A 57671-nucleotide genomic window follows, 5' to 3' on the forward strand; every position below is an offset into this window, starting at 1 on the left:
GTTAATAATGAATTAATTGCTTGGGGTGAAAGCGCCTATCAGTCATTTATTGACGGTTAATTAGGCATCTCAATACTGTTATGCCTAATAGCGACATTAAAGAACAGTATATTGGGCTAACAAAGCTTCTCAATTTATACAAAAATCAGAAACTTGATAAAGACATAGTTAAAGCAACCCATATATATTGCACTAGTCTATTTAGGTTAGCCCAAGAAAAACCAGACAAAATATTTGCTCAGCCAAAGCTTTATAAAAAGCAACTACCTTATTTAGTTAACGTCACATTTAATGCCTGTGTTTACACAGGTTTATTAGGGGTTAGAAATATGTTTGACCCTAGTCTTACTATACAACTAATGTGCGCTTCGTTAAGTATGTATGCCTTAGATCAAACTTTATCAAATAGTATTTACCACACACCTAAGCCTTTACCAAAAGCAGCTAAAGTTAAGCTTAAAGAAAAGCACTCTTCTTTTTTAACTCTATTGCAAAAGTTTAATTTAACTCCTTGGATAAGCGCCTTAAAATTATCAACACTTATACATAAGCCTAGCTCAACAATATTTACCCTTGAAAGTCCCATAATTAAAGTTACATACTTAGCTAATCGAATAGCGATTTTAATTACGCCAAATACACGATTTAAACATTGCACCTTTGCATCTGCACTTAAATACTTAGCATCAAGTTTACCCATGTCTTGGTACGATACCCTCACTCCATTGATGTTTTATCCAGGGCTTTTACCACCAGGCTCTTACATCAAACGAAAAAATGGCGATGTGTGCTTGGTTATTGCACTTACAGATTCATCATTAGTCACTCGCCTTGTAAAACCTGGCCCCAATCACAATCCCGTAAACCTAAACTCAATAATAAAAATTTTAACAACTGATACGCTTCACCCTTTCCCAGCCCAAGCTATTGCAAACTTAGATAAAGTAAATGAGTGGTGGGATGATAGGTTTGACGATTGGAAAAAAATACAGAAACACGAAAAGCACATTGAAGCCTTTCCAAAAGTACTACCGATTCAGCGAGCTCCAGCATCATTGTTAATTCTTCAAGATCAACTAAAACAGACAAACATAAATCAATTGGTAATAGAAAAAGCCATAGCAAGCGATCCATTTTATTCAGAGCATATATTGCGGACTGCAGGATCTAGTAATAGACAAAAGCAAAAAATACACACCATTAAACATGGGCTTGCCATGTTAGGTTTAGAAAATAGTGGCTACCTATTACAGCAATACTCACTCATTGCCCGCTTAAACCAAGAATACTTTCCCCTGCAAAAAAGCTTCTTAAGTTTTAGTCAATTAATGGCAAATATCGCAGGAGAATTAGCTTTTTTAGCAAAAATAAGTACTTCTGAAATGGCAAAGTCACTCTGCTATTTTGCGCTGTCAAGACTATTTAGCATGCCATCTTTTAGGCTGCTAACAGAATGGAAGCTTTCAAAGGAAAAAGCATTTAAGCTAGATAGCTTAATAAACAATAGTGAAAGTCAAACATTACATAAAGATGCTTTACTACTCGCAAAGTCTTGGCAACTTTCTCGCCAGTCATTAAGTAGTTTAGAGAAGCTAGGTAATATTCCTATTGTAAGCTCGGAGCCTGAAAAATTAGGTTACTTGTTAGGGTTAAGCTTAGTTATCGCACGAGAGATTTACTTTTCAGACTTCTGTGACGATATAGCCACAGTTAAGTTTCGAGACAAATCCCACTCTATATTGAAGATATCAAATCAAGACATACAACAAATCAAAGACAGAGTAATCACTTCCTCTGAAATCACTACTCAATTAAGAGCCAAACTAACTTAGCAATAGAATCATAAGATACTTTTAGCGCTCACTATGCAATAGAAAAAACCTAGGCACTCCAGATATACACTAATAACGAAATCAAAAACTTTACCATTTTAAAAGCCTCTACTATGGTTAAATCGATGTAAACACATCACATATTTAATCAACAATAAGGATTTTAATGATGAATAAGTACACAGTAGCTTTCCTACTATGCATCTCAAGCTTTTTCTATTTACCCCATTTAGCTTATGCAGCCCCCGCAAAAAATGAAGTAGCACAACTGCAAACAATGAAAGTAAATATAAATACTGCGCAATTAGAAGAACTTATATTACTACCAGGAATTGGTACTAAAAAGGCAAGTGCAATAATTGAGTATCGAACTAAGCATGGAAAGTTTGAATCGTTAGAAGAAGTAGCAAATGTGAAGGGTATTGGAGAGAAGATGCTCCAAAAGCTACAAGACAAAGTAACACTTAAGTAGCAAACTAGAATGCCGCTCATTCAAACTGAATGAGCGGCATTTCATTAAAACTCAAGAGTAGTTAAAAACTCTTTAAAGTCTGCACCTAATTCAGAATGGCGTAATGCGTATTCAACGTTCGCGGTCATGTAACCAAGTTTACTACCACAATCATGACTTTTGCCTTTCATGTAATAAGCATCAACCTGCTCAGTTTCCATCAAAGCAGAAATAGCATCAGTCAATTGAACTTCATCACCTGCACCTGGAGGCGTCAATTCAAGCAAGCCCCAAATTTTTCCAGATAAGACATAGCGTCCCACTACCGCTAAATCAGACGGAGCATCTTCTAATTCTGGCTTTTCAACCATGTCATAAATTTTTCCAGATTCCCCTTGAGACAATTCAAGACCTTCTAAATCTACAACACCATATTTGCTCACGTCTTCTTGAGGAACTTGCTCAACCATGATCTGACTAACACGATTAGTATTAAATTTAGCGACCATGTCTGCCAAATTATCTTTTTGAAGATTGCTTGTGTATTCATCAATAATTACGTCAGGAAGCACGACTGCAAATGGCGCATCTCCAACCATAGGTCTCGCACACAAAACGGCATGTCCTAACCCTTTAGCAACACCTTGACGCACGTGCATGATAGTTACATCTTTTGGACAGATTGCTTGAACTGCCTCTAAAAGCTGACGCTTAACCCGCTTTTCTAAGGTTGCTTCAAGCTCAAAACTTGTATCAAAGTGATTTTCAATGCTGTTTTTACTTGCATGAGTAACTAAGATAATTTCTTTTATCCCAGCAGCTACACATTCAGATACCACGTACTGGATAAGAGGTTTGTCGACTACAGGTAGCATTTCCTTTGGAATAGCCTTAGTAGCCGGTAACATTCTAGTACCTAACCCAGCTACTGGAATTACTGCTTTTTTTACTTGACTCATTTTATTGTTCCTTTACTGATAAACCACGACCAATTGCATAATAATGCAAACCATATTCCATCATTCGAGCTGGTTCGAATAGATTTCGTCCGTCAAACAACAACGGCAGAGATAATTTTTCTTTAAGTAAATCAAAGTCTGGGGCTTTAAATACTTGCCACTCCGTACAGATAACTAAAAAGTCAGCGCCTTCTAATGCTGCTTCTTTGGTACCCATTAACTCCAAGTCGGAACGACTTCCATAGATACGCTGTGTCTCTTCCATAGCTTCAGGGTCGTAAGCCTTTACACTAGCCCCAGCATCCCATAAACGCTCCATCAGGACACGGCTAGAGGCCTCACGCATATCATCTGTATTTGGCTTAAATGACAATCCCCACAAAGCAACAGTTTTGCCTTTCAAGTCCCCAGAGAAGTGACGAGAAATATATTCAAATAACTTTTCTTTTTGAGCGTAATTCACTTCTTCAACAGCTTCTAACACTCTTGCCTTATAACCAGCACTTGTTGCACTCCTAGCGAGCGCCTGCACATCTTTGGGGAAACAAGAGCCACCGTAACCACAGCCAGGATAAATAAATTGATAACCAATTCTAGGATCAGAGCCAATACCACGTCTCACATTCTCAATATCAGCCCCAAACACCTCAGCTAGATTAGACATTTCGTTCATAAAGCTAATCTTAGTAGCCAGCATACAGTTAGCTGCATATTTAGTCAGCTCAGCACTTCTAATATCCATCACAATAATTTTATCGTGATTACGATTAAAGGGTGAATATAGCTCTCTGAGTTTCTTCTCAGCGAGCTCGCTATCAGTACCTAAAATAATTCGGTCAGGACGCATACAGTCGTTTACTGCAGCCCCTTCTTTTAAGAACTCTGGGTTTGATACGACATCATAAGTTACTGATTTAGAGAGTTTTGCTAATGTTTCAGAAATTTTAGCACTGACTTTATCCGCAGTACCAACAGGCACTGTTGACTTGTTAATTACTATCTTGTGGGAGTCCATATGCGAAGCAATTGTTTCTGCTACCGCAAGTACATATTTGAGATCCGCGGAACCATCTTCATCAGGAGGCGTCCCTACTGCAATAAAGATAACCTCTCCATGCTCAATACCTTTAGCCGCATCAGTGGTAAAATCAACACGGCCAGCCTCATAATTACTAGTAACCAGAGGCGTTAACCCTGGTTCATAGATGGGTATTTGTCCTTCTTTTAGTTTATCTACCTTATCTTGGTCTACATCGATACAAATCACATCATGACCGACTTCCGCCATCACTGCAGCCTGCACTAAACCTACGTATCCAATACCAAACACTGTTACTTTCATATTTATTCCCTAAACAGTTACCAATATTTATAATTTAAATTTACTACAATTTTATTAAAATCTTAATTTTAGTCTCTTGAACTACTATTTTACCAGTTATCAGAAAAAGCCCCTTGGCGTTTACAAATACCGTCCCAGAGACCGCAAATCATAAATTTGACACGCTGCGTTCTATTTTGTTGTAAAATAGCATTTGCAAAAAAACGAATTGGTAATACCCCTAAATTTCTCAGCTTCCAGTACCAAGGCACATACCCTCTTCGTGAGAGTATGAAAATATTACGAAATTGATAATATAACCTAACTGGTGAGCCTACTTTATAAGTAATGCCTGCAAACTTACTTCTTGAGTCTCCTAAACGATGTACCATTTCAACTTTTTCAGCAATTGCCACTAACAAGTTATGCTCTTTAGCTCGCCAACACCATTCATGATCCACGCCATCTATGTACAAAGATTCATCTTTAAACCCAATTTTGTCTAGCTGCGATAAATCAATCATCATACCCGACGATATTATTTGAGTAACACAGACCAAGTCATCGTAAACGGCAACCTCGCGCTGCACTCTTGGTTTAATTGTTTTTTCGGAAAACGAACAGATTATACGTGGACCAATTGCTACCAATGGACGTTTTTGAATTTTAGATGCCACCATAAGGCTAGATAATCTAAATGCAAAATCGTCATCAAAGCGGCTGTCTTGATCAAGCAATAACCCATATTCGCAACCAGCAGACTTGAGATCTTTAAGACCAATATTATGAGCGGCGGCAACTCCAATGTTGTTTGGAAAATGGTGATAATGACATGCGTTTTTATCAAATGAAATATCGGAAGGGGCCGGAGAATTGTCAATAATACTGACTACATCAACTTGCTCCATAGTCGCCTTGAGTAAGGCTTCAGCCATATCTAATTCAGGTTTATATAAAATTATTGTTGCGCCAATCACTCGTTATTTACCGACTTATTTAAAAAATATCTATCTACCTTATATGCCAGCTTAACAACTTTCGAAGGCATTAACCTCAAAAAGAGCACGGCACAAGCATAAAAGATATTACCAAGACTGTATCGTTTTAATACCTTCATTGTATAGAACCGAGCTTTAAATTCATTTAAAGACTTACTTAACCCTCTACGTTTATAAAAATCGTTTACTCGCCTAAATTGCAGTAAAGGCTCTGAAAGGTTTGCAAACTTGTAACCTGCAGCACAAAGTTCTATCCACAAAAAATAATCTTGGGTGTTTTGAAGGTCCCCATCATAACGATACCCCTCTAAAAACACATTTGAGCGAATCGCCACTGTTGGATGATTTATTGCACAACGTTTAGGTAAAATACGAATAATTTCATGGTGCAAAGTAGGTAGCTTTCTTTTTCCAACGGTTTTTCCATACTCATTAATTTCAATAAGAGATGTTCCTAACACTGAAATTTGGGGATGAGTATCTAAAAATTGTATTTGTTTTTGAATTCTATCTTTAGTAGAAATGTCATCAGCATCCATTCTCAAAAAATACTTAGTAGTCTTTTTAACAAACAAATCGACTATCAAATTCATGCAACAACTTAAACCTGAGTTTATCTTTAGTTCAATTAAAATTAAATTCGAATTTTCTGCTTCAAGTTCAATCATGTATTTACAGACGGCACTACTAACAGGACCATCCAAAACAACAACTAAAGTGAAATCAACATTTTGAAGTAAAACGCTTTCAACAGCCTGAGATACCCAATCAACTCGGTCACCAGAATAAACGGCCATACCCACTAGAGTCGTCGATACATGTTTATGCTCAATTTGGCTTAATAATGAATAAGAACGAGTCAAACGATGTCACTACCTAAACTGAAAAATTAACCGCAAAAAAAGCGTGAGAGTATATCAGATAATTTGAGCAGATATTCAAATTATAACTTTCCACTAGAGTTATGTTTTAAATACTCCTTATATGCTTCTTCTACATCTTTCAACTCGACATTTTTAAGAACTTTTTGAAGGGTAGCGTATTCTGATTGGGGAGCAACCCTTATCATGTGTAAAACATTGCTGTACCTTTCCAAAACCAACCTTTTACCTTTTTCGATCTGCTCATTAAGATTGTATTTATTAATGAAAAGCTTTTTTTGAGATAAATAATGCTTAACTGAACTCGAAGGGAATTCTATGCTCAGGTTTTTTAAATTATCAAAAGTACCGCTTCGATTATTTTTAAACATTGATCCTTGTTTAGCCTCTGTCATCGGTCTTCCGCGCTTTAAAGCAGCAACATACTCTATTTCACTGCGAACCATTCTGTGTAACACAAAAGCTTGTTTAATATCTTTTTTTAACTCTCCGAGTGGCACTCTCGAAAAATTTTCTAAACAAACTTGAAACGCGGTTCCATCCGCCAGCTGATAACAACTTTTTGCAGATAACATATTATGAGGATTAGCATTGGAAGGTAAAACAGTTGTTGCTACGATCGACTTTACTTGCTGTGCTCGCCTTCCGATAATACGCTCTTGAAATGGCTCAAGAAACGGCATGCGCTCATCCATTTTATGAATCCACTCTAAACAACAAACTTCAGCCCACATACCACCAATGAAATCTTTAATACTCAACCTAAAATCCAAAGGCGTATAAAACTCATCAATATCTAAAAACATAACATGGGAATAACCTTGCCAGCGAGACCTACTGAGTTCGTTCTGATAAATAGCCATTTGTGGAGAACGTTTGGAGTTTAAAAAGTATGGGTCACCATTTTTAAATTTAATGCCGGATAGATCCTTTAAGTTGCTTACAATTTCAGAGGAGTTATCTGTCGTGTTATTAATGTAAATAACTAACTCATCAAAACCAAAATGTAAATGATGGAATATCCAGTCTGTAAGATAAGCAGATTCATCTTTGGCAATTGCAACTAATTTAACTTTAGGCGAGCCTAGCTTCTTCGCGTTTCTAGTTTTCGCATACCAAACACCTAGTCTATCCGCAGTACCAGTCATGATATTAGTAAGTTTGGATACTTGTAATTGCTTAGAAAATAGCTTCAAACTTTATACTCTCTAATTGCAAAGTTTTCCCGAGACAAGGTTAAATTGGGGTTATAACAGGGATCATGTTGAATATAATTAGCCCAAGTAGTTTGTAAATATGTTAGTTCACGGCTAAAACGGGCCTGTTTTTCAGGAGTATCATCAAATCCACGGCTAATTGACTCATGATGAAATAGTTCAGCTTCAGCGCAATATATATTCCTTTTTCCAAGCGATAACACTTTCAAACAAAAATCCACATCATTAAAAGCCACTTGAAGTATTTCGTCTAAACCACCAACTGTGTCAAAGTCATCTTTTTTCACTAATAAACACGCAGCAGTTACAGCGCTAAAATTCCCTGTTGCCGCAAGACGATTTAAATATCCAGGATGATATCTCGGAAAATATTTATGGGCGTGACCAGCACCGCCGCCATAACCAAGAACGACGCCTGCATGTTGTACCCTTCCATCAGCATAAAGTAATTTTGCACCAACACATCCAACGTCATCCTTTAATACCCAACCTACCATTGACGAAAGCCAATTTTCTGATATCACCTCGATATCGTTATTAACTAAACCAATAATTGATCCCTTCGCATGACTCACAGCAAAGTTATTTATGGAAGAATAATTAAACGGGTGAGGATACTCTAATAAACGAATTTTAGGGTGTTGATTGATCTCGGCAAAATAACTAAGACTTTCCGGTTCATCAGAATTATTGTCAATCAACAGAATTTCATAATTGGGATAAGTCGTTTTATTAAGAATCGACTCAATACATGCTTTTACTAGCTCTTTACCATTTTTAGTGGGAATGATAAGACTTACGAGGGGCTCAGAAATTGTTGGCCATTGTATAGAAATAACGTCGTTAGATTTATCAAATTTCACGTTGGCATCGCCATCTAATAAGTTAGCCAAAATTGCACTGTATTTATTCAGATTAATAGATTCAGTTTGAATTCTGTGCACCAGCACCAAAGGGATGTGGAGAATGTCCTTTTTATTCATTATCGCAAATTTTGCAAACTGAATAGCAATGCTTTCAGCGTCTAAAGAAAAACCAGCATCTACAAACAAACTAACTTCAGGTATCCAAACTCCAGTATTTACATAGGCTGTAGACAATTGAAGGGCTGGGTTCCAATCTGGCAACAAACGAGGCTGAGTGTGTTTTTGTTTTTCAAAAAAATCAGTATCCACATACAAAATTGCATCACGTAGTTCAAAATAGTTAAAAATAACGAAGCTAATTAATGGATGTAAAGCGTCACCCGAATAAATAAAGAATGCAGAATCAATCGAAAATGAAGATAGAGTTGATTGAAATTTCACCTCAGAGAAAGACGATGCGTATTTACTGACGATACTTTGACACTCAGTAAAATTGCGTTCATCACACAAAATAAACACACTTAAATCAGTATCAACTATATTAACAAGACTCTTTATTGTAACGATTAATTGGTTTTGTCTATTTTTAGGTACAACAACAACGAGATTAAGTTTGCATCTCTGAATCGATTTATACCCAGCAATTAATTTGTTTTGTTGTAATCTATTTTTTGCGTATAAGGCATCGAGCTTTTTACGGGATGGAAAGCCGTAAAACAATCCAGATTTCTGCAGGCTTCTGCTATAGAGAGAAGTTAGTACTGGAAATTTCTTAAACCAAGATCTAAATTTCTTAGGAAATAAACCAACTACTAATTTAATCAATAACATTAAGTATTTTTTTAAAATAAGACTTAGTTTCAATTATCAATTACCTTTATTGAAGAAAACTTAGAACTTAACAGTGAAAAAATTTGCTGTTCCGCATGTTCACATGAGAAATGGGACGATACGAAATTGTAGTTTTCATCACCCAGATTACGTCTTTCGCCGTCACTCATTTTAAACACCTTCAACATTAGTTCAGAAGCGTGGTTTAAATTGGGTTCAGCCCAAAACTGATCTTGAGAATAAGGATAATCTGTTTCGGCTAACGGTATTAGCTTATATGAAACTAATAATTCCGAATCGTCCGGTAAAATATCTTCACTACCAGACCATGAGGTCGCGATAATTGGCAATTTATGCAAGGCAGCTTCGGCAATGGTGCGACCAAACCCTTCAGAGCGATGCAGTGAAATGTAACAATCAGCGCTAGCATACAGATTAGATAATTGTGATTTATCAAACTGACAGTTAATTAGTTTAATTCGATTATCAGCATCACAGGCTGACTTTAGACGCAAATAATGATCACTATTGCTTTCATTGCTAACCTTCAAAACTAACTGCACATACTCATTGTTATAGAAAGCATTTTGAAATGCCTCAATTAAGCCTATCGGATTCTTTCTAGATAAATACGAACCAGCATCAAAAATATATAGAAATGTAAACGGACCATTTTGACCAATAGGTTCAGCATTACTTTCAATAGTGTCACAATTAACTGCTGGGTGAACATGATGAATACAACCTAACCCAGCCTCTACTAATGCCTTTTTAACAAAACTAGATATGGCCCAAAACTCATTAACACCGCTTACGTTATCTATAAACTCCTTAGGCAAATGTGGTAACTCCCATGGTGCCTGCAGGATAATATGCCCAAATGCATCCATACTATCGTATTGATTCACAAATTTTTGATACTCAATAATGTTCATACAAAAAATAGAAGTAGCAAACTTTGGAAAGTAAACTTCATTAGGAACTAATAAGTGCAAAATTGAGTCGGAATTATGCCGAAGACAAAGAGAACAAAAAGGAATATCTAACTTTTCAACAACACTTGTTATATTTCTAACATCTTCACCTAAACCAGTGAGCGAACGAGCATAACCAATTATATTTATACCCGGCTCTTTATTAGATACCTCTAAATTTAAATTAGACTGTAAATTTGCATGCAATAATTCAACTAACCGATCAATAGCAAAAGAGGTTTTTCCAATTGATAGATACCAATCAACTAAATTAAAACGCTGTTGATATGTATTTAGCGATTTTGTTAAACGTGACTTTGCATAAATAAGTACCATCAGGTGAGTGATGGGGATGATTTGATCTTGTTTAACACTTTGGTCAACTTCAAAAAGCATTAACAAATCTTTGCGATCAAATTGTGAAAGATGTTTGATTGTCCAAGGCAATGCATCTTGGATAAGGTTCATTTCTTCTTAAACTCTGGTTCAGGCCGCAAATTTAGATGCTCTTGATATTCAGCGAGTTTTGCTGAAATAACCGGTCCCCCTGGCCTTAAACTATTTGCTTCTTTCATTAATCTATAGGCAAATTGTATTTCCCCGTTTTGCTCACAATAGAGTGCTAACTCACGGAAAATTTCAGCATCAGACACTTCATTATTTATCGATAATGCGTGACGAATCCGCATACTATCGGTTACGGGAATATTAATGTCGTTAGGAACTCTTCTGGTTTTAAACAAATAAAATTTCTTAATATAGTATTTAAACGCGAAATAACGCTCCCTCAAAGCAGTGCGGTACAAAAACTTCTTAGGAATTGAAGACTTCAACACGTCAATAAACTCAGTCCTTTTAACAATTAAACTAGAGCGGGACTTCGCAAGTTGAGCTAAACCATATACCAATCCTGAATCGTAGGATGCCATTTTATGCATTACAGACCGAAAATCATCGATATTCAAATTTTGAGGTTTAAAAGATTTTTGTTGTTTAGCTTTGATTTGTTCTAAGTATTTTGAACTGTTATCAACAGAGTACTTGTCGAAAAACATCTGCAACTTATCAATAAAGAACGTCTTGAAATAGGCATATTTTTTTGGTTGAACTAGTGAATATAAATTGGTTTCACTACTCAAAGATTGCAGAAAACCATCTACTCTATCCTGATACTCTGGCATTAAAAATTGATTCAACCATCTTTTCACTTCAAGGGATTCAAAATTATATGAGGGATTTACAATTTGTTGAGTGGGTTCAGACTCAACGTCGAAAATAGATAAAAAGTCACAGACAATATCTCCTTTGTAAAAAACTTCATTCGAGTAAAACCGAATAATAAAAGGAGCTTGCGTGTATTTATCTAACATCAATTCTAATTGACGCAAATGATAGGCCTGAGGTTCTTCTGCAATTCCTAATGCCCTAACTTCAGAATGTCGTTTAACACTTTGATTGTATGAAGACTCAATTACATCAAGAGGAAAACGAATATAAGTAATAAATTGAGCGTTTGGAAATACAGATAATAATTCAGTTATTTGGAAGAAAAAAAACTCAGACGACAACAATAAAATTGTACAACCTGCGGCTTTACAATCAGTTAAAACCTTTTCAACCTTTTGGGTTAATAACAGTAATTTCTTATCAACAGTTCGCTCAAATATGTTTAATACATTACCAGAGCTGACACCATTTTCATCCGTTTCATGTTGCGGATAGAAAATATCGTTTTGTTTTAGAAAATCGGTATTATTCGAAAGCCATTTTTGAATGGCAGAAGTCCCCGTTTTCGGGGGACCTATGTGAATGTAAATTTGCAATTCAATTTAACCTAAATGATCGTTTATTCACCAATATGTGACGAAATATCTAACTTAAGCTTCATTAAACCTACTTTAGAATACTCTTTGACAGTATCGATGTTATTCCACAATTGAACTCTAGAGTTGGTAATATCTTCCAATTTAACTTTATCTGCCTTTCCACCTATCAACCAGTTTTCCAACCTTAAAAACTTATATAAATTAACAAATTTATCTGTTTTTAGAAGTGAGATGGTTGGAACGTGATGATACAAGCCAACAACACATCCGTGAAATTTCATACTATATATTACGTCACAAGATTTAATAGCATCAGTGACTTCTTGATCTGTATCAAAAGTAAGAGTTGGACAACCAATATTCCAATTTTTAGATCCCTCTAAGTCCCACTCTTTTTCAGGGCCCGTAGAAGCAAGAATTTCAACAACATCAAACCCGCATTCTTGATAAATGTCTTTAATAAGTCGCATTTGATCAATTCTGCCTTGTTCATACTTCTTCTGATGACGGGTAATTATACCAACAGTCTTGCGCTCGAAATTTTGAGCTTGAGATTCTTGCATAGAAAAAACGATATCTGGAGTAACATAAAGTTTTTCTTTTATTTCAGGCACATTTGATAGCATCCAACGATAGCTCTCAATATCTCTTAAACCTACACTAATACAATTATCATGTACTAAGAATGCTTTTATTTGCTCAACTACTTTAGGGTCTTTACCTAACCATGTAGCAACACCAATTCCATAAAGAAATACAGGTTTGGCTAGCAGCTCTTGGTACCAATAGTTTATTTTTCCTGTTGGTCGAATCAAATCGCCACCGCCTATCAGAATAGCATCAACACTGTTTGAAAATGTAGCTCTCTCTTCTTCATTGGAATGCATACATTTGGTTAGACCGGTAACCTCTTCGAAACCAACTAATGTTTCATTCGAAAATATGTCTTCCCAAATATCTAAAAACAACTCATCGCCATAATTGCCAAAGCCAAAATAGCCAAGTATTCCTAATTTCATATTTTATTTCACCACTTTATAAACATTACTATCAAACGCAATCGAGGTAACAAAAAGTAGTAATTTCAAGCTACTTTAAACTCGCTTGACTTACTTAGATTAGACCTAGTTTTTCCAATTGCTTTTCAATAGTTGAAATATGTCCTTCAACACTTGCTCTATGATGGAGCTTTTCATCATCCATAAATTTTTTAACGTCTAGCATAATTGCTTCATGCAAACTCACTTCATCCACTTTCGAGCTATCAATATTTAAGAAATTCAGAAGTTTCTTCACTTCCAAAATGGTAATTATAGTTATCCCAGCATCGGCTAATGGTCTTCCTTTTTTATTAAGGCCCGCTACGAGTTTTCCAATAGGATGATAGTTTAAGCTTTTCGTACGACTCCCAATCCCTGCCTTCCCAATTGTGCGGTTAGGTCGGCGTTGAAGCACATGGACATCACAATTTAATTTACCTAGCAACTGTATGCCATACATAGCTGAACCCTCGGAAAATATTAACTGCTCAGCATTAATATATATATCCAGTTGTTCCTTAAGTGGCAGGTTCTCTGGTCTTACTATCTTATAACCTTCATCACGAAATATAGATTCTAAATACTTTTCACCTGCTAGGATTCCTTTCGATTGACCACTTCTAGTAACATAGACTAGTGGCGCTGATCCACTGTGGTTTAATCCGTTAACTTTACTTAACTCACCTAAAATATTTAAATACTTATTATTAGGCGCAATTTGAGATAACTGCTCTTGTTGAGGAGCAACAATCAACTTGTCGACCAAAACAGGTTTATCTACAAAAATTATTTTATCTAACGGTACATGGAACCATTCGAGAATCTGAACAACAAATTTAGGTAAATTTTTGATATTAAATCCATTTAATTTACCGACCGAAAATAAATAGTGACAATTCATTCCTTTATACATAGCCAAACGTGTAGAAAAGTCGGCGATTTGATGACCAAAATGGTCAACTATTGGTCCTCCCCAAGCATAAGTACCTTTTAAATAGGTAAGATTTTCATTAACTTTTAAATCAGGTCTAGTATCGTGCGGACGGCCATTTCGATGAAATCTAACTTTGTTAGCTCCAGTCCAATCAGGATATATTGGCCCCAGCTTATGCTCAGATCTACCTTGTGGAGTACCAAGTACTTCTTGAATAGGTAGAACTGGGATATTACGATATGTTTTCAGCATTTAATCTAATCTTCCTCCGGTAAAATTTTATAAATGTTATTTCACTCTATGTAATAAATAGAAGATATTAATATATTTAATACCAGAAATCAGAATACCCCCTCTTATATTTATCAACGAGTTCAATTTCACTTTTATTTAAAAACCTTTCTATAACTATATTGTTTTTTTGCGGTGCGCGGTTAAGCAATGGATCCCATGCTTGCTCGTTACGCTTTTTATCAACATTTGACAAAGCGAACTGTTCAGCACCAATAAAAGAGTAAACGTTTTGAACTGTTTCTTCAGGAGCGTTAGTTAATAATCCATACGGCACTACCTTAACGTTATCCGCATGATTAGACTTTAAAGATTGAATAGATTTATCTATACTCAAAAAATATCTTAAGTATTCTTCGGTGGAGTGTGATAACCAAGCAATACTAGGGTCGTCTGCAGCTTTCCCTAACTCAACTTCCTTTTTATAGCGTTTCTTATGTGACGCTATAATTTCTGATGGGTCACGCGTACATACTAATAGTTTTGCCTTTGGAAAAGTTTCAAAAATTTCGGTTGCACACCGAATGTGAGCGGGTGTTTTTTCCACTAGTCTTTTTTCACCAAGATTCGTCCAGGAATGGTAGAAAAACGCTCTTAAAACATGTTTATACCTGCGTTCAAACCAAATTTCCTTTCGTTTATTTTTATTCAAGTAGCTTAGCGGCATTCCTTGCTTTGTAAGCATTTTATTTCTTTCAATAAGAGGGACAATAGTTTGTTGATAAGCTTTTAGCTTGCCCTGTCCTAAATAAACTCTCATTTCATAATTGTCTGGCCCTGCAACATCTAATAGTTGCCAAGGCCTGACAAAACAAAAGGTTTCAACCGTTGCATGAGAAAAATCACAAAAAGCAGGGTGATTTGATACCTGTTGAAACAATAAACTTGTTCCACTGCGTTCAGGGCCCATAATAAAAACAGGTTCTTGTTCACATGCCCACTCACGTAGCATTTTTTTATAAGCTTGAAAATCTGACACTTTAACTAAATAACTCCTTAAACCTTGCAATAAACCTATGGTTGTAGGTTCTGAACGCATTCTCAGAATGGTGAGACAATTGAGCTAACCGTTTGTCATCTAGCATCTTTAAACCTGATACTAAATCTGTTAAAGAATCAAACTTTTGCATATCATCAAATACTTCAATGCCAACCATAGCATCCCTTGTTCCAATTAGAGGTTTAGCATAGGACAAGGCTTCTAAAGACTTAATTTTTAATCCTGTACCACCTACCATTGGGTTAATTGCGACATCAATCTCTCTATAAAAATCATCTAACTCATCTACCATTCCAACAATATTAAATACTTTATTAATATCAGAAAATGACTTGCAGACTGTTCCAGCTAATACAAACTCAAAACGGGACAATAACTCACTGTTTTTGAGAATCTCGTCCTGAAGTGCAATAATTGATTGAACATTGAATGGATTTGCACTGCCAATATATCCAATTCGAACTTTTTCCGCAGCACTTTGTTGCCGAAGCAAAATATTTTGCTTCGGAACAACATATCCCATTACTTCGACAGGCATATTTGAAATAGATTCAAAATAACTCGCCTCTTCATCTTGAATAGCAATGATTAAATCAGCTCTACTTAACCCATAGGCTTCTAATTCTTTAGTGGTATAAAACCACGCAGGTTCAAGGCCAGCATTACGGGCAACAATGTGGCGATCACCAAAAACATCATGGGTATCAATTATTTTGTGAGTTGTTTCTGGCACCACTTCTAGCACTTTAGAAAACCACACATAATTGGTTAAACAAATAGAGAAATCATAACGTGTACAAAGTTTTTCAACCAGATCTGAAACTCGCTGATCATACCAATCATCAATATCAAAATAAGTTTCATAAGATGGTAACGCCGCGGGCCCTATAGGCTGAACAAAATAGAAAAAGTCCCAACAACTTTTCATAGTTCTGGCTTGCGCGTCAGACAAGCCTTCCATGCCAAAATACACAAAATGAACTTTATAACCGAGAAGTTGATACATTCGAGTTAATCGGTAGATTCGCGCACTATTCCCTTGATATTGGGGATGTGAAGGAATAGGAGAAACAATTAAAATATGTTTCACAGCAATTCATCCTTGGGTACAAAAACTTCTATTTGCACTACTGCAAGTCCCATGGTTTTACCATTAATAGTAATTCTTTTTTCTGTTTCAATTAACAGCATCGCATTTTCTTCAAAACCTTCAACCGCAAAGGTAACCCCAAACTCAATAATTGCTCCCGAGTACACTTTTTCAAATGCGACTTGCTTACCATCAATAAATATTGAAGCCACATTGGATTCTAGCCCCCCAGGAAGGTCGCCTAAATGAATTCGAAAAAAATAATATCCAGCCGATGGAATTGGCAACTGAATAATTGACTGCCGGGCAGCACCAGTCCAGCGCCACGATGTCTCGCCGGAGCGCTCAATTGGATGTAGGCCTTTTGCAATTAAAGTTTGCAGGTCAATACTTTGATTATCAGCAAATAAACACGATTCTAACAACTTTGTTGATTTCGTTTCATAGGTTAATAATGACGAGTAATAGCGCTTTATCAATTCTGCATGATATTCAGAACTATGAGCATCCACTATTTGATCAGAAAACTTAGTCGCGGTACAAAGTAACTTTTGAAAGTTTGATTCTAGCGGGATTGCCACTAGCATGGCACTGGTTAGGCAATCGCTATCTGAGTCATTAATCGGTGCGAGTTTACTGTCATAGAGAATGTAATCTAATTCACTAAAAAACACTCTATATTCGCTAAAAGATTGTCTTATTGCTATGCTACTTAACGTAACTATCGGCAGGTCATGTTTAATACGCTTTTTTAAGCCTCGCAAAATATCGATACTATTTATGTATGCAATATGAATCCAACTGACATGCTTAATTCCAGCATATTGTTCATCAAAAGTGACTTTTGAAATGGCTTCTGGCAAATGTGACAACTGTTCAAAACCAGCCTCAACTCTGGGTGTTATACGGTACTCTGTATTTTCATTCCCAAGCAAATACTTTTCGAAACCGTAGGTTACGGCTTCATCCCAATACCAAAACCCATGTCGTTTTAGTTTAGCTTCATCTGCAAAAAACATTAGATCAAAACCAGCTTGACTGGCAAAAGTAGCCATCATGCTTTGGGTTCCGCCACAAACAATTGCCGTAGTTGGCTTATGTATTATCAGTGAAATAGCCCAGTTTAAAATGCTACTTATATGATACTGATTGTTTTCTATTGCTTGATATATGGTGGATCCCACTGCCAACTTTGAGCGATTAATCACTTTACTCACCTTGAGATATCCCCACCGACATATTTTTTAACGTCGAATAATGGCCTGAATAAAAAGGTTGAGGAGTTAAATTGACGATATTAGAAACCTTCGTTAGCGAAAAACACCATTCTTGTTCAAATTCACTTTCTGAAGCTTGAGTAATCATGTAAATATCTTGACTTCCAGTAATCACCTCATTTATTTCAAATCCGGCTGCTTTCCAATAAGCAACTAGTGATTTTGAGTTTAAAATCACCTTATTATGGATTTTTGAATCCCAAACTAAAGTAACACAGCCGATTGCGCCCAATTCCAATAATCGATTCAATTTACTGAACACTCTCACTGGGTCTACTTGTATTAGCCGTACAGGTAAAACAACTAAAAAACGCGGCAATGTTAGTTCGAACTCTACAATATCCATATTGGAAAATACTTCCGCAGTATAAATTACCGTTTTGTCTTTAGTTACTGCGTGAAATTTTTCTGCAAGATTCAAAGCGTCAAGTTTATCGGCAACATATAGAATTTCGTCACCATGACACAGTGGCAATAAACGATTAAGCCACCAATGTTGACCAGCATATTTATTTTGCAAAATTAATGAGGTTTCTTCATTAATAAACCTATGTAGATCCGTTTTGCTAGGATAAGTATTGATCTCGAAGTTGGCATCACAATACTCTACAGTTCGCTGCTTAAACTCTTTACCTTTCAAATCAGACAGCCTCAACTGCTCAGAGTTAATTACATTTAGGTATGCGTCTGTAGTAGTGTGAATATTATGACTTGATTCAACCCAACGGCGAGCATTTAACCCAAGGGTAATTCGTTTGCTAGGATCACAGATCAACTCACCCAATGCCGTCGTCAATTCTTCAGAAAAGCTTTCATTGTAATCAAGTTTAATTGCACAATCATCAGGTATTTCCGCAAATGGTCCTATGTTAACCACAATACACCCTAAGCCTAACCCAAATGCTCGAGTAAGGGTGCCGGAAGACTCTCCCCCAGAGGGATATCGTAAATTTACTATGAAGTCAGAAGCAATCAGATATTTAAAGAAATCTTCATTACTTAAAAAGCCAGTTACTTTTACATGTTCCTGTAAACCGAATTCAGCAATATCTTGAAAAACATCATATTCATGCTGTTTGCATTGACCCGCAAGAATATACACAAAATCTTGACCGTCGTTTTTCAATTGGTTGAGCGACGCTAGAACGGCACGAATTTGTTTCGCCTTCGCTACAAACCCCATTGACGTTAAAACGCATTTAGTACCAGTAATTCCTAATTGGCCTCGATACGTCATTTTTAATTTAGTTTGATGTTGTCGAATTTCAGGAGAAAGATGATGAGGGATAACGTGTACTTTTTTGTGTCCTTCAGCTCTAATAACATTAGCTGAATATTCCGAGTGAACAATCACATTAGAAGCTGCCGAAAGAACCGAACGATTCATCATTAATGCATGCGGCATGTAATTGCCCTTCCAACCAAATTGTGAGAGTTGACGTCCAATAACTTCACCAGCACTGCCATATTGATTAAACAGGGCCCGAGTATACCCCTCTTTATCGCCGAGACTCAAATTAGTTAAATCGATTAAATAATGTAAATTCAGATCATGTACAACTACAATGCCTGGACGGTTTAACAATACCTCTAGCATATATTGCGTATCGGGGTTGTTGCCCACATGATAAAGGTGGGGTACTAAAGCGAGTTGATGTTGAGCGGCTAAATATTCAGCGAGCCGGATAACCACCACCGATTTAGGGATAGTTATGGGCTTTGGCGCGGCATTTTCAATTACTACGCACACACGAAGTTGCTGACACAAATACGGTAATTGTTCGGCTAAATAATCTGCAATACCATTTGGTTTTGGTGGCAATGGGCAGAATATTACTAGGTCGGGAACCACTAGCAACATTCTATTTATCCGTTGTTTGTTTTAGCTGACTTTTAAGATAGTTAAAATCACGCTCCATGCGCTCTGTTTGAATGGCCAGCATCGCATCCATACGCTTTTCAACTTCTACTGCAAAATCCCCTAATATATCAGTAAAACTGCTTTTCAGTTGAATAGCAGTTTGCGTGACTCGCTTGCCATTTATAAACAGGTGGACTTCACGAGGTTCTGCTGAAAACGGTAACATGTTTAGTTCAATTGCAAATCCATGACAACCATTTCCTATACCAGCTGCAACTAAATCTTCCCGCATGGTAGCAGCTTTAGTTTCAGCAATAGTTTTATCACCTTGTTTTAATTCAACTTTGCACGGATGAGCTGGCTTCAAAGAATTACAAGCCCAACCAGATACCATATCAGCTGTTACGGCATCAATGTGATACTGAAGATCACCACGCCCCATAACGCGTTTGACAATATTTTTAAGTTTTCGATTCATTGCAAAAGCCCTATCACAACCAATAATAATAAAGCGGCGAAGTTTACAATATTCATAGCTTGCTTGCACCTATTAAAGTGATATTTGAAGAAAGCTTGTTCACAATTTTGCTATTACTAATCCTTGTTTAAACTAGTAAAAATTATAATTTCCAAATTCAATTTCTTGAGTGAACTTTTTCCGAACCAAACTAATTAATTCAGTATCATAATATTCTTGGTAGGCGTGGCGATTAGATTTGTTTCTGACAATTGACCATACTAATACGGTTGAAATTTTCAGCCCTTCTTAGAGAGTGCTAAAGCAATCAAAAACTAAAGTAGTTACCCAACGTGACCATTTCTTCGCGTCTAAACTGGCTATTGTAAAGCATCCAGCAAAAACAGAAATTACTTATAAGTAAACTCAAAACCTTTATGGTATTCAAGATTATTCAACTATTTAAGTTTGGGTTAGTATGCATGGTCTATTAGGCTTTGATATACAAAATGCCCAATGAGAAACATCGGACGTTTTTAATCAAATAAGGTCAACTTAATTCAGGACTGTTAACTCTTTCAAAACTTATTCTCTAGAAACGGCCATTGAATAACCGTGCTCTTTTAACAAGGCATGTTGTTTGGCTTTATCCAAATCACTGCGAACCATTTCAGCACACATTTCTTCTACGTTGATCTCTGGTACCCAGCCAAGCTTTTCTTTCGCTTTAGAAGGGTCGCCTAGTAGAGTTTCAACTTCTGCAGGACGGAAATAACGTGGATCAACTTTCACAATCACATCACCAACACTTACTCCTGGCGCATCCTCTCCGCTAACCGCCGTAACTGTAGCAATTTCATCGACACCTTCACCGCTAAATTCAAGCGTAATACCCGCTTCTGCTGCAGACATGCATACGAACTCACGTACAGAAATCTGTTTACCGGTAGCGATAACAAAATCTTCTGGTTTGTCTTGTTGCAACATCATCCATTGCATACGAACGTAGTCTTTTGCATGACCCCAGTCACGCAATGCATCCATATTTCCTAGGAATAAACACTTTTCTAGGCCTTGGGCAATGTTCGCAATAGCACGAGTAATTTTACGTGTTACAAAGGTTTCACCACGACGCGGAGACTCATGGTTAAACAAAATACCGTTACAGGCATAAATACCATAAGATTCACGGTAGTTTACTGCTATCCAGTAAGCGTACATTTTTGCCACGGCATAAGGTGAACGTGGGTGGAATGGGGTGGTTTCTTTTTGTGGAATTTCTTGTACTTCACCGTAAAGTTCTGACGTAGAAGCTTGATAGAATTTCGTTTTCTTTTCTAACCCTAAGAAACGAATCGCTTCTAACAGACGCAAAGTACCTAAAGCATCTACGTCAGCAGTGTATTCTGGCGCTTCAAATGAAACCGCAACGTGAGACTGAGCGCCCAAGTTGTACACTTCATCAGGCTCAACTTCACGCATAATGCGGATTAAGTTAGACGAATCAGATAAGTCGCCGTAATGTAACTTGAAGTTAGCATTTTCAACATGTGGATCTTCATAAATATGATCGACACGCTGAGTATTAAATAATGAAGCACGACGTTTAATTCCGTGAACTTCATAACCTTTTTCTAACAATAGTTCGGCTAAATAAGAGCCATCTTGTCCGGTCACGCCGGTTATAAGTGCTTTTTTCACAATTGCATCAGCTTTTCTTTTAACTTTAGAGCTTCGAGAATACAAATATCCATATTAAAATAATCCCACTGACCAAACCTACCTAAAAAATGAATATTAGTTTCTGAAAAGTAATTAATAATTGTACTTTTATTCTCATCAATTCCTTTATCAAAGACAACATAAGCATGGTCAGAAACATTGTAATCCAGAGGGGATTTCAGCATTGAAATTGACTTTCCTGCTTTTACCATATCTTCATAGCTCACAACACCAGTAGTTTCGGTAATAGTTACAGGGTATTTTTCAGTGGTGAAATTTCCAATATGGATAAGTCTGTGAAATGGAATATCAGGATCAGGTAAGTAGGTCCAAGTGTAATCAGTAGGTTCCGACTCCCACAACATCGTAGTGACTTTATTGTAGTTCAGCCCTGCGATTGCAGATAATACTTCAGTAGAGTCAATATCAAAAACTTCATTACTTTTATCCATTGGGCCTGTATAAACTATATGATCAAATTCTTGACCATTAACCATATATTTCCCATTTTCTAGTTTAGCAATATTAGTTATTTTTGCTTCTAACTCAACGTCTATATCTTTAGCCAATGCCTGAATAAATGTATTTTGAGTACCACTTTTAGGGTAATAGAAAGTCGCATGAGGCATCGTATCCTTTGCTTCTGACAATAGTCCTTTTACGAAGTCACGTTTAACGGGTTGCGGTAATTTGTCAACCACCCAATTTGGTGACATTTCTCTAGGTTCACGTCCCCAAATTTTCTTATTATATGGAATAAAATATTGCTCAGCTAATGATTTACCAAAATTATTTATAAACCATTCTTCTAAATCCTGAGACTCTTCGCCTTTAGCATCTAAATAATCAAGAACGCAATTAATAGCTAACTCTGGTTCACTTTCGAACAGTTCTTTCATTGAAAATTCAATTGGATAACCTAATCGCTTTCCATGAAATAAGATTGATGCTTTTCTCTCAACCTTTTGCCAGTGTTCTTTTTCTAAAACACAACCGAAAACAAAATCCAAAACGTTTTGATGTTTTGAGTTAAAACAATGCCCCCCAATCATATGATAAGGGAAGTCATTCACCATTTTTACTTTCGCGATACCTCCGATGTGAGGTTTTTCTTCAAATACTTTAACTTTAAACTCATCTTCATGAAGAAGAGCTTTAGCAAAAGACAGACCACTTATACCAGCGCCTATTACAGCTATATTCATCAAAAACCTCTTATTATTAGTTTGTTTATTCATTTACATAATAAATTCTATTTTAATATTTCTGAACAAAGTGATTCTCTTATTCGATATTTAAAAGCACTGCAGCTACGTCAAATGCAACATTATCCCAAGAAAAAAACTTACCACTCTCATATCTTCTAGCATTTTTATGTTCTACTGGCAACGTTGTTAACTGTTTAAAAGACTTATCCCAAGTATTGAAATTAGCCGCCTGTTCGACATTAACCCCCGCATCAAATCTAGTAACAAAACGGTGAGACGGAGCAGGTAAGTGTGCAATTATATTCAGTCCATAAGTTAGATAATAAGGTACTTTAGAATTGTCTAATACCCAGTCAGGATTCCATGTGTAATCAATACCTACAGATACCTTATCCATCAAAGACTCTTCTTTACCGGGAGGAAGAAAATGGTAAATTAGGTTATCTGGACAGGCGGTTCCATAGATACGTTTAACTAAAGCGGCAAAAACATCATTTCTTTCCTCTTCATCATAATCCTTCATAACCACATACTTACCTTCACTATTTTTAATTCGTGAAGTAACTACATGAAAGTTTTTATCTACGTTGTTTTCTGCAAGCTTAGCCATTAAGTTTAGGAATTTTAAATTATGAATATGGCCTACAAATATAGCATCACCATTTGATTCAAGTGCATTTGGCTCCTTATCAACTTGACCAGTTGTCATTATTGATGAGGGTATAGTAGGATAATCAGCATTCCAGGCACACAAATACCGAGGTGTAACAAATAACGCGTGTTTAATTTGGGATGAAAATTCGATTGGTAAAAGTTCAGGTCTGTTATGGTAACACTGTGCTAAAACTATTTTAGCATTTCTAATATCTAGTACCCAAGGATGCTGCGCTATAGTTTCGTGAATTCGTGTTCCACAGACAATAACGATACAATCATTTTCACTAGCTTTTTTAATAAATTCTTGGCTATCAACTATTAACCTGTCCCCAAATTCTTGTTGAATAGGTTCATCTATGTCGCAGCCTGCGCCTACAAAAAGTTGAGTATTAAAACCATATCTTCCAAGTCTTTCAAATAAAGCCCAAGAACGCATTGGGTTACCTAATAAAGTATGTTGAGGTTTCCCTTTTAATTCGGATATTCTAAGTCCGACTATTATTACGTTTTTGCTCAAAATGCTCTCCTTTAATGAATATTAATTAAAAATTATAAAACACAGAAATCACTTTTCACTATGATCTCGTTTTAAGTCAGTCAACCACGTATCAAATTCTTTAAGTTGAATTTCCGAAAAGTAATTTTTATAATCTCCAATTATTCCTTTTCTATAAAAGTCTCCTCCAGCACTTTTAAACGCATCCATCCACTTATCTGTATGGAATTTACGGTTATTTTTTATATTGTTTAAATGTGCAACTTTATCACAAGAAAAATTCGTACCATCTAAAAACACTCTTATCTTGTTAATCTCGTTATTGTAATCATTTTTCAAATTTGCGTAATCTATTATATGAACATTAGGAGTGTGTTGTTTTACTTTCATCCAAAATGCATTGTAATTGTGAGCCTCTATAAGAAATTTCTTGGCATTTGCAGTAAAAAACTCCGAGAAATCACCAGAAACTCTCCCAGAAGCTATTTCATGATAGAACCTTGATACAATTAAATCCCTGTAGTCTCTGACCATTATAAAATAGCGAATATTACTTTTCGCCAACAAAGAGACTAAAGAGCCCTCATTACTGTAAAAATGTACTTTTTCCAAAACGTCAAATCGCCCTGCCAGCTTAGACAAACTAATCGCGTTATTAAGTTTTTTAAAATTCTCCAAACTGCCAAACTGAATAGGTAATTTGAAATACTCTTTTTCGGTATCAATTTCCTTAAGCTCTTCGGTATCTCTCATTAAATGAAAATTCGACGTTCCAACATTCAAAATATTTTGGAGCCAAGTTCCTCCAGTTTTATACCCGCTTACATTTAAGATAATCATACGTTCACTTATTTTTTATTTGTATTGTTAAGCTTTTCATTTGCTTCACTAAGTTGTGCTTCAAGCGTCTTTATATACTCTATTAACACGCTATTAATGCTGCCATTCTTTAAAGAGTGTGCTAGCTGTCTAGCCATATCATCAACTTTCTTCTCAATATTATTCATTTTTACACCTGTAACTTTAAAATGGACTACTTGTTAATCAATGTACTTAATTAAAACCTTAGCATTATCTGCATATACAACTACCTTAGAGATTCCGGCGTATTGTTTCAAAATTAATTTTAATGAAGCAATACCTTTTGCGTTATTGGGGAGGAATATCACTCCACTTTCCGATACTAACTTGGCATTAGCTTCAGAACAGTCCGTTAGTTCGGCATATTTGACATTCATTTGAGATGATAACCAGTCACAAAATGGAAGCTGGTAGCATTCAATTATATCTGAGCTGACAAAAATTTTTTCTTTTAGATATGCAACTGTTTGGTTGTTAGATTTGCAACAAACGGCCTCCAATAAAGACTCATAGTACTTTGCCTGCTCTGTATAAACCCAGCTATGTATATGATTATGAGCAGCGGATACAAAATTATTATTTTCGTGAATCATATAATCTATTTGTAGACTCTTGTTTAAGCAGTATTTTGCATACATCAGATCGAGCAAGTACTGCTTAAAGCTCAATCCTTTATCAATTGATTTCGGCGACTTTTCAATATCCAATTCAACTTCAACTGTAGATTTTCTAAAGACATTAAGACATCCATTTTTTGTTAGGTCTATGACTTCTCGTCCATCCCTATTAAAACGTTCATTAGCTATTGTATAGGATACCATACAGCTATCCAGTTTTGGAAAATGCCATTGACGCCCCTTACCAAAATAACTGGCATGGAAATGATTTGGGTCGTCGTCGTCATGATCAATTGAATTGTTATCAATTTTAGAGCCTTTGGGAATAGAATATGAAAAATCCAGCCCAACAATAAACACTCTTTTAAAACCCATATAATAAGCAAGTTGTAAATTTAAATAGGTTACTGTTTGCCCTGTATATACGCCTCTAGTAATGTCTTCACTAAACTCCGGATTCTCGTGACTTATCTTAGACTTCCAGTAACAATCCCAAATAGTCGGAAGATAGTAGGTTTTATTAACATCTCCAAATTTCTCCCTGTACTTGTTGGGAAAAAACTTCACGCCACTTTTCATGCTTACAATGTTGTCTAAGTTATCATCTATTACATGATTATCTTCTACAGTAAAAAAATCTGGTTTAAAATCGAGTTGCTCTTGGAGAATAAAAGTTGAGTTAACGCAAAAAGTAGGCATTCCTGCGAACAAGCCTAAATTTGTATCTTTTAGAGAAGGTCCATTACATACGATTAAACAATCCTGTCCTTCGTAAATATTTCGAAATTTCTTCAATTGAGAAAAATAAACTTGTGGGAGATCCTTTTTTGGGTCTGGTAAAGAATTACTAAATGAAATTTCTTTATTTACTTTTTTAGATGCTTTTGAATTTTGGATAAATTGCTCTAGATTAGGCAATACCTTAAATAAATCACACTCCAACTTATCACCAATTTCATCAACTTTCCCTAGTTGAATCATTCCTCGCCTCATACCAACAAGCGCAGCAACTAATTCAGGCAACGCTTTTGTCGTATCTTTTTCGCTAAAAAAGCGTACAAGACTTTGATGTATCAACTTCACTAACCCATTTTCAACGCCAAGTTTATCAAAAAGTATGACTCTAGCCCGATATTCGTTAGAAAAAAAGTCGAACTTTGACCCCACTTTCTTCCTTTCTAAATGGCGATTATCTGTCCCATGAAAAAGAGCGATTTCTGTCGAAATATAATTACTTTTGCCCATTTTCATTAGACGTATAGAATATTCAGAATCTTCAAAAAAATAGGGAGAAAAACGCTCATCTAACAAACCTGCTTCTTTCATATTGGCCGTTGAAATAATTTGCAAACAACCAGGAACATTTGATACTTCAAATAAGTCTTGAGATATTAAGTCTGTGTTAGATGGCGCATGAGCTAAAAATGGAAAGTATGTTTGCTTCTCTTGTCGAAATGTTTGATATAAATCGGTTCTTTCGATGTAAGCATCTTGATAACTTTTATCTATTCCAATATGCCACAGAATAGTATCCAACTTCTTTTTGTTATTATTAATGAATTGCTTAATATCATCAGTAAACAAATTGTAATTAATAGAAGATAGGTAGCCGGGAAATCCGAGAAAATTATCACTGATAAAATTTTTAACTTTTTGTTTTTTATAGTCTAAAATTACGGCACCTAGAATACCTACATTTTTCGAGTCGTAATTTACAACAAGTTCTTCTTTAATTATTTTATTGAAATCATTTGGGACAATAACATCGTTATCAAGCGTTACTACGTACTCAAACGAATACGATGTTGACAAAGCTTTGGAGTATAATAAGTTGCGACCTCCTGCAACTCCTAGATTAGCAGTAGACTCCCAAACATGGACGCCTGAGTGCTTTTCTAAATGAACTTTTAGTGAATGCTCTTTGAACCCATTAAACAAAATAAAGATTGAATCATCACTACTCAATTGTTGAATAAGTGGGCTAACAGTCATTTTTAAAACATCTGTTTCATGACCCATTGCCAAAATACAATAAACCACCCCCTTTCCGCTTGAGTTGGATTCAATATATTCAACCGGATGAGGTTTTTCCTCTGATAATATTTTAGTAACCTTATCAAAAGTAACTTTGGAATTTTCAGAAAGTAGGTTCCTATCCACCGTCGATAAAAGTTTACTAGCGGCTTTGTACTGACTTTTTATAGTTAACTTAAGAACTGTGTTAAGTTTTTCGAACTCATTTTTATTCATATATTTACAACCAATATTTTAAGTTTAACCAGGGTCACTCAAACACCCTTGAATTCCACCTGATGCACTGATACACGCACCATGCACAAAATTAGCCTTGTCTGAACATAAAAATAAAGCTAATTCTGCTACTTCTTTAGGGGATGCTATTCTTGCTATCGGATGGAAAAGCTCCAGTGCTTTGTAACCTTGCACATTGCCAGCGAAACCAGCTTTTAACATATCAGTACCAACCGCTGCTGGCTCTATGGCATTTACTCTTACTGTACTACCTAAATCGATTGCCAAATTTCGCGTTAAAGAGCTTAAGCCAGCTTTAGTTGTTGCATAAGCCACAAAGCTCTTTTTCGTTTGTGTTGCGTGGATGCTACTCATATTTACAACTGCGCCCGCGTTTTTTATTAAATCATCTAAAAACGTTTGAACCATAAAAAATGGCGCAGATAAATTGACATCAAAACTGTTTTGCCATTGCGATCGACTGATAGTTTGGCAATCACTTAAAATTTGTATAGCGGCATTATTAATTAATGCAGAAATTCCAACGCCATTACTAATCTCAGTTACTTGAGCCAAAAAGTCCGAGGCATAAATTTCGTCTGATACAATTTTTTGCAGATCAATTTGTAAAAATATGACTTCTTCATTAGTGATATTAGTTCGATGAGATATATCGGTCGCTATTACACGATAACCATTACCGACAAACTCATCGACTAGAGCTTTACCTATGCCGCCATTCGCACCAGTAATAAGCGCCCAGGGTTTATCCTTAATTGTCATTTAAAAACCTGGCGATCTTACTAATTGCGTCTGAAGTTGCTCGACGTACGCCTTCCTTAGTATTTGAGCCATTGTGCGTACCAAAAATACATTGCGGCATGTCTCTTAGTGGGGATGCTTTAGGTAACGGTTCTTCTTCAAAAACGTCAAGTGCTGCAGCTGAAACATGACCAGATTGTAAAGCTGCGATAAGAGCAGGTTCATCTATTAATGGTCCTCGGGCTACGTTAACCACTTTACAGCCCTCTTTTAACTTAGCGATTGTCTCAGCATTGAGCATATGAAAGTTATGCTTATTTAATGCACAAGTGAAAATAAGAAAATCAAGCTCTTCTAAACCTTCAGGAAATACTTTTCGTGTGACAAAGTCAAACCCTTGATTTCCTTCAACACCTGGATCGTAAACAACAACATTTACGTCGAAACCTGACAAGCGTTTAACCGTATTTAAGCCAATATCACCAAAGCCAACTACCCCAACGGTTTTACCTGCAACACTCATTCCTGGAGGCTTAGGCCATGCGAAATTACTACGTATTTCTCTATCAATATAAAAGGTTTCACGGGCTAGTCCCAGCATAAAGCCGATGGCTAGATCGGCCACTTCACCACCAAACATATTCGGTGTATTCGTAATAGGAATTCCTAACTCTTTACAGGCGACAAAATCAACATTATCGACTCCAATTCCCCATTTAACCGCTGCTTTTAATTGGCCGCTTTTTGCTGCTCGAAAGACCTTCTCTGTCGCAGGATCATCGCCAATAATCCAACCATCATATGATGGTAATTGAGCGATTAATTCTCCTTCACTTAATATTTGAGTTGTTTTAGCTGCAACCAGCTCAACACCTAATTCTTTTGCCGGAGCATAAAACTCTTCAATCATGCCCAACATTGGTGGGCAAGTAACTAATACTTTTTTCATAAATCCTCTTATTTTGATCAGGGTTTGATCAATCCCTTTTGAATAAAATAATGTGTCGTCACTATCGCTCTATCCCAATCGTCAGGCGTATCTATATCTGAAGATTCCATAGCGGGCGTTTCCAACATCATGGGTTTTTTACCTATACGAGCTTGAGTTTTGGCAAAACTGTCACGGGTAAAAATATAAAGATTTGAATTCTCTTCGTACCAAGGTTCTAAGTTTTGAGTGGGAATCAAATTATCTGGATCATGATTTATAGGTGAACAATCTTCCCGATAAAATCGAGTTTGTATTTTATTCACAGTAAACAATGAATCTACATCTCTCTCATTTTGCGCATTAGAAAACTCACTAATCGCTTTGCTTATTGTCACCGGACTAAGGAGCGGATTGGTTGTATGCGTCATTAAATACATATCCGCTTCAATGTTGGCAATATCATCTGCCAAAACTAAATTCATTGATACATCATCACCACATATTTCATCTTTCCGGTCACGAATAAGGATGCGGTTTGTATCAACCAATCCATTTTCAGCTAAAATATCCCGCGCATCAGTATTAATAATAATCTGATCAATTTCTTCAACAGCTAAAAGGCTATCAAGTATCCAACGAAACAGCGGTTTACCGCAAAACTCCTTGAAATTTTTTCCTTTAACCCGCGAACTATTTGCCTTCATAGGCAACAGTGCGACAATTTTTTTAGTCATGATAAAACTCTTTCTCAACGTCTTTAGGATAAAAATAATGAAACTTTTGTTTTGCTGAAAGCTTCCGCATCTCGTGGTTTCCTTTGTAAGTGCCCCAATAGTGATTGTATCGAAACAGCACAATTTCAACACATCGCTTTAGAAACAATTTTTCGCGAATAGCTGCTGCAAAATCTGACATCACGCCAGAAATTAGAAAGCGTAAAAAGTCAGTAAATGAAAAATGAACTTCAGGCATAATCTTTTGCAAAGCATAAGCTTCTCTTTCATAGCGCGTCCGAAGTTTGCTCCAAGGTTCATCGTGTATATGATAAACAGGAGCACTGGATACATAACCAATTTTCACACCGGACTCTACAAGTTGCTTGGCCAAATACATATCTTCTAAGCCCGTAAGCTCTTCATTAAAACCAAATTTTTCCCAGGATTCACGAGAAACAGCAGCATTAGCATTATTACAAAAGAAACCTTCTTGGGGAATTTTGGAATACTCAGGGAACCATTTATCAAAATGTTTTGTTTCTGAATATTTAGTCGTGTCTCTACCCATTTGTCGACCGTAGGTATAAACCGCAACTTGTTCAACTATTGGCCGGCACAATTCGTCTAGCCAATCAACACTTGCGGGAATACAATGCCCGCTTACAAAGACGAGTATATCGCCTTTAGCGAATTCACACCCTATGTTAAGGGATCGACCAAAGGTAAACTCTGATTGTTTGATATGAGTTATTCTACAGTTGTGTTTTTCGGCTATTTCAAGCGTGTTATCTGTTGAGCCAGAGTCCACAATAACAACTTCATTTTCAACGACATTTGTATTTTGTTTGCTTATTTCACTAAGTAACTCATCAAGATAACGTGCTTCGTTGAATGTTCTTATGACTACCGTTGCTAACTTTTTCACGCTGTCATCCTAAACTTGGGAAGCGATTTTCCCTTTACCGAAAGTCGGTGCATTAAAACCTCACCAGAATCAGGGTACTGAACAAGGTGTTCACCTGATAACCCCTCCGTAGCGGTTGTAATTAATAAGCAGTCCATATTCGCCCCCCCAAAAGCACAAGAAGTAGGTTGCAATGCCTTTAGCTGGATTTTATCCAGTAACTCTCCACCGGCGGAATATTTATGAATAGCTGCTCCCCCCCATATTGCTAACCATATATTCCCTTTTTCATCAATTGCACCGCCATCAGGAGTGCAGTCTGTATCAGACAAATCCAACCAAATAGTTCGATTGACCCAATCCAACTTTCCATTTGCTGCTAGACTAACCTTATAGGTTTTTTGTAGTAAAGAATCTGAAATTAAAATTGAAGAATCATCTAACCAAATGAAAGAATTGGGAATACCAATGGGGGCATTTTGCGCAACTAACTTCATACTCTCATCTAAAGAGTATACCTCACCGTTCAAACCTGTAGGACTTTTTTCCATCGTGCCAAACCAATACTTGCCATCTGGGCCTACAGTGCCGTCGTTACATCGAAATAAGTTTGAATGAGGGAGTGTAATTTGTTTATCGATTCTATTTGAAGATAAATTAATTTTGAAAATACAATCTTCACCAGTGGCTAGAATAAAGTTATCGCTGGATAGAAATAAATTAGACACCATTTGTGGAACGTTTTTTTTACTAAATTTATTTTCATCAACTAAGAGGCTATCAGATGATTGATAAATATGCTTATCCTGAATATCCGTCCACATCCACTTGTTTGTAGAATCATGCCATACAGGTGATTCTGAAAGATAAAACTTTGTCATTATTCTTTTTAATTTCTCTTATTTTAGGAAACCTGCTGGCAATTTAGCTTTAATTATGTCTTGTCTGTTTGCTTTAAATAACGAATTAAAAGAAAATAGATTTATAATCAACTTTTTCAAAAATATCACAATTCCCATTTACTGTAGCATCAAATATACGTCTATTGTTTTCTCCGTACACTTGCCTCGCAATCTCATATGAGCGTTCTGAATTTTCTAAATCGGGATTGTCCCATTTACTACCTTTGGCAAAATAATCTGGACTAAAGTGATTAGGATCACTCTGTGTCATAACACTTTCAGCATTTGGCGCACCATTATATTCAAAACGGTGATCCATACCAATGATAAATATATCTTTAAAACCCAAATAATATGCAACTTGCAAAGCAGCATAGGTAACCGTCCACCCTTCTTCCATTCCTTGTAACAGATCAGTACTGAATCGTGCAGGTGGATTATTAGTCTTAATTACATGTGTTAAACAATCCTTTTGAAATAAATCTGTGCATCTATTACTCAGGAACTTGTGACATGTCAGTCGATTAATTTCCTGATGAGATTGTTCTAATACTTTTTTATTAACCGCCACATAATAGTTTGAATAGAAATTAAACTTTTTAAATCCAAGATAAATTTTATTTAAACCGATCGTTTTTTCTCTTTTTAAAAAAGAAAGGTCCATTTGATTTAAAGATGGACCGTTGCATATAATTATTGCCCGCTCTCCAAAATGACGATTTTTTAAATACTCCAGCAAAAATGGTCCTTCCTTTATTATTTTTCGGGCTAGAAATACTATACAGACTCAAAGCTAAATCCATGTAGAAATCCAGAGCATTAGAACTCAACGCAATAAGTTAATTAAATCCTACAATTTGATTTTCTCATTATTTATCTAATGATTAACTAGCCATCTAATCAACGAATCGAACAATAAATTTTTGTAAGTTAAATTATCGTTCTCCTTCATCTCCGGTTCAATTTTAATATTTTTTAAACTCAATTTTGTATTGACTGTGTAATTTGCTCCTAACCTATCGGCTTCTCGCGTTAGCCAACAGCGACCTGCAATGACAAAAGGAACATTAAAATAAGCCAACATCCATACAAGGCCAGAACTTTTATTTTCATATACTAGAGTGTCATAAGTACACACTACTTGTTTAATATTCCTCAAAACATATGCCATTTCTTGATTGGACCAAAACCCGTGATGTATTATCAAGCGAGGTTCTTTGTTTGCCCAACTTTGTAATATTTTTAACGTATTATTAAGCTCGGGGTAATCCCAAGCCAAAGTATATTGGATTAAAAAGAATGTGTCGTCAGGTGTATTTGACAGACTTTTTGCAAGCAACTCAGGTAAACGATTAAAACCTTTGTCCACTTTTGCGTCTCCTGCATAAAGTAAAACTGTATTGTCTGGTAATGTTAACTGAACAGAAAGGAGATGGTTTCGCGAGATAGAATCCCAAGCCATTAAGTAACAGGGATGTACTGAAATAGATTTGCAATCTAACAATCTTTGATATTCATAACAAAGTTCATATTCACTGCAGTACAATGTAAGGTTAGTTACTGACATCAAACCGTTAAAACCCAATCGATACCAAATTTTTTTATTTGAAGAATTGTGTAAATCAGTTGCGCTATACATACCACAACAGACTAATTTCAATTTTGAGTTTTCAATATGCGACCGATGCAGGTTAATCGCTAAATTTAACGCCCATGCATGCTCCCAGTTTAAACACGGAAAAAATAAAACAATATTTTCCCCATTCTTATTAATCTGATCGCATGCGTTCAAAAGCACAATTTCGTATTCTTTGCAAAGTTTACGCACATAACTTTGTAAACCAGCAGGCCCAAGCACAGCGCCATCATGAAAGTGTTTATAGAATAAGGTTTCAAAAAACAATGTTATCGCTATACCCGCATTTTCAAGTTTAACTTTTAAATTGTGATCAAGAAGTTGATGACTAAACGCCAGAACACTTACGTTGCTTTCATTAACAATCGAACCTTGACACTGATACTGGCACAAAGATTCAGCCAACGCGGCATGGTGTCCCCCTGCTTCCATCAGCCCTGGGTCAACTACCCATATTGATAGGGGTTTTATAAGTGACAAACCAGACTTCTATTATTCACTGATCCAGCTTATCCAATTTATCTGCGCTTGGTCATCAATATCTTGAATTGTTTCGATTAGATCCGGCAAAGCACCAATAAATCCTTGTAATAGAGCACGATGTTCGATGTCAAGTGTTTCATCTGAAATAAGCATTTCTACATCACTGAGGTCAATCAAAACTCGTGGCCCATAATCATCTTCAGCGAAATAGTCACTATTTGCCAAAGGGACTAGCTCATCTCCGGTACGCAACTCTAACGCTACCTTTGCTTGACCATTTTCAAAGTTAATATCTTCCACTCTCACCTTTAACTTTAATTTATTATCATCCATTGCATAGTCAAATATCAGATGTTGATAACCACCTAAATCGACGAATTCTGCAAACTGAAATTGATCCTTAAGTTGTTTTTCTACTTTTGCTTCGATGTGTTCTTTACTATCCGATGGTGCCGGTTCAGCAAACGATTCAGTCAAAGAGCCAACCTTCATCCAATCGAGCCTATCTCTGCTTAGTACAGTTCCCTGATCTGTTATTGCTTGAATAAAGTTATTAATATTTTTTATCAAATGTCGAATCAGCTGTTTATCCCGCTTTGACACTTTGTCTGTTAAAGAGACATTCAAAGAATCACCTAGTAAATTAATATTCACTTGGAACTTGTAACCAAAATTATCTTTTATTTCTGGAGGCCAAGCTTGAAGAGGTGCATAACCAGAAGCCAGTTCGCGTAACTCAAGGGTAATTTGATCTGTAAACAGAATTTCATCTTTGTCTCCTGTAGCCGCAAATTTGACGTCAAATTCAGGAAAATATTGATCATTTATTAACAATTTTTCAAATTTAAACCACAAATGTTCATAGCCTTCAGTGCGCAACTCCTCTATCAATAAAACATGGTCAAAGCTCAACCAAACCGGAAGTGACCCAATCTGATTTTTTAATTCAATTGCATTAAGACGCCAGTCTCTAAGTTCCCCCTCAAGCATTTCCTTACTGATAATAAGATCATCAGTTTGCATTGCGTCATATAACAATGAAGCGATACTTATAATTGCTAATCTATCGCTGGCATTTAAACTTTGATCGATTATATGTTGGCGTGCTAGCTGATTCTCACTGGGGTTAGGAATGTAGGTTATATAATTACCATAATCATCATTTAATTCGTCGATCCAAGTTAAATCAAAGTTACCATCTACCGGCCTAAATTCAATGCCAAGTCTACCGTCTACTTCTAAAAGTTTACAATAAACGGACTCGAAAACTCTACCATCGGCAATGGCGACTTGATTCAACTTCAATTGAATATCTCGGTATCCTTCGGTGCTATAACCCGCTAATATTTCAGCTTGTTTAACCGAACATTTGTCATATACTTTTTGGACAGGTTTATAGCTATATTCACCGATAGACATTTCAGCCGAATCCTTTTCTTGTAATTTTTGGAAGTAGTACTCAAGTTCTTCTTGAAGTTGACTAATTTGTAAAATATTTAATTTATTTTCTGCAGCTAAATCTCGAATCTTTTCTTTTTCAATATTTTGACTTTCTGATTCTGGATTTGTTGAAGCAATTTGTAACGAGAGCTTAGCTATGTCATTTTTCAAATTTTTTTCAGTCATTGCAAAACTTTCTTTTTGCTTTATTAATTTTTTATCAAGCTGTTGAAGATTCTGCCTATCACTTTCCAATGTTTTGTAGCTCATCTCCAACTCTTCTTCAAGTTGATTAATTTGCAATACTTGAAGTTCGCAATTCTTATTTGTATCAGCCACTCTAGTAATTAATTTATCTCTTTCGGAATTAAGTTCTGATATATTTTTGAATAATCCACCAATATTAGTTTGTAAAACCTGTTTTTGTTGAAGTAAATCTATACATTGTAATTGCATTCCATTTTGCTCTTTCTCAATTTTTTCTAACTTAGCTTCCTGCTTTTTTAGTATACTTCGGTGTTCTTCAATTGCATTAAACGCTAATGAGGACAAAGCTTCGTATTGTGAACTAGTACTAACAGCAATTTGCTCTAGTGAAGGTAGATTTTTTCTGGCTTCTTCGTAGAATGCGAATAAATTAACGTCTTCCTTTATCAGCATTGCTGCCAATAATTTGTCTTGAGAAACAGGTATTATTCTTTGTCTTATTTTAACATCTGATTGCATAAATGCCGAAACAAGCGATTGAGATTTATTATTTTTTTCAAACGCTTCTTGGCAATTGAGTAACAAGCAATTACTTTTATGCTTCCGATAAATTTCAAATAAACTTTTTAACTCTTTTTTCCAGCTATGAAAAGCAAGCAAACAGTCATTTTCAGTCATTAAATCTTCGGCTAGCCCATTTGCGATCGAACGGACAGGGTCAGAATATAGAACTAAAGATTTAACTGATTCGTTTTTTAATAAGCTGCCAAGAATAGTTGAGCAATCAGGTAAATACACTATTTGCGGTAGCACAGAATCAAGTTGCTCAGTGATTTCCTTAATTTTAGCATTTATAGTTTTCTTGCCATATAGATAACTTAGAGCTTCCAGTTCTGACTGGATTTCGGCTGAAACGACCGGAAAAGGAATCTCCATGGCATCAATGTATTTCATCCAATTACTGTGAGTTATTCCCGTTACAACCAAAAGTTTCATTTATACTCCACTTTTCTCAACATTTACGCTTCTAGACGTTAGTAAATTTGAGACCGTTATGTAAGTTATGTTTATATCCAAAAAATAAAATTTGGATTCTACAGTGTTATGTGACTTTTAAGCAATGGCAAACCTAAGCTGATGCTCAAATGCTAAACTTTCGAAATATCACTTAACAATGGTTTCCACCATTTTTCGTTTTCTAAATACCATTTAATGGTTTTTGCAATGCCGCTTGCGAAAGATTCAACAGGTTCATACTTGAGTTCATTATTCGTTTTTGTCGCATCAATAGCATAGCGTCTATCATGCCCAGCCCTGTCGGTAACATAAGTAACTAACGCTTCGGCTTTGCCTTCAACAGCTCTTGTTGCCATAGGATACTTTACTGTTAAATCAGGATTATTGGCGAATGCCTGATTCATTTTGTCACAGACCAGTTTAACTATATCAATATTAGCCCATTCGTTGTGGCCGCCAATATTGTAATTTTCGCCTATGCGCCCCTTTTTAAGCACAAGTTCAATGCCTCTAGCATGATCTTCAACATATAACCAATCACGAATTTGTTGCCCATCACCATACACCGGTAAAGGTTTATCATTCAAAATATTGGTAATGATCAGCGGTATCAGTTTTTCTGGGAAGTGGTAAGGACCATAATTGTTTGAGCAATTACTGGTGGTTACCTCTAAACCATAGGTGTGATGGTAAGCTCTCACTAAGTGATCACTGGCCGCCTTACTCGCTGAATAGGGTGAATTAGGAGCATATGGCGTATCTTCGGTAAAAGCCGGATCATTTGGCTCAAGTGTGCCATACACTTCATCAGTACTGACGTGATGGAAACGATGTAGTAAAGGTTCCTGCCCTTCAGCTTTGGGAAGGTCTATCCACACCTTTTTAGCTGCTTTAAGCAAACTATAAGTACCAATAATATTGGTTTCAATAAAGGCATCTGGCCCGGTTATAGAGCGGTCAACATGAGATTCTGCGGCAAAATGCACGATGGTATCAATTTGATGTTCTTGTAACAGTGACTCTACTAAACTTGTGTCACAAATATCGCCTTTTACAAATTCAAAGAACTCGTTTGCTTCAACTGAAGCTAGATTTGCAAGATTACCAGCGTAAGTCAGCGCATCTAAAACCACTACTTTATCGTTAGGGTTATTTTGCATCCAATACAGAACGAAATTCGCACCGATAAATCCGGCACCGCCGGTCACAAGTAACACTTTATTTTTAGTCATTTTTAATATCTTTTATTCATTTAGTTGAAGCTATTTGATGCATAACTTCACTCAATTCGACCCGCCAATGTTTGGGTTGAAGTCCGTTAAAAGCCATCTTAAGGGAGGCTTTATCTAATACACTATAGCTTGGTCTTTTCGCTGGTGTTGGATACGCTGAGGTTGGAATTGGCTTAACCGGAATGGATTTATCTAATAGTCCGTACTTAATACCTAACTCTTGAGTTGCCAGTGCAAAATCGTACCAACTACATACACCTGCATCAGTAAAATGATGGTATCCGGTTACGTTATTTTTCACTGCATATAAACACGCTTTAGCCAGCGCGGCGGCAGATGTCGGTGAGCCTATTTGATCATCAATAATGCCAAGCTCGGGCTTTTCAGCCATCAATTTCAACATTGTTTTCACAAAGTTATTGCCAAATTGTGAGTACACCCAACTAGTTCTAATAATGCAGCTCTGACTCGGTGCGAATTGCTGAACAGCCTTTTCCCCTGCCGCTTTACTCGCACCGTAAACGCCGATAGGCGCATGCACATCATCAACCTGATAAGGTGAACCTTTATCACCAGAAAACACATAATCGGTAGATACATGCACTAATGGCACAGAATTTTGATTTGCGTACTTGGCTAAATTCTCCACAGCCGTAGCATTGATCTCAAAAGCCTGCTCTTGTTCAGATTCGGCTTTATCTACTGCGGTGTAAGCAGATGCATTGATAATACCCATTACATTATATTGGCTGAGTACTGAGCTAACATTTTCCGCGCTGATTATATCGATATCGCGGCGGCCTAAACAAAGCACACTATTATCTAAAAACTTTAATTCTTGGGCTAATTGACCGCTTTTGCCGATTACAATGATTGTCATTTAAAAATCATCCATTAATCTATAACGCATTATTTAAAAGCTGGCGCTGAAGTAAAATCCAGACCATCTTCATCTTTTGCTGACAAACTCGGTGCTTCACCATTAAGTAAAGGCCAATTGATACCAATAGTAGGATCATCATAGCGGATGGATACTTCCGACTCCGGGTGGTAATAGTCGGTACAGCGATAACAAAACTCGGCGAAATCTGAGGTCACATAAAACCCATGGGCAAAACCTGCAGGCACCCACAATTGACGTTTATTTTCAGCCGACAACAGCATGCCAACACACTTGCCAAAAGTTGCTGATGATTTACGCATATCTACCGCCACATCATATACTTCACCACTGGTAACCCTGACTAACTTACCTTGAGTATGTTCTAATTGGTAATGTAACCCTCGAAGAATACCGTGCTTGGATTTACTGTGATTGTCTTGTATAAATTCAACGTCGGCGACATATTTTTTGAACCAGTCTTGGCGAAAGGTTTCCATGAAATAACCACGTTCGTCACCGAAGACTCTAGGTTCAATTACTTTCACATCAGGGATGCTGGTTTCAACTACTTTCATTAGGATTTTACTTTTTCGGTTAACAATCTAGATAAGTATTTGCCGTAGCCACTTTTTAAAAGTGGCTTAGCTAATTTTTTCAGCTGAGCGGCATCAATAAAACCTTTACGATAGGCAATTTCTTCAGGACAACAAATTTTTAAACCTTGTCGCTTTTCAATAGCGGCAATGAAATTAGATGCATCCAACAAACTGTCAATGGTGCCTGTGTCCAACCAAGCAGACCCCCTTCCCATTAGCTCCACTCTTAAGTTACCTTGTTCTAAATAAAGATTATTCAAATCGGTAATTTCCAATTCACCACGGTGTGAAGGTTTAACTTGTTTAGCCAGTTCAACCACTTGGTTATCGTAGAAATACAAGCCAGTCACTGCATAGTTTGATTTAGGTTTTTTCGGTTTTTCTTCAATCGACAGTGCTTTCCATTCATCATCAAAATCCACCACACCATAACGTTCAGGATCGGTTACGTGGTAACCAAATACGGTGGCACCAGAGGTCTGTTTATTTGCATTAGTCAAAGAGAGTTGTAGATCATGCCCGTAATAAAGATTATCGCCTAATACAAGCGTACAGTGGTCATCACCGATAAATTCTTCTCCCAATAAAAATGCTTGAGCAAGACCATCAGGAGAAGGTTGTGCAACATAACTAAAGTTAAGTCCCCAGGCTTCACCTGTGCCTAACAATGATTCGAAGCGTGGCAACTCTTCCGGAGTTGAAATGATCAAAATGTCTTTGATACCAGCTAACATCAATGTAGATATAGGATAGTAAATCATCGGCTTATCATAAACCGGCATAAGTTGTTTACTGATTACTGAAGTTAGCGGATGGAGGCGTGTACCAGATCCACCAGCTAAAACAATTCCTTTTCTATTCATAAATAACCTTTATTAATTCTATTTATCTTAGCTCATTTACGGTAGCTGAAATAATCTTTCCAATTGTAAATAACATCAGAAGAACGGCTAAAAATAACATTAAATTGTAAATAACTTCTGGGTATTTAGCTTCTTCAGGTAATGTCGACGTTTCAACAGTGACTAAATACTTTAACTGTCTATATGCTTCAATACGAGATTTTTCCAACGAAACTTGAGATGAAGTATAAGCTGTTAAGGCAAGCTCAAGGTTAATCTTCAAATCACTAAATTTCGCAAGTATCTGGCCAACAGATTGATTATCGAGATCGTTATTTTTTGATCCACGACTTAATCTTGCTCGTTGTGCTACAAGCTCCCCTTCGAGGCTATTAAGTTCAGCCCTGAGTTGCATCACTTGTGGAGCTTTCTCACTCATACCGCTTAGTAAAGCTGACAACTTAGCTTGTGTACTTGCAATTTGCCCTTCAAGTTGATAGGTGATTTGTTGGAATGCTAACCCTTCGGCTTCTGGATCTAAGAGATCATGAGTTCTTTGAAATGCAAGTAATTCACCTTTAGCTTTTTGTAATCGTTGCTCAACCATTAAATGTTCGTTCTGTACAAAAGCCAATTGCTCTTTTGCCAGTACATGGCCAATCTCATTAATATACCATTCAGCTTTATTTACGATAGTTTTAGCGAGTTGTTGTGAAAATATTGGTTCAAAGCCCTGTACTGAAATAGTAATAAGACCTGAAGCATCGTCACTTTCAACCTCAACCATTGAGCTAAAGTATTTATGCAAGTCCTCCCTTGTTGCATCACTTTTTAAACGACTGAAAAAATCCCACGCTGAATCACTATAATGTGTCCGGATATCTAATTCAGTTTCCAAATATTCAATCATGTCTGTAGATTCGATAAAAGCTTTTACAAGTTCGTTGTCATTAGCGGTGGGTGTACCGCCAAAACCAGACAAAATAGCCATAGCAGGATCTAAAGTATTCATACCGTCTGGTTGTTTAATGATAACCTGAGTTCTACTTTCGAATCTGTCACTCGCCCAAATTATTTGGTAAAAAGCAAAAAGAACAAAAGGTATCAAAACAAACAGTGTAAACGGCTTCAACAACTCCTTCCAATTAGCAGCTTTTGCAGACACTCTTAGTTTATCTACTGCCAATTTTGCGCCCTCTTTTACTTTGTCCCCAGTCGATGAATTAGATGAATGCAATGCCATTAATTCTGGATGCTCAATTAACATAAGTTGTTTTAAATGACTTAACTGTTTGTTGGACTCAGCCCCCGGCAGCAAATTTTTCACCCGTTGCATTAACCTGTATGCTAGAGCAATATCCGATTGGACCAACTCATCTACTTTTTTATTGAGTATTTCGGCATCATTCCACTGTTTTTCAGAATATTGCTTTCTCAAAGCGAGAAACCTTTCCTCTACATCTTGTATTGTTTTATCTGTCATTATTATAAAGCTCGATATGCTTCGACCCCTTGCTCAAGATCGTTATAAAAGGTTAAATTGCCCTTGTCCAAAACAATAGTACTGTCGCAAAATTGCCTAATCTCATCCATATCATGGCTAACCATAATAACATTCGCGTTTTCACTTCGCTCTAATAAAGCCTCTTTCGCCTTTCTGCGAAATTTCGCGTCGCCGACAGAAGTGACTTCGTCGATGAGGTACACATCAAAATCAATGGCAATTGAGCAAGCAAAAGCTAAACGAGGTTTCATTCCACTGGAATAGAACCTGACTGGTAAGTCATATTTTTTGCCTAACTCAGCGAATTTTTGTACTCGTTGTTCGTAAGCATCTAGATCTACCACACCATTGATTCGTCCTATGAAGCGGGTATTCTCTCGCCCAGTCATATGCGGGTGGATACCACTAGACAGAGCGACAGGCCAGGATAAATTTAAGTCAGTAACAATACGCCCCCGATTCGGGTATTCACTACCAGCTAGTAAGCGAAATAGAGTTGACTTACCGGCACCATTAGCTCCTAAAATTCCGATGTTATGATTAGAAGGGATCTCAAAGCTGATATCGTTAAAGATATACTGGTTTCCAATTTTGGAAGGGTAATACTTAGTTAACTTATCTAGTTTTATCATCGACTAATCGCCTGTCGCCACTGAGTGTAATAGATAGATAAAGATAAAAATGTTGTAACTAGAATAGTTCCAAGTAAGAAAGTCAAGCTTACCCCTTCATGCCCATATTCAGAATAAGCTGAATACCTAGCCAATTCGATGGCATGTAAAATAGGATTCCAATTTAAGTAATGCCAATATTCCTTTGGTATATCTTGCAAAGAAAAAAAAGTTCCCGAGATAAAAAACAAAGGACGTGTAACTAAACTGACTACCTTATTTACTTCAGGCACGAATAAAGCAAAAATTCCAAACGCTAGTCCCAGCATAACTGCAAACCACGAAAGAGAAAAAGTACAAATAATTAGTAAAAGGGGGTTAGAAATTTGTATTTCCATCTCTAAAAAATACATCACCAAAAAAATGCCAATTATTACAAATATTTTAACCAAAATTTCAAACATAGCTGTGGCTATTACAGCACTAATTGGTTGTACTTGACGAAAAGCAAACAGGGATTTATTTTTTTTAATAGCAGAAGAGCAATTATTAAACGCTTGTAAAAACATTTGAATAAAAACTAAGCCATAGGCCATAAACACAAAAGTAGGTACACCATGAGTATCCCCCCCATCCATTCGGCCACGAATAAATGATAAAACAAAAATAAACGCAATTGGCTGGACTACAGCCCACCCTAAACCAAACTTATCATTAAACCCCGTGCGTATTTCGCGAGCAAATAGAGCAAATATGACGTCTCGCCATATCTGCCACTTGTTACGTTTAATAACCGTAGTCATAGATTAGATCTTTGCATGCTGTTTAGCTGACGACATTAGCAGCAATAGCAATTTGATAGATAATTTGTGTTACATCTTTAATAGATTGCATAACCTTAGCATCCACTTTAGGTAGAACAAGTATTTGGTCACCAGCCTCTAAAGTGGAGTTTTTCTCATCAGAATACCAATGTTCCCCTGCATCAGATGTAACAAAGCTTGTAATACCGTTAGCGTGCACAATGGCAATGCGCTCATCGTCTGCTCGTTCGCTGAATCCACCTGCCCATGCAATATAATCGGATACTGTCGCCTCTGGGTTATAAACTATAGCCTGTGGCATTAACACTTCACCTGCAATCTGTATCAAGTCAGTTTGCGCTGGGATTACAATTTCATCCCCTTGCTCTAGGCGAATATTTGCTACTTTACCATTTTCAGACACTATCACTTTGCCTAGTGGTTCAATTCTTCTAGCACGAGCTATAAACTGTGAAACTAACTGGGCTTCTTGAGCGCGGATAGACGCTTCGCCACTTGATGAAGCTGGTGCTGTAAACAGACTACGCTCTAAGCGATCTAAAGACTCATTAATAAGCATTTTTTGCTGTTCCATCACGCTTTCGCGTTTGATGTATATAGAGCCATAATTAGCTTGTTTTGGGTCGACTTCAATATAACTTAATAAATCTAATAAACGGGTATCTTTTTCTACAGCATAATAAGATGGGCCTTCGTAACTACCTGATATCTGTACGCTAATAACCTGAGGACGAATGTCGTCATTAAACAACACTGTGTCACCATCTGCCATAGTAAACTGATCAAATTCATTGATAGGTATATAAACTGAGATAGGGCCTGATTCGCGATTACCTGTTATCGCCACATGACTGGTCTTTGACAAAGGACGAGCGTAGGTCATCAGTGCTGTACCTGAGCGCTTTGAACTCTCTAACTCAAACCTGAAAGGGTATCTAGCTGCACCTTCGACATTTACCATAGCGCCCTGTTCACCAACAAAAATCACATCATCATCTTTGAATGAGAATGCCGGTAATTTACCTAATTTTAAGAAGTCGTATAAATCGTAGGTAAGCACCGTTTCGCCTTGGCGCATTACTGTTATAGTTCGGTAACTGCCGCGATGGGGATCAATGCCACCTGCACGTTTAAGATAAAACAGCACAGAATCTGATGCTAAACCAGCATATTGCCCAGGTCTCAAAACCGGTCCAGCCACAAACACACTTACGGGCGTTGCGGTTAACAGATTTACATATACACTTACATTGTTAGTATAAATCGACTTAATATTTTGAGTCACTACTGTATTAACACGATTAGCAGGGACATCTTGCACTTTAATTGGCCCCACATCAGGAATAAAAATATTACCTTGATTGTCGACGGTAACCACTTCTGAGCTATTTACCGTACCCCACATTTGAATCGCAATTTTATCGCCTGGGGCGACTAAATAAGATGAATTTAAACCATCACTGCGCTCTGTTTCAAAACCGCCTTTAAAAAGATTCGCACCATACGGGGGAGGAAGCCCTTCTTCACCAGCTGGCATCGGGCCAGACTCAGAGGGTAAATTAATACTTGCGCCCCGTCCCGTGCTGTTGCCACCTGATTGGATATATTGGGAAAGATCTACGCGTTGGCTTTGACTAGCCTGCTGAGCTTGTTGCAACTGCTCTTGAGTGGGCGCTTGCTGCGCAGATACTGTGCTCACAAACAGTAAACCAGCAACAAAGAGTACCAACCTAGCTACATTAAAAGAAATTTGACGACAACTAAAAAGCACTATTGATTTCCTCCCATAGTCGATTCAGTATAACTGGCTAATACTTGATTAACGGCATACCAATCGCCTTTATGGCTTTTACAATAGACTCGCTGACCATCAAGCTTAAACTGAACTTTGCGACAAATTTTACCGCTAGCTGCAAAAAAAGGCTTTCCTAACAAAGCTCTCTTACCATCTAGCTGCGTACTTTGGGTATCTGCTGAATCAGATAATATCTGCTGTTGATTAGGTGGCAGATGCACAACACTATCACCAAACTCGTACTCAACAAGAGCTCGGCTAGCGACAGGTTGTTCGATTGAGGTACAGCCTTGCAGAAGGATGCTCAGTAAAAGGAGACTACTCAGTATTTTCATAAATTATACAGTATGGAATATTGGAAAAGATAATAACGCGAGATGGAATACATTCAAAGTTGACTTAGCAAATAACCTGAACTTAATTTTTGGATTCTGATTCGGCTCTCAAAACAGTTAAGATCCTCCAAACATGTTGGATAACCATGCTGTAGATAACGAGTAACGCAATAAAAGCCCAAAACATAATGTACTCAGGAATTAACAAAACTTCTCCTACAACACCGATAAGAGCATAACAGCACCCTAACAATAAGATAGCAGCTAAAGCTTTTCTTGAGGAAAGACCCGCTCGCATAAATATATTATGTAAGTGTTGCTTATCAGGCTGAAGCATAGACTTACCTTTTCGGGCTCTTCTATACATAATTGCAGCCATATCCATTAATGGTAAACCTATCAGCCAAACAGCTGTAATTGGTCTTATTGCCGCTTCAACACCTTGAGAGTACTCAACTAACAGCCAAACTATTGTTAGGCCTACAAACATACTCCCACTATCACCCATAAATATTTTATTCCCTTTAAACCCCTTTAAACTTAGGTTAAAGGCTAAAAAAGGGACAATAGCAGCAATGACAACTAGCGGCCCCATAGCCGCTTGCCCGTTATGTGCAATTAATAGCAACAATACAAAACTACTAAGAACGATCAAACTCATGCCGCCTGCTAGACCGTCAATTCCATCAATCATATTAAAGGCATTGATAACACCAACCACACACACAAGTGTAAAGAAATAACCAAAAACACCAAAGTCCACTATCCCAAAACCAAAAATATCACCTAGGGATGTCAAATAATTTTGCGCACTGTATGCCATAATAGCTGCCACACCAAACTGGCAAACTAAACGCCCTTTGGCACTTAAATCAAACTTATCGTCTAGCATTCCCAACAATACGATAAAAGCAGAAGCGGTGAAAAACAAGGTACCATTTTTGAACCATACATCGGTTGCGAAACAAGCAAAGAATACAGCACCAAAAATACACACCCCACCAGTTAGCGGTATCATGCCTATATGGGATTTCCTATCGTCTGGAGAGTCAACTAAACCTAATTGGTGGGCTAAGGGAGTCATTATCACTAATAATACTGTTGCAACCATAAATGCAGTAAATAATGGCGCAAACTCTAAGTGATTCAGCATTAAACAACTTCCTTAATATTTGATATTTCATGTGCAAAGCAATATTTACGCCTCTTTGCATCGATTCCTAAACTTAAATGAATGCTAGCTTGCACCTCATTTAAAATGTACTTACTACATCAAATTGAATAACTCGATATATTTTCAAAGCCTATGAAAAGAAATGAAAAGAAAATTATCCAAACAGTCAACGACTCATCACGGTGCATAGTAGCAAATTAGCATGCATCAATACTAGTAATATCATGTTAAAAAACAAGACCTAAATGTAAGCGAAATGTAAACTACAGACAGAACCCTAATTTTAATTCTAACTATATGAATTTTAGCCATTTATTATCATAAATAGATAAACAAAATACTATCTACTCTCTCTAAATTATAAGCTAACAGAGATGCAATAAAGCACCATTTAAGTGCGCATCATTAAAACAAAATAGAAAAGGAGTGAGTTATTTTATCTAAGTTACCCGTGATTATATTGTTTTCATAGTGCTGCTCTAGTATAAACAGCGTGAGCAATTTAAATGTTTACAGGGATTTTGTTTAGAGACAGTCTAAAATAAATACATTATAAAAATAGGCATATCCTAACCTTAACCAAATAAAAAAATATAAAAAGGCAAAATAGATGGCGACAGAACAATCTAGTAGTACCCAATTAGATACAAGCTTTTTCGGACATCCTAAAGGTTTAATGACTCTTTTCTTCACAGAAATGTGGGAGCGCATGAGTTATTACGGGATGCGTGCTTTACTAGTACTTTTTATGACCGCTAGTATCCAAGAAGAGGGACTGGCTATTACAGTAGCATCAGCGACGGCTATATACGGTTTGTATACTGGTGCAGTATATTTTATGGGCTTGCCAGGTGGGTGGATTGCAGACCGCTTAATTGGTAGTCAAAAAGCAGTATGGTATGGCGGCATTGTCATAATGTGTGGTCATATAGTCTTAGCTATCCCTGCATCGTGGAGTTTCTATATTGGCTTAATATTAGTCGTCTTAGGCACAGGGTTATTGAAACCTAATGTAGGTATTCTTGTAGGGCAACTTTATGCTGCAGATGATCAGCGCCGTGATGCGGGTTATACCATTTACTATATGGGAATAAATCTTGGTTCTCTTATCGGATATACCGTTTGTGGCTGGCTACAAGTTAATGCAGGCTACCATTATGCGTTCGGGGCCGCTGCAATAGGTATGGGAATTGGATTACTTCAATATCGTGCCACCATCAGTAAACTTAATGGCGTTGGTGCTACTCCAATATTGAAATTATCAGAGTCTAGTCAGAAAAAAAGTTGGGGAGTAATCATTGCATTTTTGCTGGGGCTTGCCGCAATAACTTTTAGTATGATGACTGGTCTACTAACCATAAACCCAGTGACACTGGCTCAGTATGTGGCCATAGCAATTACACTTGTTTTTTTAGCTTACTACGCTGGTATTTACGCTTTTGGTAACCTTTCTCATGACGAGAAGCGATCCTTAGGAGCGCTATTCGTGGTCTGTCTCGCATCAATATTTTTCTGGTCTGGGTTCGAGCAAGCAGGCTCATCCTTAAATTTATTTGGCCGTGATTACACTGAACGTATGATAGGAACTTTTGAAATTCCCCCTGCATGGTTCCAGTCTGCGAATTCATTTTTCATAATTACACTATCTCCATTTTTTGCAGCATTATGGGTCAACTTAGGTAAACGTATGATTACCCCATCGTATGGAATAAAATGTGCGATTGGATTAGTTATCATGGCTTCTGGTTTTATTGTTATGTTTTTTGCCGCACAAATTGCAGCAAGCGGTTTAAAAGCGGCACCTTACTTTTTGGTAGCAACTTACTTTTTACACACTGTTGGAGAGTTATGCCTAAGTCCTGTAGCGCTAGCTGCGGTTAGCAAACTTTCTCCGAAACGTTTTGCAGGGCAAATGATGGGAGTTTTCGTTTTAACTTATTCAATAGGTAACGTAACTGCAGGTTTATTAGCTGGCGGGCTTGATCCTGATAACTTGGGTGATATGCCCAACTTATTTATGGGAATTGGCCAAATTACTATTGCTGCAGCCTTAGTTGCAGGTTTATTGTCTTTAAAATCAGGAAAGTGGGAGAAACTTGCCGAAAAAGCATCTTTTAATAAAAGTTAAAACCAACATTAATAATATGCTTAATAACTAGCCATAAAACGCCTCTAACTTAACAATTTGGAGGCGTTTTTGTTTATATATTTCTTTCAATCATGTTTATAGTGATAAGATTATGTCTCAATTGAAGACGATTCGAAGGTGTTAAATTGAAATTGTATTTCTCAACAAAAAGCATTCCTCAGATTCAACATCTACCTCTAACGGAACGTTTAGAGATTATACAAGCTGCGCAAAAAAAACTTATTGGTCCTGAAAAACTACTACTCAACATTTTAAAATTGTTAGTAGTAATTCCAATATTTGTTGTTATTTTACAAATTTCTACAAACTGGGTATCAATTATTTGGGCGCTTTTGTTAACCTTACTTTACCCTTTGTTCATTAAACCATTTCAATATGGATTATGTGCTAAATATATTCCTACACATAAATATCAAGGAGAATAAAATGCAGACAATTTTAGTAACCGGCGGAGCGGGTTATATTGGCAGCCACACTGTATTGCAGTTATTAGAAGCGGGAAATCAGGTAATCGTACTTGATAATTTATGTAACTCATCTGAAGAATCTTTAAAACGAGTAGAAGAGCTAACCGGGAAGAGCACAATATTTGTTAAAGGTGACATTCGAGACCACACGATTTTAGAATTACTTTTTTCTAAACATAAAATCGATGCAGTTATTCACTTTGCTGGTCTCAAAGCGGTTGGCGAGTCTGTAGAGAAGCCTTTAAATTACTACAATAACAACGTTTATGGCACATTAACCTTGTGTGAAGCCATGAAAAAATTTGGGGTTAAAAACTTAGTATTTAGCTCGTCTGCTACTGTCTATGGAGATCCAGTAGAGCTTCCACTACGAGAAGATATGCCCACAGGCCAACCTACTAATCCATATGGTATGTCAAAGCTTATGGTTGAGCTTGTGCTGAAAGATTTATACAAATCAGATAGCGATTGGAATATTGCATTACTTCGTTACTTTAACCCTGCCGGGGCGCATCCATCAGGCCGTATTGGAGAAGATCCAAACGGGATCCCAAACAACCTTATGCCTTTTATTACACAAGTGGCTACCGGGAAGCGGGAACAGCTATCTATCTATGGGAACGACTACGACACTCCAGATGGAACAGGGGTTAGAGATTATATACATGTTGAAGACTTAGCTGCAGGTCACCTAAAAGCCTTGGAAAAGCTACAAACTAATGTTGGGATAGTCACCTACAATCTAGGCACAGGGCAAGGTTATAGTGTACTGGACATGGTCAAAGAATTTGAAAAGCAAAGTGGTCAAAGTATACCTTACCAGTTTGTACCACGGAGAAGTGGAGATGTAGCATCTTGCTATGCCGATCCCAAAACAGCATTCGATGCATTAGGTTGGAAGGCCACAAGAGGGCTAGCTGACATGTGTAGAGACTCATGGAAATGGCAAGCCGATAACCCAGAAGGCTACTAGCCTTATTCTATAGCGAGTAGCAAAAAGCCCCACTTATTCTCATAAGTGGGGCTTTTTTCAATCTATAATCAAATTATAAATCTTCTAAGAAAGCATCGATATCTTCATCAAGGGCTTTTTCTTCCTCTGACACTTCTACTTTCCCGTCTTTAACCTTAAATTCTAGGTTTTGAAAATACGCACTTTTCACAAAACTATAGGGATCTGCTGATGAGTTTAACTGCTGTTCTTGTGCAATAACTGCTGCTCTGGCTTCTAAAACTTTGATACCAGTACGAAATAAAGACGCATAAAAATTTAAACTATCTAGAGGTGAGTAAGACGTATCAACAATATCACCTACCCCAGATCTTATATCTGTTGGCCCCCAAGCAGGCAGCATTAAGTACGGCCCTGTATCAACTCCCCACTTTCCTAATACTTCACCAAACTCTTCTTCTTGAGGATCAATTCCAAGCTCAGAAGCCACATCAATTAACCCCAAAACTCCAACCGTAGAATTTAATAAAAAGCGCCCTAGGCTTATAAATGTTCCGTCAACCTTGCCTTGTAATAGGTTATTTAAAGAATTAGACGGCTCCTCAAGGTTTCTCGCCATATTTAGCAAACCAGTGCGCGCAAACTGCGGCATATAGTTAGTGTAAGCTACAGCAGTCGGCCTTAAAATATATACGTCAAGTACATCATAATTAAAATCCCACATAGTTCGGTTAAAGGACTCAATGGGATCCTTAGGATCATTATATTCTTGTACTTGGTCGTTCACTCCACGTGTCGTTGAACAGCCGCCTAACAGTAAAAGTACAGTCAACAAGCTAAATAAAGCATTTTTATGTGTCATAAGGTTCTATCAATCGTAATGGTTTCGTTAGTCTGTTGTTCTTTGCTAAGGGCTATAATACGCTCCCCTTGTAAATCCCCAGACGTTTGGGTTACATCACCGTTCGTAGAAATACGAGCGACTATTTTTACATCTTTCAAATCCGATAAAGTATAAGTCGGCAACATAGCATTCTCATTAGAAAGCTCCACCACCACAGGAAACTCCCCTAATGGCATTTTTACAACTGCTGCAGGCATCTTCATCGCACTATTATTTTCTTGCGCAAACACTACTAAAAAGCCTTCCTTAGGCAAGGTTATATCACTCGCTAGCTCTACAGTAACGGATACACTCGGGATCAAAAACTTAGATTCGCCATCCGACTGCACAGATAACTCTCTTTTTAATTCTTCAATGCGTTGCTCAATTAACTGGTAATTAGGCTCTGTATTTGGAATGTAGGCTAATAACCCTTGCCAATTATCAAGAGCTAACTGCTTATCGTTAAGCTGCGTCGCAACCACAGCGAGAACACCCATAGCATTAGTGTTGTCAGGCTCAATAGTCAGTAGGTGCAATAGTACCTGTTTTGACCTTAGTACTTGATTCTCTTGTCCCGTCATTAATAAGGCTTGGGCATAGCTTGCCATAGTATTGGTATTAGTTGAATCAAGTTGTAGAGACTTCTCAAAGGCTTGAATAGCATTATTAAGGCTGTTCATTGCCCCATACACTCGCCCTAACAGCATCCAACCAACGGGATCATCTGGGTTATCTATAAGTTTAGTTCGCAGCCCAAGAGAAAAATCTTGTAAATCTTCTAACTGTAAACTGGCATCACCTTGGATCATTCTTTGGCCCAGTTCACTTGTTTTCTGTCTTACTTCTTGCCAATGCTCAATCTGCGAAATCTGATTGGCTTGCCAATATACTGCCAAGCCTATGGCACCACTTAACAAGGCACCAAATAAAATAATAAGCGTGACATTTGATGATCCCTTAGATTGCTGTCCAACTTCATCAAGCATTGCAAGTGTGAGTTCTTCTTTAGATTGCTCTGTATCTTCGGAGTCTAGCAAACCTTGCTCTTGCTCAGTGTCTAGTTCATTTAACCGCTGTTTGATCAAAACCTTATTGTTGATCACATTTTCAGTTAGTTTTTGCTTTCTAATCCATGGAAGACAGCATAAAAGTAGCGCGACTAAAACAAAGCCCACTACCCATAAATAAAACATACTCACTCGTCAGACTCCAATAAGGCTTTTGCTCTTTTCAATTTATCGTAATCCAATTCGGCTGCTTGTTTTCTGCGGCCAATAACAATTCCAGCTATTGCTATGCATATGAAAAACAATGGAAGCAGCCACAACCAAATCGTCATTGAATTAACTGGTGGCTGATAGTAAACAAAGTCACCATACCTTTGTTTCATAAAGCTAATAACCTGCTCTTTAGACTGTCCTTGTTGCAAAAGTTGATAAACTTTACGTTTTAGGTCAACAGCAATCATTGCATCAGAATCCGCTATGTTCTGATTTTGGCATTTTGGACAACGCAACTCTTTGGTTAATTCAATAAATAGTGCCTGCTGTTGAGGATCTTCAAAATAGAATTTGTCTTCAGTGGCAAACGCCCCCCAACTAGTCGCAAGCATAAATACAAGTAAGATTATCTGGGTTACTTTCATTGTTTAGCCACCAATTCTTCATATAAAGGAGCAAACTTGGCATTCCACACCCTAGGGTTAATATCCCCTATGTGATGCAGTCTTATTTTTCCACTTTGATCAATTAAGAAGGTTTCTGGTGCACCGGTTACCCCTAAATCAAGTGACAGGTCACGTTTTACATCAAAGATGTTAAAGGCGTAGGGGTTTCCTAGCTGAGCCAGTTTCTCTCTTACCTCCTGTTGTACTCTGGCAACCGTTTTAATACCAAAATCAGGATCAATATCCTGATCGTAATACAAGCCAACAATGTGTTTGCCATCTTGCTTGAGTTGCTGCAAATAGGGTAACTCTACAGCACAAGTAACACACCACACTCCCCAAACATTGAGCAAGGTCACCTCACCTTTGAAAATATCCTCACTGTAAGTTCTCTGAGTTTCCATTAAATCAGGCAATACAAATTTGGGCATAGACTGCTCAAGAAGAGTAGACTCATGAACTCTAGGGTCCGAAAATAACCCCTGATATAAAAAGGCTAATAAGCCCAAGAAAACCACTAAGGGTAAAAGGTAAATCACAAATTTTTTCAAGACCCTTGCTCCACTAACGTTTTGCGACTGCTTGCCCTTGCACTACTTGCCAATTTTGCCATTCTGTAACGCTTATCACTAATTGAAAAAACTCCACCCAAAGCCATTATAAATGCACCAGCCCAAATCCAATTGATAAAAGGCTTAACATAAATACGTAACGACCAATCTCCGTTTTTAAGTTGTTCACCTAAAGCCACAAATAAGTCCCGACTAAAACCTGAATCAATCCCAGCTTCCGTCATTACATTTCTTTGCACAGGGTAAAAACGCTTTTCTGCTTCTAAAGTACTAACAAGTTCTGAACCTTGGTATACATCAACGTGGGCCACATCACCTGAGTAGTTTGGCCCCTGCAATTGAGATATGCCTTTAAAAACAAATTCATAGCCTTGCAAAGTAACACTATCACCTTCTGCCATTCTCACATTGCGCTCAGTGTTATATGCGCTAACTAAAGTAATGCCAATAAGGGTCACAGCAAACCCAAGGTGACCTATCGCCATTCCCCAATGACTCGGGGTTAATTTGCGTAAACCTTGCCAGGTAGAATACTTTCCAGCGGTAACTTGCGGCTCGATGCGTTGGCGCACTTCCATCACTGTGGTAATAATGATCCAAAAACTTAACACTAGACCAAGACTAGCCATGTAAGTTGATTGTTCAAAACTTGAATTTACCAATAAGCCGGCACAAAGGCTCAACCCAAGGGCCATCATTATCTGTTTAGACAAAGCTTGAGGGGATTGGTTCTTCCAGCGAGATAATGGACCTACACCTAACAAGAAAACAAAAGGTACAATCAAATAGGTAAACATTTGATCAAAAAATGGTGCCCCAATAGAGATAGAGCCCATACCGAGCTCCTTATGGACTAACGGAAGCAAAGTACCTAGCAAAACCACTAAAGTTGCAGCAGTCAAAAAGATATTGTTTCCCATTAAAAACACTTCTCTTGAAACTAATCCGTAGCGGCCGTTACTTTTAATTTGTGAGGCCCTCAAGGCGTACAAAAACAATGAGCCGCCTATGATCACAACCAATAGCCCTAAAATAAACAGTCCTCGACTCGGGTCGCTGGCAAATGAATGTACAGACACCAAGACCCCAGAACGTATTAAAAATGTTCCTAGTAAGCTTAAGGAAAATGCGGCGATTGCCAAAAATACTGTCCAAGACTTAAAGACTTTACGTTTCTCAGTTACCGCCAAGCTATGTACCAGCGCCGTCCCTATAATCCAAGGCATGAATGCTGCATTTTCTGACGGGTCCCAAAACCACCAACCGCCCCAACCTAACTCGTAATAAGCCCACCAGCTACCTAAAGCCACACCGACAGTTAGAAATGACCATGCCGCTAAAGTCCAAGGTCGAGACCAACGGGCCCAAGTTGAGTCCAGTTGCCCAGAAATAAGCGCCGCAATCGCAAAAGCAAAAGCGACCGAGAAACCAACATACCCCATGTACAGCATAGGCGGATGAATGATCATCCCGAAGTCTTGCAGTAATGGATTTAAATCTTTTCCATCAATAGGATAAAAAGGCAGTAAACGATCAAATGGATTAGAGGTAAGCAACATAAATAGGTAAAACCCTATGCCTACCATACCTAAAATAGACAATACTCTAGCTAATACTTTTAAGGGGATAGCTTGACTAAATAGTGCGACCGCTAATGTCCAGACACATAAAATTAATGTCCAAAGTAAAAAAGACCCTTCGTGGCCGCCCCATACAGCTGTGTATTTATAATAAATGGGTAAAGTGCTATTAGATGTATTTGCCACATAAGCCAAACTGAAATCATCATGGACAAAGGCATAGGTCAAACAAAAATAAGCAAACGCAGTAAACAAAAACATCCCTATGGCTAATGGTTTTGCCATAGCCATCATTTGTTGATGATTTTTATAAGCTCCCCACATGGGATACACAGATAACAAAATGGCCACCATTAACGCCATTACCAAAGAAAAATTTCCTAATTCAGCCAACATAATGATTAATAGGCTCCATTTTCAGTGTCTGTACTTTGAGGAGGTTTAACATGCTTAATACCTTTCATTTTTTCTGCAAGCTCTGGTGGCATGTATTCTTCATCGTGCTTCGCTAACACTTCATGTGCTTCAATATGGTTTGGAGTTGTTAACACACCTGTTGCAACTATCCCCTGCCCCTCTCTAAACAAGTCAGGCAATATACCTTGATAACTAACAGTGACAATTGGCCCTGTATCAACTAAATCAAAACTCACAGCTAAGGTGTTTTGGTCTCGTTCTACGCTCCCTTCAACCACCATACCTCCAATTCGCAGGCGCTGCCCCACCTGAGGTATTTTTCCTTCTTTACCTTGGATCACTTCTGAAGGCGTATAAAACAAATCAATATTTTGGTTTAACGCATATAACATTAAACCAACCGCACCTGCGATAACCAACACTATGGCAGATACCACCATCAAACGTTTTTGGCGTCTTGGGTTCATACTTTACCTCCACTAACAGTTTGCTGTTCAGACGCGGCTTTAATTCTTGCTAATCGAGCTTGCTCTGCATGTACACGCTTAAAAAGAGATTTTTGACTAAACACAGAATCTAACCATAACCAAGCTAAACTAAGAAACCCCAAACCAAACGACAACCATACGTACAAGCCGTAGCCGCCCATATTTATAAAACTCTGAAAATCATCAAAATACATTATTTCTTATCACTCAAAACTTGCTTATCAAGAGCTAACTTCAACACCCATGGACGTTTCAACTCTCTTTTTAAAATTTCATTTTGTAATCGCTTAATAGAAACAGCACCACAAACTAAAGCCCAACCTAAAATACTCAATAAAAGTGGCCAAAGCATTTCTGGCGGCATAGACGGTTTATCTAATTTCATTATGGTCGCACCTTGATGCAAGGTATTCCACCACTCAACTGAATAGTGAATGATAGGTAGATTGACTATTCCAACAACTGCCATCACTCCAGCAGCTTTACCACCTTGCTGTTTATCATCAAAGGCTTTGTACAAAGAAATTACACCTAAGAACAAAAACAACAGAATAAGTTGCGATGTAAGTCTTGCATCCCACTCCCACCAGGTCCCCCACATAGGTTTACCCCAAGCGGCACCGGTTACCAAAGATATAAACGTCACTGTGGCTCCAACAGGCGCAAATGCCATCATAGCCATAAAAGAGGTTTTTACTTGCCACACCAAACCAACAAAGGCCGCAATTGCCATTGAAATATATAAACTCTTTGACAAAACGGCCGTTGGCACATGTACGTAAATAATTCTGTAGGCATCACTTTGCTGATAATCAGTGGGAGCAAAAGCTAAGCCCCAGACAGTGGCGATTGTTATGATTAAAAGACCAAACACAGTAAACCAAGGCAACAAAGCTTGGCAAAGTAGGTAAGTGCGTTCAGTTTTAGCGTAAGGATGTAACCATTTGAACATCAGTTTTGGCTCACTCTAAGTGCATAAGCAATGGCAAATGGAGCCAATGCTATAGAAATAAGCAACATGGCACCAATAATTGCCAGCTGCGCGTTATAATGTAATCCCATTGACGCAGCTTCTACTGCTGACGTTGCAAAAATTAAAAGAGGAATAAAAACAGGGAGTAATAAAAGAGCCAACAACATGCCTCCTTTATTTAAACCTACAGTTAGTCCTACGGCTATAGCACCAATAAGGCTCAGTAACGGCGTACCCAGCAATAAAGTTTGCAGTAACGCCCAGTACATAGGTTCACTCAAGTGTAAAAACAAGGCTAACAATGGAGACAAAATAATAAGAGGAAGGATACTTGTCACCCAATGGGCAAACACTTTCACCAAAGCCGCTCCCGATAGAGATGTACCAGATAAAATGAGTTGCTCTAGGGAGCCATCATTGTAGTCATCTCTGAATAGCCTTTCTAACCCCAACAAAGAAGACAATATTGCCGCCACCCAAATCACGCCAGGTCCAATAAGTTGTAATGTTTTGGGCTCTGGCCCCACTCCTAATGGAAATAAAGTTATCACCAAGACAAAAAACAATAAGGGCTGCATCAATTCAGCCCTTTGTCTATAAGCTAAAGACAACTCTTTTTTTAGTAAAGAAACCAAAGCCTGCATTAAATTTTATATTCCAGAGTGACTTCAGCCGTAGGGTAATCAATTTGTAAAGACTGATGAGAAGTCATCACTACAGCACCGCCTTTTGTTAAAAACTCGATAATATGATGATTAAGTAGCGCTATTCCATCTACATCTAATGCAGTAAACGGCTCGTCCAAAATCC

Annotated in this window: 55 protein-coding genes (2 of these 55 cut by a window edge); 6 read left to right on the forward strand and 49 right to left on the reverse strand. The window is 37.3% G+C overall.

Annotation, left to right across the window (positions count from 1 at the left end; genetic code table 11):
• The 3 genes from ACMUMK_RS11630 to ACMUMK_RS11640 form a co-directional block, all read left to right on the forward strand.
• Window positions 1–60, forward strand: partial view of a DUF3192 domain-containing protein gene (locus ACMUMK_RS11630; RefSeq protein WP_414701275.1) — the 3' end only. It extends 315 nt beyond the left edge of the window; only the last 60 of its 375 coding nucleotides appear in the window; its start codon lies beyond the left edge, outside the window; it ends in the stop codon at window positions 58–60.
• 20 nt (window positions 61–80) lie between these two features.
• Complete coding sequence (locus ACMUMK_RS11635; protein WP_414701276.1) at window positions 81–1832, forward strand: HDOD domain-containing protein; 1752 nt, start codon at window positions 81–83, stop codon at window positions 1830–1832.
• A 166-nt stretch (window positions 1833–1998) separates the two neighbouring features.
• Window positions 1999–2304, forward strand: a complete 306-nt coding sequence (locus ACMUMK_RS11640) for a ComEA family DNA-binding protein (protein ID WP_414701277.1) — start codon at window positions 1999–2001, stop codon at window positions 2302–2304.
• A 44-nt stretch (window positions 2305–2348) separates the two neighbouring features.
• Here the strand turns inward: ACMUMK_RS11640 and galU are convergent, their stop codons facing one another.
• From galU to wecA, 39 genes are all read right to left on the reverse strand, one after another.
• A complete protein-coding gene (gene galU / locus ACMUMK_RS11645) occupies window positions 2349–3242 on the reverse strand; it encodes a UTP--glucose-1-phosphate uridylyltransferase GalU (RefSeq protein ID WP_414701278.1) in 894 nt (297 codons plus the stop codon).
• A 1-nt stretch (window position 3243) separates the two neighbouring features.
• Complete coding sequence (locus tag ACMUMK_RS11650) at window positions 3244–4584, reverse strand: UDP-glucose dehydrogenase family protein (protein ID WP_414701279.1); 1341 nt, start codon at window positions 4582–4584, stop codon at window positions 3244–3246.
• Between the two features lie 89 nt (window positions 4585–4673).
• The gene (locus tag ACMUMK_RS11655) at window positions 4674–5540 is read right to left on the reverse strand and encodes a glycosyltransferase family 2 protein (RefSeq protein ID WP_414701280.1); all 867 of its coding nucleotides are present in this window, start codon (window positions 5538–5540) and stop codon (window positions 4674–4676) included.
• Entirely contained in the window at window positions 5537–6424 is an 888-nt protein-coding gene (locus ACMUMK_RS11660; RefSeq protein WP_414701281.1) for a glycosyltransferase, read from the reverse strand. Before ACMUMK_RS11660 ends, ACMUMK_RS11655 begins: the two co-directional genes overlap by 4 nt.
• 80 nt (window positions 6425–6504) lie before the next feature.
• Window positions 6505–7638, reverse strand: a complete 1134-nt coding sequence (locus ACMUMK_RS11665; RefSeq protein WP_414701282.1) for a glycosyltransferase family 2 protein — start codon at window positions 7636–7638, stop codon at window positions 6505–6507.
• On the reverse strand, window positions 7635–9389 hold the full coding sequence (locus tag ACMUMK_RS11670) for a glycosyltransferase family 2 protein (protein WP_414701283.1): 1755 nt from the start codon (window positions 9387–9389) through the stop codon (window positions 7635–7637). The genes ACMUMK_RS11665 and ACMUMK_RS11670 overlap by 4 nt, the downstream gene beginning before the upstream one ends.
• Window positions 9386–10798: a glycosyltransferase gene (locus tag ACMUMK_RS11675; protein ID WP_414701284.1), complete on the reverse strand. Its 1413-nt coding sequence runs from the start codon at window positions 10796–10798 to the stop codon at window positions 9386–9388. Before ACMUMK_RS11675 ends, ACMUMK_RS11670 begins: the two co-directional genes overlap by 4 nt.
• Window positions 10795–12153, reverse strand: a complete 1359-nt coding sequence (locus ACMUMK_RS11680; protein WP_414701285.1) for a sulfotransferase — start codon at window positions 12151–12153, stop codon at window positions 10795–10797. Before ACMUMK_RS11680 ends, ACMUMK_RS11675 begins: the two co-directional genes overlap by 4 nt.
• 23 nt (window positions 12154–12176) lie before the next feature.
• A complete protein-coding gene (locus ACMUMK_RS11685; RefSeq protein WP_414701286.1) occupies window positions 12177–13175 on the reverse strand; it encodes a polysaccharide pyruvyl transferase family protein in 999 nt (332 codons plus the stop codon).
• Between the two features lie 94 nt (window positions 13176–13269).
• The gene (locus ACMUMK_RS11690; protein WP_414701287.1) at window positions 13270–14382 is read right to left on the reverse strand and encodes a glycosyltransferase 61 family protein; all 1113 of its coding nucleotides are present in this window, start codon (window positions 14380–14382) and stop codon (window positions 13270–13272) included.
• A gap of 76 nt (window positions 14383–14458) precedes the next feature.
• Window positions 14459–15400, reverse strand: coding sequence for a sulfotransferase family protein (locus ACMUMK_RS11695; RefSeq protein ID WP_414701288.1), 942 nt, complete (start codon window positions 15398–15400; stop codon window positions 14459–14461).
• Between the two features lies 1 nt (window position 15401).
• Window positions 15402–16511: a glycosyltransferase gene (locus ACMUMK_RS11700; protein WP_414701289.1), complete on the reverse strand. Its 1110-nt coding sequence runs from the start codon at window positions 16509–16511 to the stop codon at window positions 15402–15404.
• Window positions 16508–17719, reverse strand: coding sequence for a hypothetical protein (locus ACMUMK_RS11705; protein ID WP_414701290.1), 1212 nt, complete (start codon window positions 17717–17719; stop codon window positions 16508–16510). The genes ACMUMK_RS11700 and ACMUMK_RS11705 overlap by 4 nt, the downstream gene beginning before the upstream one ends.
• A gap of 1 nt (window position 17720) precedes the next feature.
• The gene (locus tag ACMUMK_RS11710; protein WP_414701291.1) at window positions 17721–19649 is read right to left on the reverse strand and encodes a glycosyltransferase family 4 protein; all 1929 of its coding nucleotides are present in this window, start codon (window positions 19647–19649) and stop codon (window positions 17721–17723) included.
• Between the two features lies 1 nt (window position 19650).
• The gene (locus tag ACMUMK_RS11715) at window positions 19651–20127 is read right to left on the reverse strand and encodes a hypothetical protein (RefSeq protein ID WP_414701292.1); all 477 of its coding nucleotides are present in this window, start codon (window positions 20125–20127) and stop codon (window positions 19651–19653) included.
• A gap of 564 nt (window positions 20128–20691) precedes the next feature.
• Window positions 20692–21807 carry a GDP-mannose 4,6-dehydratase gene (gmd, locus tag ACMUMK_RS11720; protein ID WP_414701293.1) on the reverse strand — a complete coding sequence of 372 codons (1116 nt, stop codon included), beginning with the start codon at window positions 21805–21807 and terminating at the stop codon, window positions 20692–20694.
• Complete coding sequence (locus ACMUMK_RS11725; protein ID WP_414701294.1) at window positions 21804–23066, reverse strand: protoporphyrinogen/coproporphyrinogen oxidase; 1263 nt, start codon at window positions 23064–23066, stop codon at window positions 21804–21806. Before ACMUMK_RS11725 ends, gmd begins: the two co-directional genes overlap by 4 nt.
• Window positions 23067–23112: 46 nt before the next feature.
• Window positions 23113–24210: a hypothetical protein gene (locus tag ACMUMK_RS11730; RefSeq protein WP_414701295.1), complete on the reverse strand. Its 1098-nt coding sequence runs from the start codon at window positions 24208–24210 to the stop codon at window positions 23113–23115.
• 48 nt (window positions 24211–24258) lie between these two features.
• Window positions 24259–25029: a sulfotransferase domain-containing protein gene (locus ACMUMK_RS11735; protein ID WP_414701296.1), complete on the reverse strand. Its 771-nt coding sequence runs from the start codon at window positions 25027–25029 to the stop codon at window positions 24259–24261.
• A gap of 8 nt (window positions 25030–25037) precedes the next feature.
• Window positions 25038–25196: a hypothetical protein gene (locus ACMUMK_RS11740; RefSeq protein ID WP_414701297.1), complete on the reverse strand. Its 159-nt coding sequence runs from the start codon at window positions 25194–25196 to the stop codon at window positions 25038–25040.
• A 33-nt stretch (window positions 25197–25229) separates the two neighbouring features.
• Window positions 25230–27917: a 6-hydroxymethylpterin diphosphokinase MptE-like protein gene (locus ACMUMK_RS11745; protein ID WP_414701298.1), complete on the reverse strand. Its 2688-nt coding sequence runs from the start codon at window positions 27915–27917 to the stop codon at window positions 25230–25232.
• Between the two features lie 24 nt (window positions 27918–27941).
• Window positions 27942–28700, reverse strand: a complete 759-nt coding sequence (locus ACMUMK_RS11750) for an SDR family oxidoreductase (RefSeq protein ID WP_414701299.1) — start codon at window positions 28698–28700, stop codon at window positions 27942–27944.
• Complete coding sequence (locus ACMUMK_RS11755; RefSeq protein ID WP_414701300.1) at window positions 28690–29628, reverse strand: phosphoglycerate dehydrogenase; 939 nt, start codon at window positions 29626–29628, stop codon at window positions 28690–28692. Before ACMUMK_RS11755 ends, ACMUMK_RS11750 begins: the two co-directional genes overlap by 11 nt.
• 17 nt (window positions 29629–29645) lie before the next feature.
• On the reverse strand, window positions 29646–30344 hold the full coding sequence (locus ACMUMK_RS11760) for an acylneuraminate cytidylyltransferase family protein (RefSeq protein ID WP_414701301.1): 699 nt from the start codon (window positions 30342–30344) through the stop codon (window positions 29646–29648).
• A complete protein-coding gene (locus ACMUMK_RS11765; RefSeq protein ID WP_414701302.1) occupies window positions 30337–31251 on the reverse strand; it encodes a glycosyltransferase in 915 nt (304 codons plus the stop codon). Before ACMUMK_RS11765 ends, ACMUMK_RS11760 begins: the two co-directional genes overlap by 8 nt.
• A complete protein-coding gene (locus ACMUMK_RS11770) occupies window positions 31248–32111 on the reverse strand; it encodes an SMP-30/gluconolactonase/LRE family protein (RefSeq protein ID WP_414701303.1) in 864 nt (287 codons plus the stop codon). The genes ACMUMK_RS11765 and ACMUMK_RS11770 overlap by 4 nt, the downstream gene beginning before the upstream one ends.
• A gap of 85 nt (window positions 32112–32196) precedes the next feature.
• Window positions 32197–32871 carry a 6-hydroxymethylpterin diphosphokinase MptE-like protein gene (locus ACMUMK_RS11775; protein ID WP_414701304.1) on the reverse strand — a complete coding sequence of 225 codons (675 nt, stop codon included), beginning with the start codon at window positions 32869–32871 and terminating at the stop codon, window positions 32197–32199.
• A 138-nt stretch (window positions 32872–33009) separates the two neighbouring features.
• The gene (locus ACMUMK_RS11780) at window positions 33010–34248 is read right to left on the reverse strand and encodes a hypothetical protein (protein WP_414701305.1); all 1239 of its coding nucleotides are present in this window, start codon (window positions 34246–34248) and stop codon (window positions 33010–33012) included.
• Window positions 34249–34260: 12 nt separating this feature from the next.
• A complete protein-coding gene (locus ACMUMK_RS11785) occupies window positions 34261–36894 on the reverse strand; it encodes a hypothetical protein (RefSeq protein ID WP_414701306.1) in 2634 nt (877 codons plus the stop codon).
• A 152-nt stretch (window positions 36895–37046) separates the two neighbouring features.
• On the reverse strand, window positions 37047–38147 hold the full coding sequence (rfbB, locus tag ACMUMK_RS11790) for a dTDP-glucose 4,6-dehydratase (protein WP_414701307.1): 1101 nt from the start codon (window positions 38145–38147) through the stop codon (window positions 37047–37049).
• Window positions 38148–38163: 16 nt separating this feature from the next.
• Window positions 38164–39027 (reverse strand): dTDP-4-dehydrorhamnose reductase, encoded by an 864-nt coding sequence (gene rfbD, locus ACMUMK_RS11795; protein WP_414701308.1) that lies wholly within the window; start codon window positions 39025–39027, stop codon window positions 38164–38166.
• 29 nt (window positions 39028–39056) lie between these two features.
• On the reverse strand, window positions 39057–39605 hold the full coding sequence (gene rfbC, locus ACMUMK_RS11800) for a dTDP-4-dehydrorhamnose 3,5-epimerase (protein WP_414701309.1): 549 nt from the start codon (window positions 39603–39605) through the stop codon (window positions 39057–39059).
• The gene (rfbA, locus tag ACMUMK_RS11805; protein ID WP_414701310.1) at window positions 39605–40489 is read right to left on the reverse strand and encodes a glucose-1-phosphate thymidylyltransferase RfbA; all 885 of its coding nucleotides are present in this window, start codon (window positions 40487–40489) and stop codon (window positions 39605–39607) included. Before rfbA ends, rfbC begins: the two co-directional genes overlap by 1 nt.
• Before the next feature lie 22 nt (window positions 40490–40511).
• Window positions 40512–41951, reverse strand: coding sequence for a lipopolysaccharide biosynthesis protein (locus tag ACMUMK_RS11810; protein WP_414701311.1), 1440 nt, complete (start codon window positions 41949–41951; stop codon window positions 40512–40514).
• A 2-nt stretch (window positions 41952–41953) separates the two neighbouring features.
• Window positions 41954–42604, reverse strand: a complete 651-nt coding sequence (locus tag ACMUMK_RS11815; protein ID WP_414701312.1) for an ABC transporter ATP-binding protein — start codon at window positions 42602–42604, stop codon at window positions 41954–41956.
• A complete protein-coding gene (locus ACMUMK_RS11820) occupies window positions 42601–43386 on the reverse strand; it encodes an ABC transporter permease (protein WP_414701313.1) in 786 nt (261 codons plus the stop codon). The genes ACMUMK_RS11815 and ACMUMK_RS11820 overlap by 4 nt, the downstream gene beginning before the upstream one ends.
• 22 nt (window positions 43387–43408) lie before the next feature.
• Window positions 43409–45178, reverse strand: a complete 1770-nt coding sequence (locus tag ACMUMK_RS11825) for a polysaccharide biosynthesis/export family protein (protein ID WP_414701314.1) — start codon at window positions 45176–45178, stop codon at window positions 43409–43411.
• Complete coding sequence (locus ACMUMK_RS11830; RefSeq protein WP_414701315.1) at window positions 45178–45537, reverse strand: hypothetical protein; 360 nt, start codon at window positions 45535–45537, stop codon at window positions 45178–45180. The genes ACMUMK_RS11825 and ACMUMK_RS11830 overlap by 1 nt, the downstream gene beginning before the upstream one ends.
• A gap of 82 nt (window positions 45538–45619) precedes the next feature.
• Complete coding sequence (gene wecA, locus ACMUMK_RS11835; RefSeq protein WP_414701316.1) at window positions 45620–46690, reverse strand: UDP-N-acetylglucosamine--undecaprenyl-phosphate N-acetylglucosaminephosphotransferase; 1071 nt, start codon at window positions 46688–46690, stop codon at window positions 45620–45622.
• A 631-nt stretch (window positions 46691–47321) separates the two neighbouring features.
• On the opposite strand from wecA, the gene ACMUMK_RS11840 reads away from it, so the two are divergent.
• The 3 genes from ACMUMK_RS11840 (at window position 47322) to galE (ending at window position 50300) form a co-directional block, all read left to right on the forward strand.
• Window positions 47322–48839, forward strand: a complete 1518-nt coding sequence (locus tag ACMUMK_RS11840; RefSeq protein ID WP_414701317.1) for a peptide MFS transporter — start codon at window positions 47322–47324, stop codon at window positions 48837–48839.
• Window positions 48840–48985: 146 nt separating this feature from the next.
• Window positions 48986–49285, forward strand: a complete 300-nt coding sequence (locus ACMUMK_RS11845) for a DUF6170 family protein (protein ID WP_414701318.1) — start codon at window positions 48986–48988, stop codon at window positions 49283–49285.
• A 1-nt stretch (window position 49286) separates the two neighbouring features.
• Window positions 49287–50300 (forward strand): UDP-glucose 4-epimerase GalE, encoded by a 1014-nt coding sequence (gene galE / locus ACMUMK_RS11850; RefSeq protein WP_414701319.1) that lies wholly within the window; start codon window positions 49287–49289, stop codon window positions 50298–50300.
• Window positions 50301–50373: 73 nt separating this feature from the next.
• On the opposite strand, the gene ACMUMK_RS11855 is transcribed toward galE, so the two are convergent.
• The 10 genes in view from ACMUMK_RS11855 to ccmA are tightly spaced (at most 5 nt apart) and all read right to left on the reverse strand, a layout consistent with a single transcriptional unit that may run on beyond the window.
• Window positions 50374–51141, reverse strand: a complete 768-nt coding sequence (locus ACMUMK_RS11855; RefSeq protein ID WP_414701320.1) for a VacJ family lipoprotein — start codon at window positions 51139–51141, stop codon at window positions 50374–50376.
• Window positions 51138–52358 carry a c-type cytochrome biogenesis protein CcmI gene (ccmI, locus tag ACMUMK_RS11860; RefSeq protein ID WP_414701417.1) on the reverse strand — a complete coding sequence of 407 codons (1221 nt, stop codon included), beginning with the start codon at window positions 52356–52358 and terminating at the stop codon, window positions 51138–51140. The genes ACMUMK_RS11855 and ccmI overlap by 4 nt, the downstream gene beginning before the upstream one ends.
• 2 nt (window positions 52359–52360) lie before the next feature.
• Entirely contained in the window at window positions 52361–52810 is a 450-nt protein-coding gene (locus ACMUMK_RS11865; protein WP_414701321.1) for a cytochrome c-type biogenesis protein CcmH, read from the reverse strand.
• The gene (locus tag ACMUMK_RS11870) at window positions 52807–53382 is read right to left on the reverse strand and encodes a DsbE family thiol:disulfide interchange protein (protein WP_414701322.1); all 576 of its coding nucleotides are present in this window, start codon (window positions 53380–53382) and stop codon (window positions 52807–52809) included. Before ACMUMK_RS11870 ends, ACMUMK_RS11865 begins: the two co-directional genes overlap by 4 nt.
• A complete protein-coding gene (locus tag ACMUMK_RS11875; RefSeq protein WP_414701323.1) occupies window positions 53379–55379 on the reverse strand; it encodes a heme lyase CcmF/NrfE family subunit in 2001 nt (666 codons plus the stop codon). Before ACMUMK_RS11875 ends, ACMUMK_RS11870 begins: the two co-directional genes overlap by 4 nt.
• Window positions 55380–55384: 5 nt before the next feature.
• The gene (gene ccmE, locus ACMUMK_RS11880) at window positions 55385–55867 is read right to left on the reverse strand and encodes a cytochrome c maturation protein CcmE (protein ID WP_414701324.1); all 483 of its coding nucleotides are present in this window, start codon (window positions 55865–55867) and stop codon (window positions 55385–55387) included.
• Entirely contained in the window at window positions 55864–56082 is a 219-nt protein-coding gene (gene ccmD / locus ACMUMK_RS11885) for a heme exporter protein CcmD (RefSeq protein ID WP_414701325.1), read from the reverse strand. The genes ccmE and ccmD overlap by 4 nt, the downstream gene beginning before the upstream one ends.
• On the reverse strand, window positions 56082–56840 hold the full coding sequence (locus ACMUMK_RS11890) for a heme ABC transporter permease (protein WP_414701326.1): 759 nt from the start codon (window positions 56838–56840) through the stop codon (window positions 56082–56084). The genes ccmD and ACMUMK_RS11890 overlap by 1 nt, the downstream gene beginning before the upstream one ends.
• Window positions 56840–57505, reverse strand: coding sequence for a heme exporter protein CcmB (gene ccmB / locus ACMUMK_RS11895; RefSeq protein ID WP_414701327.1), 666 nt, complete (start codon window positions 57503–57505; stop codon window positions 56840–56842). The genes ACMUMK_RS11890 and ccmB overlap by 1 nt, the downstream gene beginning before the upstream one ends.
• Window positions 57505–57671, reverse strand: partial view of a cytochrome c biogenesis heme-transporting ATPase CcmA gene (gene ccmA / locus ACMUMK_RS11900; protein ID WP_414701328.1) — the 3' end only. It continues 463 nt past the right edge of the window; 167 of the gene's 630 nt are visible here — the last part of the coding sequence; its start codon lies off the right edge, out of view; its stop codon occupies window positions 57505–57507. Before ccmA ends, ccmB begins: the two co-directional genes overlap by 1 nt.

This window comes from Paraglaciecola sp. 2405UD69-4 (genome assembly GCF_047525415.1).
Lineage (GTDB): Bacteria > Pseudomonadota > Gammaproteobacteria > Enterobacterales > Alteromonadaceae > Paraglaciecola.

Coding starts and splice junctions, on each gene's coding strand:
- ACMUMK_RS11635 (WP_414701276.1), top strand. CDS start 81: ATGCCTAATAGCGACATTAAAGAACAGTATATTGGGCTAACAAAGCTT.
- ACMUMK_RS11640 (WP_414701277.1), top strand. CDS start 1,999: ATGATGAATAAGTACACAGTAGCTTTCCTACTATGCATCTCAAGCTTT.
- galU (WP_414701278.1), bottom strand. CDS start 3,242: ATGAGTCAAGTAAAAAAAGCAGTAATTCCAGTAGCTGGGTTAGGTACT.
- ACMUMK_RS11650 (WP_414701279.1), bottom strand. CDS start 4,584: ATGAAAGTAACAGTGTTTGGTATTGGATACGTAGGTTTAGTGCAGGCT.
- ACMUMK_RS11675 (WP_414701284.1), bottom strand. CDS start 10,798: ATGAACCTTATCCAAGATGCATTGCCTTGGACAATCAAACATCTTTCA.
- ACMUMK_RS11685 (WP_414701286.1), bottom strand. CDS start 13,175: ATGAAATTAGGAATACTTGGCTATTTTGGCTTTGGCAATTATGGCGAT.
- ACMUMK_RS11690 (WP_414701287.1), bottom strand. CDS start 14,382: ATGCTGAAAACATATCGTAATATCCCAGTTCTACCTATTCAAGAAGTA.
- ACMUMK_RS11710 (WP_414701291.1), bottom strand. CDS start 19,649: ATGTTGCTAGTGGTTCCCGACCTAGTAATATTCTGCCCATTGCCACCA.
- ACMUMK_RS11715 (WP_414701292.1), bottom strand. CDS start 20,127: ATGAATCGAAAACTTAAAAATATTGTCAAACGCGTTATGGGGCGTGGT.
- ACMUMK_RS11725 (WP_414701294.1), bottom strand. CDS start 23,066: ATGAATAAACAAACTAATAATAAGAGGTTTTTGATGAATATAGCTGTA.
- ACMUMK_RS11735 (WP_414701296.1), bottom strand. CDS start 25,029: ATGATTATCTTAAATGTAAGCGGGTATAAAACTGGAGGAACTTGGCTC.
- ACMUMK_RS11740 (WP_414701297.1), bottom strand. CDS start 25,196: ATGAATAATATTGAGAAGAAAGTTGATGATATGGCTAGACAGCTAGCA.
- ACMUMK_RS11745 (WP_414701298.1), bottom strand. CDS start 27,917: ATGAATAAAAATGAGTTCGAAAAACTTAACACAGTTCTTAAGTTAACT.
- ACMUMK_RS11750 (WP_414701299.1), bottom strand. CDS start 28,700: ATGACAATTAAGGATAAACCCTGGGCGCTTATTACTGGTGCGAATGGC.
- ACMUMK_RS11755 (WP_414701300.1), bottom strand. CDS start 29,628: ATGAAAAAAGTATTAGTTACTTGCCCACCAATGTTGGGCATGATTGAA.
- ACMUMK_RS11760 (WP_414701301.1), bottom strand. CDS start 30,344: ATGACTAAAAAAATTGTCGCACTGTTGCCTATGAAGGCAAATAGTTCG.
- ACMUMK_RS11770 (WP_414701303.1), bottom strand. CDS start 32,111: ATGACAAAGTTTTATCTTTCAGAATCACCTGTATGGCATGATTCTACA.
- ACMUMK_RS11785 (WP_414701306.1), bottom strand. CDS start 36,894: ATGAAACTTTTGGTTGTAACGGGAATAACTCACAGTAATTGGATGAAA.
- rfbB (WP_414701307.1), bottom strand. CDS start 38,147: ATGACTAAAAATAAAGTGTTACTTGTGACCGGCGGTGCCGGATTTATC.
- rfbD (WP_414701308.1), bottom strand. CDS start 39,027: ATGACAATCATTGTAATCGGCAAAAGCGGTCAATTAGCCCAAGAATTA.
- rfbC (WP_414701309.1), bottom strand. CDS start 39,605: ATGAAAGTAGTTGAAACCAGCATCCCTGATGTGAAAGTAATTGAACCT.
- rfbA (WP_414701310.1), bottom strand. CDS start 40,489: ATGAATAGAAAAGGAATTGTTTTAGCTGGTGGATCTGGTACACGCCTC.
- ACMUMK_RS11810 (WP_414701311.1), bottom strand. CDS start 41,951: ATGACAGATAAAACAATACAAGATGTAGAGGAAAGGTTTCTCGCTTTG.
- ACMUMK_RS11815 (WP_414701312.1), bottom strand. CDS start 42,604: ATGATAAAACTAGATAAGTTAACTAAGTATTACCCTTCCAAAATTGGA.
- ACMUMK_RS11820 (WP_414701313.1), bottom strand. CDS start 43,386: ATGACTACGGTTATTAAACGTAACAAGTGGCAGATATGGCGAGACGTC.
- ACMUMK_RS11830 (WP_414701315.1), bottom strand. CDS start 45,537: ATGAAAATACTGAGTAGTCTCCTTTTACTGAGCATCCTTCTGCAAGGC.
- wecA (WP_414701316.1), bottom strand. CDS start 46,690: ATGCTGAATCACTTAGAGTTTGCGCCATTATTTACTGCATTTATGGTT.
- ACMUMK_RS11840 (WP_414701317.1), top strand. CDS start 47,322: ATGGCGACAGAACAATCTAGTAGTACCCAATTAGATACAAGCTTTTTC.
- galE (WP_414701319.1), top strand. CDS start 49,287: ATGCAGACAATTTTAGTAACCGGCGGAGCGGGTTATATTGGCAGCCAC.
- ACMUMK_RS11855 (WP_414701320.1), bottom strand. CDS start 51,141: ATGACACATAAAAATGCTTTATTTAGCTTGTTGACTGTACTTTTACTG.
- ccmI (WP_414701417.1), bottom strand. CDS start 52,358: ATGTTTTATTTATGGGTAGTGGGCTTTGTTTTAGTCGCGCTACTTTTA.
- ACMUMK_RS11865 (WP_414701321.1), bottom strand. CDS start 52,810: ATGAAAGTAACCCAGATAATCTTACTTGTATTTATGCTTGCGACTAGT.
- ACMUMK_RS11875 (WP_414701323.1), bottom strand. CDS start 55,379: ATGTTGGCTGAATTAGGAAATTTTTCTTTGGTAATGGCGTTAATGGTG.
- ccmE (WP_414701324.1), bottom strand. CDS start 55,867: ATGAACCCAAGACGCCAAAAACGTTTGATGGTGGTATCTGCCATAGTG.
- ccmD (WP_414701325.1), bottom strand. CDS start 56,082: ATGTATTTTGATGATTTTCAGAGTTTTATAAATATGGGCGGCTACGGC.
- ACMUMK_RS11890 (WP_414701326.1), bottom strand. CDS start 56,840: ATGTTCAAATGGTTACATCCTTACGCTAAAACTGAACGCACTTACCTA.
- ccmB (WP_414701327.1), bottom strand. CDS start 57,505: ATGCAGGCTTTGGTTTCTTTACTAAAAAAAGAGTTGTCTTTAGCTTAT.